General features: G+C 65.7%; 59 protein-coding genes and 1 tRNA gene (2 of these 60 running past the window's edge). 27 read left to right on the forward strand and 33 right to left on the reverse strand.

What is annotated here, in order from left to right:
* A protein-coding gene (locus ACQY78_RS03155) for a sugar kinase (protein ID WP_428682662.1) crosses the window boundary here: on the forward strand, positions 1-204 show its 3' portion. It extends 729 nt beyond the left edge of the window; 204 of the gene's 933 nt are visible here — the last part of the coding sequence; its start codon lies off the left edge, out of view; it ends in the stop codon at positions 202-204.
* On the opposite strand, the gene ACQY78_RS03160 is transcribed toward ACQY78_RS03155, so the two are convergent.
* From ACQY78_RS03160 to ACQY78_RS03185, 6 genes are all read right to left on the reverse strand, one after another.
* Positions 179-1,156, reverse strand: a complete 978-nt coding sequence (locus tag ACQY78_RS03160) for a sterol desaturase family protein (protein ID WP_428682664.1) — start codon at positions 1,154-1,156, stop codon at positions 179-181. The genes ACQY78_RS03155 and ACQY78_RS03160 overlap by 26 nt on opposite strands.
* Positions 1,157-1,163: 7 nt before the next feature.
* Positions 1,164-2,171, reverse strand: coding sequence for a hypothetical protein (locus ACQY78_RS03165; protein WP_428682666.1), 1,008 nt, complete (start codon positions 2,169-2,171; stop codon positions 1,164-1,166).
* Between the two features lie 55 nt (positions 2,172-2,226).
* Entirely contained in the window at positions 2,227-2,865 is a 639-nt protein-coding gene (gene eda / locus ACQY78_RS03170) for a bifunctional 4-hydroxy-2-oxoglutarate aldolase/2-dehydro-3-deoxy-phosphogluconate aldolase (RefSeq protein WP_428682668.1), read from the reverse strand.
* A gap of 2 nt (positions 2,866-2,867) precedes the next feature.
* Positions 2,868-3,602, reverse strand: coding sequence for an SDR family oxidoreductase (locus ACQY78_RS03175; protein WP_428682670.1), 735 nt, complete (start codon positions 3,600-3,602; stop codon positions 2,868-2,870).
* A gap of 37 nt (positions 3,603-3,639) precedes the next feature.
* Positions 3,640-4,647 carry a TAXI family TRAP transporter solute-binding subunit gene (locus tag ACQY78_RS03180; protein WP_428682672.1) on the reverse strand — a complete coding sequence of 336 codons (1,008 nt, stop codon included), beginning with the start codon at positions 4,645-4,647 and terminating at the stop codon, positions 3,640-3,642.
* A 62-nt stretch (positions 4,648-4,709) separates the two neighbouring features.
* Positions 4,710-5,456 carry an SIR2 family NAD-dependent protein deacylase gene (locus ACQY78_RS03185; protein WP_428682674.1) on the reverse strand — a complete coding sequence of 249 codons (747 nt, stop codon included), beginning with the start codon at positions 5,454-5,456 and terminating at the stop codon, positions 4,710-4,712.
* Positions 5,457-5,551: 95 nt separating this feature from the next.
* On the opposite strand from ACQY78_RS03185, the gene ACQY78_RS03190 reads away from it, so the two are divergent.
* Positions 5,552-6,409, forward strand: a complete 858-nt coding sequence (locus ACQY78_RS03190; protein ID WP_428682676.1) for a polysaccharide deacetylase family protein — start codon at positions 5,552-5,554, stop codon at positions 6,407-6,409.
* A gap of 95 nt (positions 6,410-6,504) precedes the next feature.
* Here the strand turns inward: ACQY78_RS03190 and ACQY78_RS03195 are convergent, their stop codons facing one another.
* From ACQY78_RS03195 to ACQY78_RS03225, 7 genes are read right to left on the reverse strand one after another with little or no spacing between them, the layout of a single operon-like run.
* Positions 6,505-7,296, reverse strand: a complete 792-nt coding sequence (locus tag ACQY78_RS03195) for a hypothetical protein (protein WP_428682678.1) — start codon at positions 7,294-7,296, stop codon at positions 6,505-6,507.
* A complete protein-coding gene (locus tag ACQY78_RS03200) occupies positions 7,293-8,174 on the reverse strand; it encodes a phytanoyl-CoA dioxygenase family protein (RefSeq protein ID WP_428682680.1) in 882 nt (293 codons plus the stop codon). Before ACQY78_RS03200 ends, ACQY78_RS03195 begins: the two co-directional genes overlap by 4 nt.
* Positions 8,175-8,187: 13 nt before the next feature.
* Positions 8,188-8,982 (reverse strand): enoyl-CoA hydratase, encoded by a 795-nt coding sequence (locus ACQY78_RS03205; protein WP_428682682.1) that lies wholly within the window; start codon positions 8,980-8,982, stop codon positions 8,188-8,190.
* Positions 8,983-8,984: 2 nt separating this feature from the next.
* Entirely contained in the window at positions 8,985-10,163 is a 1,179-nt protein-coding gene (locus tag ACQY78_RS03210; RefSeq protein WP_428682684.1) for a CaiB/BaiF CoA transferase family protein, read from the reverse strand.
* 21 nt (positions 10,164-10,184) lie between these two features.
* The gene (locus tag ACQY78_RS03215) at positions 10,185-11,246 is read right to left on the reverse strand and encodes an ABC transporter ATP-binding protein (protein WP_428682686.1); all 1,062 of its coding nucleotides are present in this window, start codon (positions 11,244-11,246) and stop codon (positions 10,185-10,187) included.
* Entirely contained in the window at positions 11,243-12,976 is a 1,734-nt protein-coding gene (locus tag ACQY78_RS03220; protein WP_428682688.1) for an ABC transporter permease, read from the reverse strand. Before ACQY78_RS03220 ends, ACQY78_RS03215 begins: the two co-directional genes overlap by 4 nt.
* A gap of 13 nt (positions 12,977-12,989) precedes the next feature.
* Positions 12,990-14,015 (reverse strand): ABC transporter substrate-binding protein, encoded by a 1,026-nt coding sequence (locus ACQY78_RS03225; protein ID WP_428682690.1) that lies wholly within the window; start codon positions 14,013-14,015, stop codon positions 12,990-12,992.
* 95 nt (positions 14,016-14,110) lie between these two features.
* Here ACQY78_RS03225 and ACQY78_RS03230 point away from each other — a divergent pair, with 95 nt between their 5' ends.
* The 9 genes from ACQY78_RS03230 (at position 14,111) to ACQY78_RS03270 (ending at position 21,994) form a co-directional block, all read left to right on the forward strand.
* On the forward strand, positions 14,111-14,716 hold the full coding sequence (locus ACQY78_RS03230) for a class I SAM-dependent methyltransferase (protein WP_428682692.1): 606 nt from the start codon (positions 14,111-14,113) through the stop codon (positions 14,714-14,716).
* 291 nt (positions 14,717-15,007) lie between these two features.
* Entirely contained in the window at positions 15,008-16,009 is a 1,002-nt protein-coding gene (locus tag ACQY78_RS03235) for an MmgE/PrpD family protein (RefSeq protein ID WP_428682694.1), read from the forward strand.
* Positions 15,982-16,359, forward strand: a complete 378-nt coding sequence (locus ACQY78_RS03240) for a hypothetical protein (protein ID WP_428682696.1) — start codon at positions 15,982-15,984, stop codon at positions 16,357-16,359. The genes ACQY78_RS03235 and ACQY78_RS03240 overlap by 28 nt, the downstream gene beginning before the upstream one ends.
* 47 nt (positions 16,360-16,406) lie before the next feature.
* Positions 16,407-16,895, forward strand: coding sequence for a MaoC family dehydratase (locus tag ACQY78_RS03245; RefSeq protein ID WP_428682698.1), 489 nt, complete (start codon positions 16,407-16,409; stop codon positions 16,893-16,895).
* The gene (locus ACQY78_RS03250; protein ID WP_298305424.1) at positions 16,895-18,055 is read left to right on the forward strand and encodes an acyl-CoA dehydrogenase family protein; all 1,161 of its coding nucleotides are present in this window, start codon (positions 16,895-16,897) and stop codon (positions 18,053-18,055) included. The genes ACQY78_RS03245 and ACQY78_RS03250 overlap by 1 nt, the downstream gene beginning before the upstream one ends.
* On the forward strand, positions 18,055-18,549 hold the full coding sequence (locus ACQY78_RS03255) for a MaoC family dehydratase (RefSeq protein ID WP_425065809.1): 495 nt from the start codon (positions 18,055-18,057) through the stop codon (positions 18,547-18,549). Before ACQY78_RS03250 ends, ACQY78_RS03255 begins: the two co-directional genes overlap by 1 nt.
* A gap of 64 nt (positions 18,550-18,613) precedes the next feature.
* Positions 18,614-19,834: a CaiB/BaiF CoA transferase family protein gene (locus ACQY78_RS03260; RefSeq protein ID WP_428682701.1), complete on the forward strand. Its 1,221-nt coding sequence runs from the start codon at positions 18,614-18,616 to the stop codon at positions 19,832-19,834.
* Between the two features lie 11 nt (positions 19,835-19,845).
* A complete protein-coding gene (locus ACQY78_RS03265; RefSeq protein WP_428682703.1) occupies positions 19,846-20,760 on the forward strand; it encodes an HpcH/HpaI aldolase/citrate lyase family protein in 915 nt (304 codons plus the stop codon).
* Position 20,761: 1 nt separating this feature from the next.
* A complete protein-coding gene (locus ACQY78_RS03270) occupies positions 20,762-21,994 on the forward strand; it encodes an MFS transporter (RefSeq protein ID WP_428682705.1) in 1,233 nt (410 codons plus the stop codon).
* Positions 21,995-22,001: 7 nt separating this feature from the next.
* Here the strand turns inward: ACQY78_RS03270 and ACQY78_RS03275 are convergent, their stop codons facing one another.
* Complete coding sequence (locus ACQY78_RS03275; RefSeq protein ID WP_428682707.1) at positions 22,002-22,952, reverse strand: Bug family tripartite tricarboxylate transporter substrate binding protein; 951 nt, start codon at positions 22,950-22,952, stop codon at positions 22,002-22,004.
* Positions 22,953-23,014: 62 nt separating this feature from the next.
* Between ACQY78_RS03275 and ACQY78_RS03280 the strand changes: the two genes are divergently transcribed.
* Together ACQY78_RS03280 and ACQY78_RS03285 are read left to right on the forward strand one after the other, a co-directional pair.
* Positions 23,015-24,601, forward strand: a complete 1,587-nt coding sequence (locus tag ACQY78_RS03280) for an ABC transporter substrate-binding protein (protein ID WP_428682709.1) — start codon at positions 23,015-23,017, stop codon at positions 24,599-24,601.
* A 41-nt stretch (positions 24,602-24,642) separates the two neighbouring features.
* On the forward strand, positions 24,643-25,146 hold the full coding sequence (locus ACQY78_RS03285; RefSeq protein ID WP_428682711.1) for a VOC family protein: 504 nt from the start codon (positions 24,643-24,645) through the stop codon (positions 25,144-25,146).
* A gap of 17 nt (positions 25,147-25,163) precedes the next feature.
* On the opposite strand, the gene ACQY78_RS03290 is transcribed toward ACQY78_RS03285, so the two are convergent.
* On the reverse strand, positions 25,164-25,904 hold the full coding sequence (locus ACQY78_RS03290) for a dienelactone hydrolase family protein (RefSeq protein ID WP_428682713.1): 741 nt from the start codon (positions 25,902-25,904) through the stop codon (positions 25,164-25,166).
* A 77-nt stretch (positions 25,905-25,981) separates the two neighbouring features.
* Here ACQY78_RS03290 and ACQY78_RS03295 point away from each other — a divergent pair, with 77 nt between their 5' ends.
* On the forward strand, positions 25,982-27,196 hold the full coding sequence (locus tag ACQY78_RS03295; protein WP_428682715.1) for an ABC transporter substrate-binding protein: 1,215 nt from the start codon (positions 25,982-25,984) through the stop codon (positions 27,194-27,196).
* 14 nt (positions 27,197-27,210) lie between these two features.
* Positions 27,211-28,263 (forward strand): WD40/YVTN/BNR-like repeat-containing protein, encoded by a 1,053-nt coding sequence (locus tag ACQY78_RS03300; RefSeq protein ID WP_428682717.1) that lies wholly within the window; start codon positions 27,211-27,213, stop codon positions 28,261-28,263.
* Positions 28,264-28,334: 71 nt separating this feature from the next.
* Here the strand turns inward: ACQY78_RS03300 and ACQY78_RS03305 are convergent, their stop codons facing one another.
* Both ACQY78_RS03305 and ACQY78_RS03310 read right to left on the reverse strand, forming a co-directional pair.
* Complete coding sequence (locus tag ACQY78_RS03305) at positions 28,335-29,435, reverse strand: HlyD family secretion protein (RefSeq protein ID WP_428682719.1); 1,101 nt, start codon at positions 29,433-29,435, stop codon at positions 28,335-28,337.
* Positions 29,432-29,881 (reverse strand): MarR family winged helix-turn-helix transcriptional regulator, encoded by a 450-nt coding sequence (locus ACQY78_RS03310; RefSeq protein ID WP_428682721.1) that lies wholly within the window; start codon positions 29,879-29,881, stop codon positions 29,432-29,434. Before ACQY78_RS03310 ends, ACQY78_RS03305 begins: the two co-directional genes overlap by 4 nt.
* 45 nt (positions 29,882-29,926) lie before the next feature.
* Between ACQY78_RS03310 and ACQY78_RS03315 the strand changes: the two genes are divergently transcribed.
* Both ACQY78_RS03315 and ACQY78_RS03320 read left to right on the forward strand, forming a co-directional pair.
* On the forward strand, positions 29,927-31,468 hold the full coding sequence (locus tag ACQY78_RS03315) for a DHA2 family efflux MFS transporter permease subunit (protein WP_428682723.1): 1,542 nt from the start codon (positions 29,927-29,929) through the stop codon (positions 31,466-31,468).
* A gap of 13 nt (positions 31,469-31,481) precedes the next feature.
* Positions 31,482-31,919 carry a VOC family protein gene (locus tag ACQY78_RS03320; RefSeq protein ID WP_428682725.1) on the forward strand — a complete coding sequence of 146 codons (438 nt, stop codon included), beginning with the start codon at positions 31,482-31,484 and terminating at the stop codon, positions 31,917-31,919.
* Here ACQY78_RS03320 and ACQY78_RS03325 read toward each other — a convergent pair.
* Both ACQY78_RS03325 and ACQY78_RS03330 read right to left on the reverse strand, forming a co-directional pair.
* On the reverse strand, positions 31,916-32,245 hold the full coding sequence (locus ACQY78_RS03325) for a hypothetical protein (RefSeq protein WP_428682727.1): 330 nt from the start codon (positions 32,243-32,245) through the stop codon (positions 31,916-31,918). The genes ACQY78_RS03320 and ACQY78_RS03325 overlap by 4 nt on opposite strands.
* Entirely contained in the window at positions 32,235-33,512 is a 1,278-nt protein-coding gene (locus ACQY78_RS03330) for an NAD(P)-binding protein (RefSeq protein ID WP_428682729.1), read from the reverse strand. The genes ACQY78_RS03325 and ACQY78_RS03330 overlap by 11 nt, the downstream gene beginning before the upstream one ends.
* A gap of 36 nt (positions 33,513-33,548) precedes the next feature.
* Here ACQY78_RS03330 and ACQY78_RS03335 point away from each other — a divergent pair, with 36 nt between their 5' ends.
* A complete protein-coding gene (locus tag ACQY78_RS03335) occupies positions 33,549-34,526 on the forward strand; it encodes a Bug family tripartite tricarboxylate transporter substrate binding protein (RefSeq protein WP_428682731.1) in 978 nt (325 codons plus the stop codon).
* A gap of 8 nt (positions 34,527-34,534) precedes the next feature.
* Here ACQY78_RS03335 and oxlT read toward each other — a convergent pair whose 3' ends face one another.
* Positions 34,535-35,776 carry an oxalate/formate MFS antiporter gene (gene oxlT / locus ACQY78_RS03340; protein ID WP_428682733.1) on the reverse strand — a complete coding sequence of 414 codons (1,242 nt, stop codon included), beginning with the start codon at positions 35,774-35,776 and terminating at the stop codon, positions 34,535-34,537.
* Between the two features lie 127 nt (positions 35,777-35,903).
* Between oxlT and ACQY78_RS03345 the strand changes: the two genes are divergently transcribed.
* From ACQY78_RS03345 to ACQY78_RS03360, 4 genes are all read left to right on the forward strand, one after another.
* Positions 35,904-36,314, forward strand: coding sequence for an avidin/streptavidin family protein (locus ACQY78_RS03345; protein WP_428682735.1), 411 nt, complete (start codon positions 35,904-35,906; stop codon positions 36,312-36,314).
* Between the two features lie 103 nt (positions 36,315-36,417).
* The gene (gene msrB / locus ACQY78_RS03350; RefSeq protein ID WP_428682737.1) at positions 36,418-36,930 is read left to right on the forward strand and encodes a peptide-methionine (R)-S-oxide reductase MsrB; all 513 of its coding nucleotides are present in this window, start codon (positions 36,418-36,420) and stop codon (positions 36,928-36,930) included.
* A gap of 14 nt (positions 36,931-36,944) precedes the next feature.
* Entirely contained in the window at positions 36,945-37,691 is a 747-nt protein-coding gene (msrA, locus tag ACQY78_RS03355; RefSeq protein ID WP_428682739.1) for a peptide-methionine (S)-S-oxide reductase MsrA, read from the forward strand.
* Positions 37,692-37,831: 140 nt separating this feature from the next.
* Complete coding sequence (locus tag ACQY78_RS03360; RefSeq protein ID WP_428682741.1) at positions 37,832-38,026, forward strand: hypothetical protein; 195 nt, start codon at positions 37,832-37,834, stop codon at positions 38,024-38,026.
* Here the strand turns inward: ACQY78_RS03360 and ppk2 are convergent.
* The 7 genes from ppk2 to ACQY78_RS03395 form a co-directional block, all read right to left on the reverse strand.
* Positions 38,023-38,835 (reverse strand): polyphosphate kinase 2, encoded by an 813-nt coding sequence (gene ppk2, locus ACQY78_RS03365; RefSeq protein WP_428682743.1) that lies wholly within the window; start codon positions 38,833-38,835, stop codon positions 38,023-38,025. The genes ACQY78_RS03360 and ppk2 overlap by 4 nt on opposite strands.
* Positions 38,836-39,616: 781 nt before the next feature.
* Positions 39,617-39,692 (reverse strand) — tRNA-Glu (locus ACQY78_RS03370).
* Between the two features lie 42 nt (positions 39,693-39,734).
* Positions 39,735-41,555: a single-stranded-DNA-specific exonuclease RecJ gene (gene recJ / locus ACQY78_RS03375; RefSeq protein ID WP_428682745.1), complete on the reverse strand. Its 1,821-nt coding sequence runs from the start codon at positions 41,553-41,555 to the stop codon at positions 39,735-39,737.
* Between the two features lie 62 nt (positions 41,556-41,617).
* The gene (gene glpX / locus ACQY78_RS03380) at positions 41,618-42,616 is read right to left on the reverse strand and encodes a class II fructose-bisphosphatase (protein ID WP_428682747.1); all 999 of its coding nucleotides are present in this window, start codon (positions 42,614-42,616) and stop codon (positions 41,618-41,620) included.
* Positions 42,617-42,646: 30 nt separating this feature from the next.
* A complete protein-coding gene (locus ACQY78_RS03385; RefSeq protein WP_428682749.1) occupies positions 42,647-43,939 on the reverse strand; it encodes a homoserine dehydrogenase in 1,293 nt (430 codons plus the stop codon).
* A 25-nt stretch (positions 43,940-43,964) separates the two neighbouring features.
* Positions 43,965-45,221 carry an LL-diaminopimelate aminotransferase gene (locus ACQY78_RS03390; RefSeq protein ID WP_428682751.1) on the reverse strand — a complete coding sequence of 419 codons (1,257 nt, stop codon included), beginning with the start codon at positions 45,219-45,221 and terminating at the stop codon, positions 43,965-43,967.
* 19 nt (positions 45,222-45,240) lie between these two features.
* A complete protein-coding gene (locus tag ACQY78_RS03395; RefSeq protein WP_428682753.1) occupies positions 45,241-45,993 on the reverse strand; it encodes a hypothetical protein in 753 nt (250 codons plus the stop codon).
* 194 nt (positions 45,994-46,187) lie between these two features.
* Here ACQY78_RS03395 and ACQY78_RS03400 point away from each other — a divergent pair, with 194 nt between their 5' ends.
* Positions 46,188-48,002, forward strand: coding sequence for a PHA/PHB synthase family protein (locus ACQY78_RS03400; RefSeq protein ID WP_428682755.1), 1,815 nt, complete (start codon positions 46,188-46,190; stop codon positions 48,000-48,002).
* Here the strand turns inward: ACQY78_RS03400 and ACQY78_RS03405 are convergent.
* The 5 genes from ACQY78_RS03405 to ACQY78_RS03425 form a co-directional block, all read right to left on the reverse strand.
* The gene (locus ACQY78_RS03405; protein WP_428682757.1) at positions 47,999-48,295 is read right to left on the reverse strand and encodes a hypothetical protein; all 297 of its coding nucleotides are present in this window, start codon (positions 48,293-48,295) and stop codon (positions 47,999-48,001) included. The two genes, ACQY78_RS03400 and ACQY78_RS03405, sit on opposite strands and share 4 nt — an antisense overlap.
* A gap of 56 nt (positions 48,296-48,351) precedes the next feature.
* Positions 48,352-48,888: a gamma carbonic anhydrase family protein gene (locus ACQY78_RS03410; RefSeq protein WP_428682759.1), complete on the reverse strand. Its 537-nt coding sequence runs from the start codon at positions 48,886-48,888 to the stop codon at positions 48,352-48,354.
* Between the two features lie 82 nt (positions 48,889-48,970).
* A complete protein-coding gene (rpsI, locus tag ACQY78_RS03415) occupies positions 48,971-49,450 on the reverse strand; it encodes a 30S ribosomal protein S9 (RefSeq protein WP_425065781.1) in 480 nt (159 codons plus the stop codon).
* A 1-nt stretch (position 49,451) separates the two neighbouring features.
* Complete coding sequence (gene rplM, locus ACQY78_RS03420) at positions 49,452-49,931, reverse strand: 50S ribosomal protein L13 (protein ID WP_425065780.1); 480 nt, start codon at positions 49,929-49,931, stop codon at positions 49,452-49,454.
* Positions 49,932-50,047: 116 nt separating this feature from the next.
* Positions 50,048-50,467 (reverse strand): PaaI family thioesterase, encoded by a 420-nt coding sequence (locus ACQY78_RS03425; RefSeq protein WP_428682762.1) that lies wholly within the window; start codon positions 50,465-50,467, stop codon positions 50,048-50,050.
* A gap of 33 nt (positions 50,468-50,500) precedes the next feature.
* Here ACQY78_RS03425 and ACQY78_RS03430 point away from each other — a divergent pair, with 33 nt between their 5' ends.
* Entirely contained in the window at positions 50,501-51,298 is a 798-nt protein-coding gene (locus tag ACQY78_RS03430) for an enoyl-CoA hydratase (RefSeq protein ID WP_428682764.1), read from the forward strand.
* A 72-nt stretch (positions 51,299-51,370) separates the two neighbouring features.
* Complete coding sequence (locus ACQY78_RS03435; RefSeq protein WP_428682766.1) at positions 51,371-52,348, forward strand: Bug family tripartite tricarboxylate transporter substrate binding protein; 978 nt, start codon at positions 51,371-51,373, stop codon at positions 52,346-52,348.
* Between the two features lie 79 nt (positions 52,349-52,427).
* On the opposite strand, the gene ACQY78_RS03440 is transcribed toward ACQY78_RS03435, so the two are convergent.
* Positions 52,428-53,216 carry a class II aldolase/adducin family protein gene (locus ACQY78_RS03440; RefSeq protein WP_428682768.1) on the reverse strand — a complete coding sequence of 263 codons (789 nt, stop codon included), beginning with the start codon at positions 53,214-53,216 and terminating at the stop codon, positions 52,428-52,430.
* Positions 53,217-53,353: 137 nt separating this feature from the next.
* On the opposite strand from ACQY78_RS03440, the gene ACQY78_RS03445 reads away from it, so the two are divergent.
* Complete coding sequence (locus tag ACQY78_RS03445) at positions 53,354-54,670, forward strand: NtaA/DmoA family FMN-dependent monooxygenase (RefSeq protein WP_428682770.1); 1,317 nt, start codon at positions 53,354-53,356, stop codon at positions 54,668-54,670.
* A 26-nt stretch (positions 54,671-54,696) separates the two neighbouring features.
* Positions 54,697-54,769: the beginning of an ABC transporter substrate-binding protein gene (locus ACQY78_RS03450; RefSeq protein ID WP_428682772.1), read on the forward strand. The gene runs 1,031 nt beyond the window's last position; the window shows 73 of its 1,104 coding nt (coding positions 1-73); the start codon lies at positions 54,697-54,699; its stop codon lies off the right edge, out of view.

Below are 54,769 nucleotides of genomic sequence, written 5' to 3' on the forward strand. Positions count from 1 at the left end.
CACAAGGTCGAGCCCGTGGATGCGACCGGCGCCGGCGACACGTTCGATGGGGCTTTCCTCACCCGCCTGCTGGCCGGCGACGATGCGGAAACGGCGGCACGTTATGCCAATGTCGCGGCGGCGCTTTCGACCACCGGCTACGGCGCGGTGACGCCCATGCCGCGCGCGGCGGACGTGCTTAGCGTGCTGAAGCGCGCCGCCTGAACCTCGGCATCAAGGCTCGCACGAAGCGGCCGAACACGGTCGCCTGCTGGACGATCCAGCCGCGACCATTGTCGGCATCGACAGCGGCATCGTCGACCCCGGTCGGCCGGATCCTGGCGTCATAGATCGCCGTCCCGAACAGGATGTCCCAGATCGGAAAGACCGGGGCAAAGTTGTGGTCCTGGATGTGACGCTCGGCCGGTGTCGACAGGGCGTGATGCAGGCGATGGAAGCGCGGGCCCACCAGCAGCCGCTCGCCCAGCCAGCCGAACGACATGTCGACGTTGGCATGTGACCAGCTCTCGATCAGGCGGCCCACCATGAGGATGGTGACATACTCGCCCGGCTGCACGCCGACGAACTGGGAGAACAGGACCAGCGCCAGGGTGATGATCAGGTCGTCGATCACGTGATTGCGGTCGTCCGTCCACACCGTCATGCGGCGCTGGCTGTGATGCAGGCTGTGCAGCGCCCACCACCACCCGAAGGCATGCTGCCCCCGGTGCAGCCAGTAGGCGGCGAAGTCGTAGAGCACGAAGTAGACGAGGAACGAGACCAGGGCGTTGTCGCCGATCCACGGCAGCAGACGCTCCAGCCGCGGCGGCATGTAGCCCCAACTCCGCACCCCCAGCTCGATCTCCTGAACCAGCGGATAGGTCAGGATGAAGATGGCGAGCGGTATGATGCCCAGCTTGTTCAGCACCGTGTAGATGCGGTCGACCATGATGAGGTCGTCGTCGGTCCCAGCCTTCTCAAGTGGCCACCGGCGCTCGAAAAAGCGCATGCCGACCGCGATCACCACGATCTGGACGACGCCCAGCATCACGAACTCGACCGCGCTATAGCCCGGCTCGTACCAGGCCATCAGGCCGAAATCGAACAGCACGGGGCTGACGAGCGTCTCGAACAGCCAGGCCTGGACGCCGACCCAGATGTCGATCAGGTCGCGCATCGCGCGCCTACTTGCGGTCGCCCGCCGTCGACGCCGCGCGCACCGGCATGCCGGCGGTGACGGTCGCCGTGGACTTCAGCATGAAAACGCCATGCGGGGACTTGCCCACGGGCACGCTGCCGACGACCTTCATCGTATCGATGTCGACGATGGCGACCTTCCGCAGGAAACGCTGCGTCACCCAGAGTTCCCGCCCGTCCGGCGTGATGTCCATGCAGTCGGGCCCGCCCGGAATTCGGACGCTGCCCACGACCTTGGGCTCGTCCTTGGTGTCGATCAGCGTGACCACGCCCTCGACGCGATTGCTCAGGAAGTAATGGCGGCCATCGCCCTTCGGGAAGAAATTATGGGCGCCCTTGCCGGTCTGGAGGCTGCCTGTGACGGAACCGTCCTTCGGGTCGACCGTCACGATCCGGTCCTCGCCGGTCAAAGCCACCAGCAGGCGCTTGTCGTCCGGCAGCATCACGACACCCGCCGGCGCGTTGCCGACCGGCACGTTCCACTTGAGCGTCTGCGTCGCCAGGTCGAAGGCGGCCAGCCGCCCACTCTGCTGCAAGGTGACGTAAACCGTCTTGGACTCGGTATCGAAGGCGATGTGGCTCGGCAGCCCGTCGATGAAGATGCGGCCGGCGAGACGAAACCCGTCGGCGTGATAGATGTCGACATGGTCGAGGCGGTAGGCCGCCGTGACGAACCATTTGCCGTCGGGGCTGAAGCCCAGATGGTAGGGATCCAGGATGTCCTTTACGACCCGCTTGCGCTCGCCGGTCTTGATGTCGAGGGCGAGCAGCTCGTTGGTCGCCGTCGACCCGATCAGCACTTCCTTGCCGTCCGGGGAGAGGATGAGGTGGTGGGGCTCCCGCCCGACCGGCAGGCGCGCGACTTCGGTGCGCGTGCTGCGGCTGAGGATACTGTAGGACGCTTCCTCGGAATTCAGGATGAGGACGGAATCGGCTCGCGCTGCCCCGCTCACCACAAGCGAAAACGCCAGCGCCGCGATCGACAACCTATTCATGTGGGGTAGCCGCTGCTCCTTGAAGATTTCTTGAAGCACCTTTCCCGGCCTTTCGCTAGCGGCGTTTGAGCTTCGAGGCCGTGGCAGCCAGCCGTTCGACGCTTTGCCAGTCACCTGTTGCCACGGCGACACGCGGGGCGACCCACGAACCGCCCACGCAGGCCACGTTCGCGAGCGCGAGATAGGCCGGCGCCGTCTCAGCCGTGATTCCGCCGGTGGGGCAGAAGCGTAAATCCGCCAGGGGCGCACCGATCGCCTTGATCCATGTCAAACCGCCGGCCGCATCGGCGGGAAAGAACTTGAGGACGTCGAACCCCAGTTCCGCCAGGGCCATCGCTTCGGAGACCGTCTGCACGCCCGGCAGGAACGGTAAGCCGGATGACCGTGCCGCCCGGGCGAGGGATTCGGTACAGCCTGGGCTCACGGCAAAGCGCGCACCCGCGCGCTGGACCAGATCGAGCTGGGCCGGATTGAGCACGGTCCCTGCGCCCACGATCGCGTCCGGTACCTCGGCAACGATCGTCCGCAAGGCCTCGAGAGCCACCTGCGTGCGCAGCGTGATCTCGAGCACCGGCAGGCCGCCCTTGACGAGGGCCCGGGCCAGCGGCACCGCCGTCTCGGGCGTCTCGATGGTCAGCACCGGGATCACCGGCGCCCGTGCGGCGATGGCGGCAATGTCCCCCGCCCCGCCCATCGTCAGACGCTCCAGCCGCCGTCGATCACGTTGACCGTACCGGTGGTGAAGGCCGATTCGTCGCTGGCGAGGTAGGTCGCGAGAGCAGCGATCTCCTCGGCGGCGCCGAACCGGCCGGTCGGCTGGCGCTGCAGGAAGAACTGTCGGGCATCGGCGCCACCCCCCAGGGATGAGATACGCTCGTCGAGCGACGGGGTCTGGACCGTGCCGGGGCAGATCGCGTTGCAGCGGATGCCCTTGGAGACGTAGTCGACCGCCACCGACTTGGTAAGGCCGATCACGGCGGCCTTGGTCGTGCCGTAGATGAAGCGCAGCGCCGCGCCTTTCACCGAGGAGGCCGCCGACGACATGTTGACGATCGAGCCAGAGCCCTTGCCCAGCATCCCCGGCAGGAAGGCCTGGATCGTCCAGAACATGCTGCGGACATTCAGGTCGAAGGCGAACTGCCACTGTTCGTCCGTGGCCTCCAGGACCGTGCCATGATGGACGAAGCCCGCGCAGTTGAAGAGCACGTCGACCGCGCCCGTTTCCGCCGCCAGCCGGCCGATGGCGGCCTTGTCCAGCACGTCGAGTTCGCGCGTCGTCACGCCTTCGACGCCCTTCAGCGCCTCGAGCTTTGCGGCATCGACGTCGGTCGCCCAGACCTTGGCGCCTTCGCGCGCAAACGCGCGGGCCGTGGCCGCCCCGATACCCTGGCCTGCCGCCGTGACGACACAGGTCTTGCCCTTCAAACGCATTCACGCCTCCCCCGGCCCGACCTTCTTCGATGAGGTCCTATTTGATCAGGCCCTTTTCCTTGTAGAATTTCTCTGCGCCCGGATGCAGCGGGATCGCGATGCCCTGCAGGGCCGTGTCGAGCTTGATGCTCTTGCCCTTGGCGTGGCCCGAATCCAGCAGCCTGCGGGTATTGGCGTTCCAGAGTGCGGCCGTCACGGCATAGATCAGCGGCTCCGGCTGCTTGATCGAGGTCGCCCAGATCGCGGTGACGCTGACCGTCTTGACGCCTGAGACGTTCTTGTAGGCGTCGTCCGGAATCTCGTCGGTCGCGAAGAAACTGTACTTCTTCAGGAGTGATTCCGCCTCCGGCCCAGTGATGGGTACCAGGTCGATCCCCGTCGTCGCCGCCAGTTCGGAGATCGCGCCATTCGGCCAGCCGCTGACGCTGAAGAAGGCGTCCAGCGTCCCGTCCTTGAGCTTGTCGGCGGCCTGCTGCGTCTTCAGGTACTCCGCCTTCATATCCTTCTCGGTGAGCCCATAGGCCGACAGGATGAGCCGGGCGTCGACCAGGGTTCCCGATCCGGGTTCGTCGAGCGACAGCCGCTTGCCCTTGAGGTCCGTCACCGTCTTGATGCCCGAACCCTTGCGGGCCACCAGCTGGAAGCTCTCAGGATAGAGGCTGGCAATGGCGCGCAGGCCTTCGCCCTTGGGGCGCCCCTCGTAGATGCCGGTGCCATTGTAGGCCCAGTACGCCACGTCCGACTGAACGAAGCCCGACTGCAGGGTGCCGGCGGCGATGGCGGTGGCGTTCGCGACCGAACCGTTTGAGGCGACCGAGGTGGCAACGAGACCGGGCACGCCGCATGATCCGCCGTCGGCGCAGGCGCGCGAGCCCGGCGGGTTGGAGATGGCGTTGGCGATCAGGCCGCCGATCGGAAAATAGGTGCCGGCGGTAGCGCCGGTGCCGATTCGGAAGAAGGTGATGTCCTGAGCCGCGGCAGGCATCGCGCCCCCTGCGGCGGCGCCCAGGCCACCCAGCAGCGCAGTCCTGCGATTGATCAGCATTGGAGTCTCCTTGCTCTCCGGCGATTAAATAGCGTCCGACGCTACGCTGCAACGATCGCCGTTCAGTTCACGCCGATCGCATGGCTCAATGTCGAACCGATCTCCTTGTGAATGACCAGATCGGCATCGGCGTCCTGATCGGTCGGCTCGCGATTTACGATCACGAAGCTGGCGCCATTGCGGCGGGCAAGTTGCGGAAATCCGGCCGCCGGATAGACGACCAGGGAACTGCCCAGGACGATGAACAGGTCGCAGGCCAGCGTCTCCTCCTGGGCCCGCAACATGGGCACCTCGGGCATCGCCTGACCGAAGGAGATGGTCGCCGTCTTCACGATCCCTTCGCACTTTTCACAGATCGGCAGTGTGCCCTTCTCCAGGAAAGCCCTCCGGATCGGCGCGAGTTCGTGGCGGTGTCCGCAGTCCAGGCACGTGGCGTAGGTCGTATTGCCGTGCAGCTCGATGACCTTCGAATCCGGCACGCCCGAGCGCTGGTGCAGCCCGTCGATATTCTGGGTGATGATGGCGCTCATGCGGCCCTGCTCCACCAGCTTGGCGAGCGCGCGATGGCCGGCATTGGGCTCGGCCTTCAGCATGGTCTCGTCGGTGGCGAACTTGCGATGCCAAGACTCTCGGCGCATCTCGTCGGAGGCCATGAAGTCGTCGAAGTAGATCGGCTTGTATCGGGTCCAGATTCCCCCCGGCGACCGGAAATCAGGGATGCCGGACTCCGTCGAGATCCCTGCCCCGGTGAAGGCCACGATCCGCTGGGCCGCATCGATCATCTCACGCAGGCGTTCGGCTTCGTCCATCACTCACCTCCCTGGGCGGTCAGGATAGCATCGGGCGATGGGCGCGCGCGACAAACCGGCCTAGTCTTGGCCAACCCATTGCCGGAGCCGCCGCCATGCCGCGCCATATCGTCTGCCTCACCTTCGACCACGACCATCTCTCGAGTTTCATCGCCCGCGGCATGACCTCGCCGACGGCGATCTCGCGCGGCGAATACGACGTCGTGGTCATCCCGAGGCTCGTCGCCCTGCTGGAGCGCTATGGCATCAAGGGCACCTTCTTCACGCCCGGCCACACGATCGACAGCTCGCCGCAGGCCGTGACGCCCTATGTCGAGGCCGGCCACGAACTCGCCCATCACGGCTGGACCCACCGCCTGCCCGTCACCCTCTCGCGCGAGGAGGAGGAGGAGGAGATCGTCCGCGGCAACGACTCGATCAAGCGCATCAGCGGCCGCACCGCGCGCGGCTACCGTTCGCCGGCCTGGGATCTCTCGCCTCATTCGATCGAGCTGCTGCTGAAGCATGGCATCCAGTACGACAGCTCGATGATGGGCCACGACTACGACTGTTACTTCGCTCGCCAGGGCGACGTTGCCGAACTGATGAAGCCGTTCGTGCGCGGCCGCGAGACGCCCCTGCTCGAGATGCCGATCAGCTGGTCGCTCGACGATTTCCCGCACTTCGAATACATGCGCCTGCCCAACGGCTCGGTTCAGCAGGGCCTGATGAACGCCACGAACGTCCTCGACAATTTCGTCGACGACTTCACCTACATGACCCGCGTCCAACCCGACTTCGGCATCCTCACCTACACGTTCCATCCGCATGTCATCGGCCGCGGCCACCGCATGATGATGCTGGAGCGCCTGATCCAGCGCCTGATCGAGGGCGGCGCCGTCTTCATGACGATGGAACAGGCGATGGGAGAATGGCTCGCGCGCAACCACGATGCGCGTAAGGCTGGGGAGTAGCCTCTTGTCATCCTGAGCGAAGCGAAGGATCTCACGTCCGCCAAGGAGTCAGTTGGTCGTTCCGCAAGGTCCTTCGCTGCGCTCAGGACGACAGGTTAGAGCGGCGTGCCCCGTGCGACGCGGATCGCGCGGCAGATCGTGACCATCTTGCCGATGGCGTGGTCGACGAACAGGCCGACCGCCTTCTCGATTTCCACGGCGTGAGCCGGCCGACCGGCCGAGATCGCGCGGGCAATGTCGCCAGCAAGAGCGGCGGCCGTCCGGCGGTTGTCCAGGACGGCCCTGCGCAGCGAGCCGTCGGCGGCGACCGGGACCAGCGCTCCCTCGACCTTCACCAGGAACGCCGGCGCATGCGCCAGGTGGCGGTACATGCTGGCCAGGATCAGCGGGGTCGGCTCGTCGCCGAACTTGTTGAGGCGCAACACCAGCGCCCACGTCTCTGGGCTAACGTCTTCCTCGGAGGCGAGCTTGGGGAGGGCCAGGTCGGGCGCCGCCTTGCGCGGACCTGCCGCGATCGTACCGGTGCGATCCACCTCGCCGTTCAGCCAGGCGCGCAGGGCGCCCAGGGCAAACAGGTTGATCGTATTGGAATGGTCGTAGCTCGCCAGCACGGCATCGACGCTGGCCGGCTCCTCTCCGGCGAGAGAGGCCAGCTTCGGAATGTCCATCGTCCGGTGGAAGGCCGCCATGGCAGCGTCCGGCAGCCCGTCGAGATAGAGCGGCTTCACGGCGGCCCAGGCCCAGGGCAGCGCGCCCTCCATGGTCGCGAGATGGCGCCACACGAGGTTGACCACGCGCACGCCCACGGTCGTCCGGATGTCTGCAAAGAGATCGGCGATCTCGCCGGTGGCAGCGGCCTCCGTAATCGCTGGAAGGGGATCGCTCACTGGGCGGCCTGCTTCGATTCCTGTCCGATGACGGTGAAGAAGGATGCTGTTTTCGGCTGCTTTGGCAATTCGACCAGACCTTCCTTGAGACGGGCAAAGCGCGCCTCCTTGCCCCGTACGATGCGGCCTTCGTTCAGGCTGGGCATCGGATTGCGCGCGATCGGCACCGCGTCGGCGGCCGTATAGACGCAGATGTAGAGGCCGCGCGACGTGTCGGCCCCGTTGGCGGCCGAGCCGTGCAGCAGCCGCGTGTGCATCAGGCAGACGGTGCCGGCCCTGCCGAGGCAGGGGATCGACTGGCTGAGCGCCCTCTTCTCCTCGTCGGCCGCAACTGCGCCGGTGAAACGCTCGCCCTCGAACAATGACAGGACCGGTCCCTTGTGCGAGCCCGGCACCACGGTGAGACAGCCGTTGCTCTCGTCGATGTCGTCAAGGAACAGCAGCGCCGTCACGATGTCGTCGTTGGTGTGCGGCGTGTAGGCGAAATCCTGATGGTAATTCACCTCGGTGCGCGCACCCGAGAGCTTCAGGTTGATCTTGCAGTGGTGGAACTTCACGTCCGGCCCGATCAGGTCGGCCACCATGTCAACCATGCGGGCGTCGAGCATGACCTCGCGATAGGCGTCGGAGATATCGGACGGATTGTTGATCCGCCGCAGCGCGGGTTTCTCCGCGCTGTGCTCGGCGCCCATGTCGAAGCGCGGACGGCCGTCGACCGTCGGCGGCCCGAACGGCGCGGCGTGGGCCCGGCTCTGCTCGACCCAGCCCTCGATCTCGGCCTTCAAGGCGGCGAGCTGGGCCGGCGTGACGGCGTCCTCCACCATGAGATACCCGTCGCGCCAGAACGCGTCGCGTTGCTCCTGTGTCAGCACCGTCATCGCCGCCTCCCGTTCAGCGTCCCTTGAAGACCGGTTTACGCTTCTCCATGAAGGCCGTGCGGCCCTCGACATAGTCTTCCGAATCGAAGCACTGCTTCACCAGCCCGTTGAGGCGGGCGAAATCCGGCTCGCCGTCGAGGCGAGTCAGCTCCTCGATGGTGCGCTTGGCGGCATGCATGGTGAGCGGCGCATTCTCGCCGATCATCCGGCAGTAATTGTCGACGTAGGAATCGAGCTCGGCGTCGGGCACGACGCGCGTAACCAGGCCCATGCCGAAGGCTTCCTGGGCATTGAAGTGCCGGGCGGTGAAGAAGATCTCCTTGGCGTGGGACGGGCCCACGAGGTCGGTCAGGATCTTCAGGCCGCTCGCGCGATACCCAAGCCCGAGCCGGGCCGCCGGCACGCCGAACCGGCTGTTCTCCGATGCGATGCGGATGTCGCAAAGCAGCGACACCGCCAGCCCGCCGCCGATGCAGTAGCCGCGGATGCGGGCGATGGTCGGCTTGGAGCACCTGTGAAGGCGCCGGTTGGCCTGCTCGCCGATCTTGTCGTAGTAGGCGACCTGCTCGGGTGTGTTGCGCGCCTTCTCGAACTCCGAGATGTCCGCACCCGAGACGAAGGCCTTGTCGCCCGCGCCGGTGACGACCACGACGCGGATCGCCGGATCGTTCTCGAACTCGTCGAGAATGACCGGAATCGCCTCCCACATGTCGGTCGAGGTGGCGTTGTGCTTGTGCGGCTTGTTGAAGATGAGCCGGCCGACCGGTCCCACCTTCTCCGCGATCATGTTCGGCGTCGGGCTGATCATGCTCAGATCACGCCCCGCTTGCGGAAGTCGGCGATCGCCGCATCGTCGAACCCGGCCTCCTTGAGCACGCCGTCGGTATGCTCGCCCTGCTCCGGCGTCGCCGTCTTCATCTCGAAGGGCGTGCGGCTCATGGTGATCGCCTGGCCGATCAGCTCGATGTCGCCCAGCTTGGGCGAGTGCACAGGATGGGCCATCTTCAGGTGCTTGACCTGCGGATCATCGAACATCTCGTCCATCTTGTAGATCGGGCCGGCGGGCACCCCCGCCTTGTTGAGCTTCTCGACGAGGTCGGCGCTGCTGTATTGCGCAACCCGCTTGTTGATCTCGTCGTTCAGGGCGTCGCGGTTCTTGGCACGTCCCTTGTCGGTGCTGAACCGCTCGTCGGTGTAGAGTTCCGGTGAACCGACGGCCTCGCAGAACCGCTTGTAGATGTGACCGCCCGAGGCCGCGATGTTGATGTAGCCGTCGTTGGTCTTGAAGACGCCGGTCGGAATCGAGGTCGGGTGGTTGTTGCCGGCCTGGCCGGGCACTTCCTTGGACATCGTCCAGCGCGCCGCCTGGAAGTCGCACATCGAAATCATGGCCTGCAGCAGCGAGCTCGACACCCACTGGCCCTGCCCCGACGTCTCGCGCTCCAGGAGGGCGATCAGGATGCCGATGGCGCAATGCAGGCCCGCGCCCACGTCGGCCACCGCGATGCCGGCGCGCATCGGGCCCTCGCCCGGATTGCCGGTCACCATCATCAGGCCGCCCATGCCCTGGGCGATCTGGTCGAAGCCGGCGCGTTCGGCATAGGGCCCGTCCTGGCCGAAGCCCGAGATCGATCCGAGGACGATCCGCGGGTTCACCTTCTTCAGGCTCTCATAGTCGATGCCAAGGCGGAATTTCACGTCGGCGCGATAGTTCTCGACCACCACGTCGGCCTGCTCGACCAGCTTCATGAAGATGGCCTTGCCGTCCGGCTCCTTGAGGTTGAGCGTGACCGACCGCTTGTTGCGATGCAGGTTCTGGAAGTCGGGCCCGTGGCGCGGACCGCCCATGTCCATCTCGCCGGCGGACGGCGGCATCTCGACCTTGATGCAGTCGGCGCCCCAGTCGGCGAGGTAGCGCACGGCAGTCGGACCGGCGCGCACGCGCGTCAGGTCGAGGACTTTGAAACGGGCTAGCGGTCCTGCGGTCATGCTCTCACTCTACGTTTGGAACTACTCTACCCGTACCATGGCGGACGGCGCGATCTCCAGCCAGACGCGGCTGCCGACCTCGAAAACCACGGTCGGGGCGGTCGAAACGCGCAACGGCTTCGTGCCGCCCTGCGGACGAACCTGATAGTCCCAGTATTCCCCGAGATAGGAGCGGTCGACGATCTCGGCCTCGATCGCCAGTCCCGGACCGCCCGGCCTCTCAGGGGACAGTCCGATCGCCTGCGGGCGCAACGAATAGAGCAGATTGCCGCCGCCGGTTGCCCCCTCCAGCGCCGCGGCCGGCGCACCAAAGCCGTCGAAGCGCACCTCGGCGCCCTGCAAGGTGCCCTCGACGAAGTTCGTGCGCCCGATGAAGCCCGCCACGAACCGGCTCTTGGGACGTCCGTAAAGTACATGCGGGGCGTCAATCTGCTCGACCTTGCCCTTGTTCATCACAACGATGCGGTCCGACGTCACCATCGCCTCGGACTGGTCGTGGGTGACGTAGACCGTCGTGATCTTGAACTCGTCGTGGAGACGACGGATCTCGAACCGCATCTCCTCGCGCAGGTTGGCGTCGAGGTTGGACAGCGGCTCGTCGAGCAGCAGCACTTCGGGCTCAACGACGATGGCGCGAGCCAACGCGACGCGCTGCTGCTGGCCACCCGACAGTTCGGCCGGATAACGGCCCTTTAGGTTGCGCATCTGGACGACGTCCAGGATCTTGTCGACCCGCCGGTCGATCTCGGCACGCGGCAGCTTCCGCACCTGCAGGCCGAAGGCGACATTCTCCCCCACCGTCATGTTCGGCCAGATGGCGTAGCTCTGGAAGATCATCGACATGCGCCGATGCTCGGGCGGCACGACGCCCGAGGCGGAAGAGATCTGCTTGCCGTCCATCTCGATGGTGCCGCCGCTCGGCGGCATGAAGCCCGCGATCATGCGCAAGGTCGTGGTCTTGCCGCAGCCCGACGGACCGAGCAGGGACACGAATTCGCCCTTCGCGAGCTCCAGGGAGAAACCGGCCACCGCCTCGAATGCGCCGTAGCGCTTGGCGACATTTTTCAAAACAAGCTTGCTCATGTCGCGGTACGCCTCAGCATGAAATCGCGGCCCAGGGCCTTCTGGCCGACCCAGAGGAGCGGCAGGGTGAGGATCTGCAGGACCAGAGCGAGCGCGGCAAGGCGTTCGAAGTTCCCCTCCTCGCTCATATCGAAGATCATGACCGATGCCACCTTGGTGTTCGGCCCGTACAGGAAGATCGCCGCCGACAGTTCACGCGTCGCCGGGATGAAGATCAGCAGCCACGCGCCCATCATGTTGCGCTTGAGCAGCGGCGCCACAACGCGACGTAATGCCGTCAGACGGCTGCCGCCCAGCACACGGACCGCCTCCTCCATCTCGGGGTTGAGGCTGTTGATGGCGGCGCTGGCATTGACGTAGCCCACCGGCAGGAAGCGCGTGGTGAAAGCCAGGATCATGATCAGCGCCGTGCCATAGAGCGCCAGCGGCGGCGGCGCGTAGGCCGCATAGAAGCCGATCGCCAGGACGACACCGGGGATCACGAAGGGGGCCACGCACAGGAAGCCCAGCACGCCGCCGAACGGGATCAACCGCCGCGCCACGATGTAGGCCACGCCCAGGGTCAGGAACACCGCGACCGTGGCGCTGATGCCGGCATAGACGAAGCTGTTGATGATCGACTGCGCGGCCGTCGCGTGCTCGAACAGAATGAAGCGGAAGTTCGCGATGGTGATGTTGTCGAGCAGGAACCCGCGGCCCCAGGCCTTGGCGAAGGCCGACTGGATCAGGAAGATGTAGGGCAGGAATACCGCCAGGGTGGCGACGAACATGGCGTAGCCGAACACCATCCAGCGCCAGCGGCCCAGCAGGATCGGCCGGCGCTCGCCGCCCTTTCCTGTCAAGGCGACGAAGCCCTTGCGGCGCACGATCAGGCGCTGGACCAGCACCAGCAGGATCGTGACCCCGAGCAGCGGCATGGCGTAGGCCGCCGCGACCTCCACCCGGACCGGGTTGCCGAAGAACTGGAAGAGCTGCGTCGTGACGACGTTGAAGCGCGCCGGGATCGCAATCAAGGCAGGCGAGCCGAACAGCGCGATCGCTTCGAGGAAGCAGATGATCAGGCCGCCCAGTATCGCCGGGAGCGCCAGCGGCAGGGTGACCTTGCGCATCGTCCGCCACGGTCCCGCGCCCAGGATGTTCGCAGCGTCCTCCATCTCGGACGACACGAGCTCGAGCGCCGCGGTGGTGAAGATGAAGATGTAGGGGAACGAATAGAGCGCGATGACGACGGCGAGGCCGGTGAAGCTGTAGATGTTGAACGGTCCCGCCTCCGCCCCCGTCACCAACATGTAGAAGCGGTTCAGCCAGCCTGCGTTCGGGCCGGCCAGCAGGATCCAGGCGACGGCGCCCGTGTAGGGTGGCGTGATGAAGGTCGCCAGCACCAGCATGCGCGTGAGGCCGCGGCCCGGCATGTTGGTGCGCGCAACCGCCCAGGCCAGCGGCACCGCGAAGACACCGGCCAGCAGCGCGGACACGGCGCCGAGCTTCAGCGAATTGACCAGCGCCTCGACGTAGCGCGCGCGGCCATAGGCCGTGGCGTAGTTCGCGAAGGTGAACTCGCCGGTCCGCTCCGCCTGGAAACTGGTGATGACCAGATAGACGAACGGGCTCACCACCAGGAACAGGAGGACCGCGATGATCGCGATCCACAGAAGCCAGGACGAATCGAACCGGCTGGTGCGCACGGGGCGCACCGGCATCGTGTCGATCGCCGGAGCCGTTACGGACATGCTCAGGCGCGGATCAGTTGCCGAACGTGTCGCGCCACTGCTCGATCACTTCCGGAATGCCCTTGTCGACTTCCTGGACGGTCGGGCGGATCACCTTGACCTCGCTGATCGGCTTGGCACCCGGAGGCGACGGCACTTCGGGACGCAGCGGGATCAGGAAGTGCTTGGCGCTGATCTTCGCCGCCTCGATCGTGTAGAGATACTCCATGAAGAGCTTGGCGGCGTTCGGATGCTTGGTGCCCTTCATGATCGCCGAGGGCGAGATGATCAGGACCGATCCGTCGGAGGGATAGACCACCGCCAGCGGATTGCCGCGCGACGCGCTGAACAGGGTCGAGCCGTCCGAGCCCGCCGCAACCTGGCGTTCGCCCGAATTCAACGCCGTCACCGTGTCGTTGATCGAGCGGCCGATCTGCGGCTTGTTCTTCTCGAGCTTGTCGAAATACTGCCAGCCGTAGAGCTTCTTCATCGAGAGCACCCAGGTGCCGACATAGCCGGAGAAGCCCGGATGTCCGGTCGAGACCTTGCCCTTCCACTTGATGTCGAGAAGATCTTCCCACTTCTTCGGGGCGTCCTCGGCTTTCACCTTGGTGGTGTTGTAGGTGATGACGACCATGCCGGCCGCAGTGGTCTGAAAGAAACCATCGGGATCGAAGTTCTGGAAGACCGGAGAGATTTTCGACATGTTCTCCGGCACGTACTTGTCGAAACGGCCTTCCGACTTCAGGCGGGCATAGTGACCGAGGTCGGTCGACGAGAAGACATCGCAATTGGTCTGGTTGTTCTTGATGTCCTGCAGCAGTCGCTGATAGGCGACCTGCGCCGTCGTGCGCACGACGTTGACCTTGATGCCGTACATTTCGGTGAAGCCGCGGCCCAGATCTTCCGCCCCTTCGGACGTATAGTGCGCAACGTACCAGGTGAGCTCGCCTTCCTTCTTGGCGGCTTCGGTGAGGGCGTTCAGGTCCGCGCGTGCGGCGAGTGGCAGAAACGCAAGGGCCACGGCCATGGCCAAGACAAGGCTTCCCAACCTCTTCATGAATTCCTCCCGGAACATTGATTCATTTATTAGTAAGTTGCGATACGATCACACGACGCGCCACACGACAAGCGCGGGAGGCCAAGAGAACGCGCATGACGGAAAGCGATCGGTCGGCCGGCTGGGCCGCGTACTATCAACAGCTTCGCGACCGCCCTCCGCGCAAGACATTGCTCGCCGCGCTCGACGCGTTCGGCCATCCGCCTTCTGACGCCCTCGTCATCGATCTCGGATGTGGAGATGGCCGCGACGTGATCGAGGAGTTGCGCCGCGGCTGGCGCGTCGTTGCCGTCGATGCGGAGCCCGAGGCCCTGCGCCAGTTGCAGGCGAGGCCTTTGCCGGAAGGATGCGACGTCACGCCCGTCAACGCGCGACTCGAAGAAGTGCCGATCCCGCTCGGCGTCCATCTCGTCAATTCGAGCTTTGCGATGCCCCTCTGCGAGCCCGAGGCCTTCCGCCGAACCTGGCAGCGCATCCTCGAAGCCCTTCCCGCGGGCGGGCGCTTCTCGGGCCAGTGGTATGGCCCGCGCGACAGCTGGGTCGAACGACCTGGCATGACCTTCCTCTCGCGGGACGAGGCGGTCGCGTTGCTCCAGGGACTGGACCTCGAGATGTTCGAGGAAGAGGAATCCGACGGGGTCACACCACGCGGCAATGCCAAGCACTGGCACATCTTCCATATCGTCGCGAGGAAGCCATAGGCGGCTTTACGGGTCGCCCGCTCCGTGCGAGGCTCGACCTCCCATCAACATCGAAAGGAGGTGATCCTGTGAACTACACCATCACGACGCCGGCGATCTCAGCAGTTGCCGCCACCAGGATCGTTCCTGCAATGGCTTGGTGCTGCCGGTAACGGGGTCACCGATAGTCGGCACAAAGCCGCCTCCGGGCGGCTTTGTTGTGTCTGGGCCGTATCGTTGCGCAAAACCCCCAATGGTGGACAAGACGGCGGGTGGTGGCCGACACTTGCGCCATAAATTCAGGAGGAAAACATGGCAGCCGTCGTTCCGGTCACGGCCGAAATCGCCAAGCGCGCCGCCGCCCTTGCCTGGCAGGACCTGCCGGACGACCTGGTCGAACGCACCAAGCAGTGCCTGCTCGACTGGTTTGCCGTCACCGTGGCCGGTGCACAGGAGGAGCTGACCAGCATCCTGATCGCCGAGGCGCTGGAGGATGGCGCCAAAGGTCCCGCGACTCTCGTCGGCCGCTCCGAGACCGTGCTGCCCTCGACCGCCGCCCTGATCAACGGCGCCGCCAGCCACGCCCTCGATTATGACGACGTGAATTTCTCGATGGGCGGCCATCCCACGGTCACCGTCGTGCCGGCCCTGCTGGCGCTCGGCGAACAGACGAAGGCCTCGGGCCGCCTGTTCATCGAAAGCTTCGTCGCGGGTTACGAGACCTCCGGCCGCGTCGGCCGGCTCGTCTCGCCCAGCCATTACCAGAAGGGCTTCCACGTCACCGGAACCGTCGGCTCCTTCTCGGCGACCGCCGCTGCCGGCCGCATGCTCGGTCTCAACGACGAGCAACTTGCCGTGGCCTTCGGCATCGCCGCCACCCAGGCCGCCGGCCTCAAGTCGAACTTCGGCACCATGTGCAAGCCGCTGCATGCCGGCACCGCTTCCGAGCACGGGCTGCGCGCCGCTCGGCTGGCCGCCAGAGGCTTCACCGCCCGCGGCGATTCCCTCGAGTGCGACCAGGGCTTTGCCTCCTCGCAGAGCGACCACCTGAACGCCGAAGCCGCGCTGGGTGAACCGCCCTCGGGCTGGCACCTGCGCAACAACCTCTTCAAGTATCACGCGGCCTGTTACCTGACGCACGCGCCCATCGAATGCGCCAAGGAAATCCGGCTGAAGAACAATTTTCCGCCCGAGCGGGTGCAGAAGATCCTACTGCGGATCGACTCCGGCGCCGACAAGGTCTGCAACATCCCCAATCCGACCACCGGCCTCGAACCAAGTTCTCGTTGCGCCAGACCGTGGCCATGGCGCTGACCGGCGTCGATACCGCCAATCTCGATTCCTACAACGAGGCCGTGACCCAGGAGCCCCGCATCAAGGAGCTGCGCGACAAGATGGCGATCGAGTTCCAGCCGCACTGGGCGCACTCGCTGGCCGAGATGGCGATCCAGCTCGACGACGGCACGACCATCGAGGTCACCCACGATTCCGGCATCCCCTGGGCCGACCTCGAGAAGCAGCGGCAAGCGATCGAGACCAAGTTCGACAGCCTGGTGACGCCGCTGCTCGGCCCTGCCGGAGCCCGTCGCCTGCACGATGCCATCGAGCGCATCGACAGCCTGGACGACGTGGGCGAACTGGTGCGTGCGTCGGCGAAGAATTGAGCATATTTCTCAGCCCGCAAGGGCGAGAGGCGTAAACAGGAGTAGGAATGACAGAGGATTTTAGGGCCCGCGCCCGGCTGGTGCCCAAGGGCAATCGCTATGAGGATTTCGAGGTCGGCCGCGTGTTCCGGCACCATTGGGGCCGCACGATCACCGAGTCGGAGAGCACGCTGTTCACGACGCTGACGCTGCACTTCAATCCGCACTACTACAACGCCGCCTACGCCCAGGCCCACGGCCATCCCGGCATCGTGGCCAATCCCCTACTCGTCTTCACGACGGTGTTCGGTCTCACGGTCGAGGATCTCAGCGAGGGCGGCGGGCCGTTCCTCGGCGTCAACGAACTCACCTATCACCAGCCCGTCTATCCCAGCGATTCGCTGCGCGCGGAATCGGTCGTGCTCGACCGCCGTGTCTCGGACTCCCACAAGGGGTTCGGCATCGTCACGTGGCACAGCAAGGGCTTCAACCAGCGCGAAGACCTCGTCATCGACTTCAAGCGCACCAACCTCGTCCGTCTCAGGAATTCCAACTAATGCCTTTCCTCACCGAAGAACGCCGCATGATCCAGGAGCAGGCGCGCGAGTTCACGCTGAACGAAGTCCTGCCGGTCGCCAACAAGCTCGACCCCGAAAAGGGCGACATCCCGATGGACCTGCGGGACAAGATGGCCGAGCTCGGCTATTTCGGCATCCTGATCCCCGAGGAATACGGCGGCCTGGGCCTCGGCTGCTCGGAATACTGCCTCGTCACCGAAGAACTATCGCGCGGCTGGATGAGCGTCGCCTCGATCATCGCCCGCGGCAACCTGCTGATCGGCTCGCACAAGATGAGCGAGGAACAGCGCCGGCGTTACCTGCCGCGCATGGCCAAGGGCGAGTTCCTTGGCGCCTTCTCGATGTCGGAACCCAATGCCGGCTCGGACATTTCCAACATCTCCTGCCGCGCCAAGAAGGATGGCGACAGCTATCTGATCAGCGGCAACAAGTACTGGTGCACCTTCGCCGACGGCGCCGACTTCATGATCATCATCGCGCGCACGTCCGAAGCGCCTCCGGGCAAGCGTCATCTCGGCCTGTCGATGTTCTTCGTCGAGAAGAAGCGCGGCGAGCTGATGCCGGGCTGCAGCGGGTCGCCGATTCCCAAGATCGGCTATTTCGGCTGGAAGACCTGGGAACTCGCGTTCGACAATTGCCGGGTCAAGGCCGAGGACATGATCGGCGACGAAGGCCAGGCCTTCTACTATGCGACGGCCGGTCTCGAGACTGCCCGCGCCCACACCGCGGCCCGCGCCATCGGCCTGGCCCAGGGCGCCCTCGACGATTCGATCCGCTACGCTGGCGAGCGCCGCCAGTTCGGTCAGTCGATCTCGGAGTTCCAGGCGATCCGCTTCAAGATCGCCGACATGGCCACGCAGATCGAGGCGGCCCGCCAGCTCAACAACTTCGTCTGCGAGCAGATCGACACCGGCCAGCGCTGCGACAAGGAAGCGTCGATGGCCAAGCTGTTTGCCTCGGAGATGGCCGAACGGGTGTGCAGCGAAGGCCTGCAGATCCATGGCGGCGCGGGCTACACCACGCTCCATGCGGTCGAGCGTCACTGGCGCGACGCGCGTCTCACCAAGATCTTCGAGGGCACCTCGGAAATCCAGAAGCGCATCATCTCCGACCGCCTGCTCGGCCGCGGGAGGAACTGATGCCAGCTTCAAGTCTCAAAGTCTCCGCACTCACCGGCACGCACAATTACTTCGAGGACTTCACCGTCGGCGACGTGATGAAGCATGCGCGCGGCAAGACAGTCGAGCCGATGGAGCAGGTCTGGATCACCAACGTGACCATGAACACGGCCGAGGCCCACTTCAACGAGCACCTGACCCAGTCGACGCCCTACGGCCAGCGGCTGGGCTTCGGCGGCGTCACCATCTCCATGTGCATCGGCCTCGCCGCCGAGGACACGGCGGAGAATGCGCTGATGGAACTCGGCATGGACAAGATCCGCCTCAAGGGCCCGCTCCATCACGGCGATACGCTCTACTGCTACACCGAAGTGCTGGAGAAGAAGGATGCCAAGCAGGACGACGCCGGCATCGTCCGCTTCAAGCACTACGGCGTGAACCAGGACGACAAGCACATCTTCGAAGGCGAGCGCACCGTCCTGATCAAGCGCCGCAGTCACTGGGGAGACAAGTGATGTTCATGGGAGCGCGCCACTCCAGTGGCGCATCATATGAGCGCCACTGGAGTGGCGCGCTCCTATGAGTGAAGTTCTCGGTGCTCTCGACGGGGTTCGCATCGTCGACCTGACGCAGATGCTGGCCGGCCCCTACTGCACCATGCTGCTGGCCGACCAGGGCGCGGAGGTCATCAAGGTCGAGCCGCTCGACGGCGATCACACCCGCATCATCGGGCCCTATCATGTCGACGACAGGCTGAAGGCGTTCGGCGGCTACTTCGCCTCGGTCAACCGCAACAAGAAGTCGATCGCCATCGACCTCAAGACCGAGGCCGGCCGCGATCTCGTCCTGAAGCTCTGCGACAATGCCGATGCGGTGGTCGAGAACTACCGCGGCGGTGTCATGGATCGCCTGGGCCTCAGCTACGAGACCCTGCACGCCCGCAACCCGAAGCTGGTCTATGCCACCATCCGCGGCTTCGGCGACGTGCGTACCGGCAAGAGTCCCTACTCCGACTTCCCGGCCTACGACGTCATCAGTCAGGCGATGGGCGGGATCATGGCCATCACCGGTCCCGACAAGGACACGCCGATGAAGGTTGGGCCTGGTGTCGGCGACATCGTGCCAGCGATCACCTGCGCCTTCGGCATCGTGTCGGCGATCCTGCGCGCCTACAAGACCGGCAGGGGCCAGTTCGTCGATGTCGGCATGGTCGACGCCATCCTCGCGGTCTGCGAGCGCATCATGCACCAGCACTCGTACGCGCAGATGCTGCCGCATCCCGAGGGCAATCATCATCCCCTGCTCTGCCCGTTCGGCATGTTTCCGGCCAAGGACGGGTTCGTGACGATTGCCGCCCATGCCGACGCGCACTTTCCGATCCTGTGCCGGCTGATCGACAAGCCGGAATTCGCAACCGATCCGCGCTTCATCACCGTTCAGGATCGTCGCGCCAACCAGGACGTCCTCATTGCCGCCGTCTCGGACTTCACGCGCCAGCGCACCAAGCAGGAGCTGCTGAAGCATTTCGGCGGCAAGGTGCCCTTCTCGCCGGTCTACAACGTGCGGGACATCGTGGCCGATCCGCATTTCAAGGCGCGGGACATGCTGCCCTGGGTGCCGCATCCCGGCCTCGACCACGAGGTCCAGATCGCGGGCGTCGCCGTGAAGATGACCGAGACGCCCGGCAAGGTGCGCCATCGCGCGCCGTTGCTGGGGGAACATACCGACGAGTATCTGAAGACCATCGGGCTTGGCGCGGGCGACATCGCCCGGCTGCGCGCCGACAAGATCGTAGCTTAAGGAGAAGATTGATGACCGACCGTCCCAGGCGCGCCCGCCGCGTCCAGCTCTCGACCCCCGGCTCCAGCGAGAAGATGATCCAGAAGGCGTCGGAGTCGAAGGCCGATCACGTCTTCCTCGACCTCGAGGACGCCGTCGCCCCCAGCCAGAAGCGCGACGCCCGCAAGAAGATCATCGAGGGCCTGAAGACGCTCAACTGGAAGGGCAAGACGCGCTGCGTGCGCATCAACGACCTGACGACCGAATACGCCTACGAGGACATCATCGAGATCGTCGAGGGCGCCGGCGAGCATCTCGACACGATCATGATGACCAAGGTGCAGACCGCCGCCGACGTGCTGTTCGCCGACAAGCTGCTCCATCAGATCGAAAAGAAGCTCAAGATGAAGCGCAGGATCGGCCTCGAAGCGCTGATCGAGGAAGTCGAAGGCATGCAGAACGTCGATTCGATCGCCGCCTGCACGCCGCGCCTCGAATGCCTGGTATTCGGCATGGGCGACTTCTCGGCCTCGATGGGCGTCACCAACAGGAATGTCGGCGAGACCGACGGCTACCCGGGCGACATCTGGCACTATGCCCGCTTCCGGCTGATCATGGCCTGCCGTGCCGCCGGCATCGATCCGGTCGACGGCCCGTTCGCCGACTTCAAGAACCCCGACGCCTATCGCGAGGAGTGCAAGCGCTCGATGATCCTGGGCTGTGTCGGCAAGTGGGCAATCCATCCCTCGCAGATCGACATCGCCCTCGACGTCTATTCACCCAAGCCGGAGGACATCGCCCGCGCCCGCAAGCTGGAGAAGGCCTATGCCGAGGCCGAGGCCGCGGGCCTGGGTGCGATCAACGTTGACGGCATCATGGTCGACGTCGCCTCGATCCGCATCCTGCGCAATACGATCCTGAACAAGGCCGACCTCTACGGTCTGTAGGATGCAAACGGGCGCGGCGCCGAACACGGAAGGCCCGCGCCCCGGTCTGCGGCCGGCACTTGTCCCGATCGGGGCGATGCTGGGCACGCAGATGCTCATCTCCCTGGCCGTCCTGTCGCTCAGCGTGCTGATGCCGGCGGTGGCCCGCGATCTCGGGATCGCCCCGAAACTGGTCGGGGCCTTCACGGCCGTCACCTACGCGATCGCCTCCGGCGTCGCCCTGTGGAGCGCGGGCCCCATCTCGCGGCTGGGCGCCGTCCGTGTCTGCCAGTTCGCCATGCTGGCCGCCGCGATCGGCCTTGCCCTGAACGCCATGGCTTTCGTTGCCGCGACCGTCGTTGCGGTCGCGTTCATCGGCTTTGCCCAGGGCCCGATCAATCCCGCCTCTGCGCATATCCTGAGCCAGCGCGTGCCGCGCGCCTGGTTCAGCCTCGTCTTCTCGGTCAAGCAGACCGGCGTTCCCCTGGGCTTCGCGGCCGCGGGTATCGTCCTGCCGCTGCTGCTGCCGGCCCTCGGATGGCGCGGCGCCTCGCTCTGCGCCGCGGCGCTGATGCTCGTCGGCGCCGGCGTCCTCGAAGTGCTGCGCGCCCGTCTCGATGCCTCGGTCGCTCCCTCCGCACCGTCGGATGGGATCTGGTCCTCGATCGTTCACGTGATGCGCCACCCGGAGATGCGCGTTCTCGGCTGGTCGGCGCTGCTCTACGTCGTGGCGCAGCACACCTTCACGTTCTTCCTCGTGACCTATCTCTACGAGCATTGTCGCCTCAGTATTGCCGAGGCCGGCTTCCTGCTCTTCCTGGCCCAGATCGGCGGCACCGTGCAGCGCCTGATCCTGGGCGCCCTGGGCGACCGGTTTCCGCGCATGATGCTGCTGGGCTGGACCGGAATCGGCATCGCCCTTGGCGCGGTCGCCACCAGCCTGATTTCGGCCGAGACACCCTACTGGCTGATCGGCCTGATCGTCTTCGCCTACGGCACGGTCGTCATCAGTTGGAACGGCGTGTCGATCGCCGAGTTCGCGGCCCTCGCGCCGCCGGGACAGGTGGCCGCCGTCGCCGCGGTCCAGACCGCGCTGGCCTTCTCCGGCGCCGTCATCGGCCCGCCACTTTTCGGCCTGATCGCGGCGGTCGCCGACTATCGCAGCGCCTTCCTGCTGGTCGCCGCCTGCGTCCTCGCCGCGGCCGCCTGGCAGATCATGACGTCGGCCCGGCTTCGCCGCTTACGTCCCTCCTGAGACCTCGTCAGGGTTCCTTCATGCCGGCGGTCGACACGATCTCCGCCCATTTCTTGGTCTCGACGCCCTGGAAGGCCGCCAGCTCTTCGGGCGATCCCACGAACGAGATGCCGTAGCTGGTCTTCAGCAGGTTGAGATAGGCCGGGGACTTCGCCGCCTGTCGAACCAGCGCGTTGAGCTTGTCGATGATCGGCCGCGGCGTGCCGGCGGGCGCATAGAGCGCCGTCCAGGCCCACATCTCGAAGCCCGGAACGCCGCTCTCGTCGACCGTCGGGAACTGGTCCAAGCCCGGAATGCGCTGCTTGCTGGTGACGGCCAGACCGCGCGCCCGTCCGTCGAGGACCGGCGGCAGGCCCACGGTGAAGTCCGAGAAGATGATGTCGATGCGACCGCCCAACAGGTCGGCGATCGCCTGCGGCTGGGTCTTGTAGGGCACGCCCAGCAGGTCGGTCTTGGTCATGATGCGGAACAGCTCGGCGCCGCCGCGGCTCGACCCGTTGCCGCTGCCGAAGCTCAGCTTGCCGGGCTGCGCCTTCGCAAGCGCAACCAACTCCTGGATGGTCTTGGCCGGCAGGTCGTTCCGCACCATCACGATCTGCGCGCCGAGCGTGATGCCGGCGATCGGCGCAAAGCTCTTCACCGGATCGTAGGCCAGCGCCTTGTAGACGTGCGGATTGATCGCCTGCGTCGTCTGGGTCGTGAAGAACAACGTGTAGCCATCGGGCGCCGCCGCAGCCGCGGATTGGGCCGCAATCTGCCCTTCCGCGCCGGGCTTGTTCTCGATGACGACGGTCTGGCCGGTCTGCACCGCTATGTCCTGCCCGATCGCACGCGCGGCGATGTCGGTCGCCGTGCCGGGACCGAAGGCGGTGATGATCTTGATCGGCTTGGACGGATAGTCCTGGGCGAAGGCCGGCACCGCGAGCAGCATTCCGACCAGCAAACTTAGGGTTTTCATGGACCGACTCTAGTCCGACCGAAGTGCTAGCGTCATCTCAAACAAAAGGAGGAAACGAAAGGATGAAAAATCCGTCGCTGCCGCTCGCCGCGGTACTCATGATCCTGGCCGTCGCTCCGGCCGCCTGGGCACAGAAATCCGGCGGCACGCTCAAGATCGCTCACATGGACAATCCGCCGAGCGCGTCGATCCACGAGGAAGCGACGATCTCGACCGTCATGCCGTTCATGTCGGTCTACAACAACCTCGTGATGTTCGATCCCAAGACCAAGCAGAACACGCCGGGCAACATCATCCCCGAGCTGGCGACCGAGTGGAAATGGAGTGACGACGGCAAGCAGCTCACCTTCAAGCTGCGCGACGGCGTGAAGTGGCACGACGGCAAGCCCTTCACCAGCGCCGACGTGAAGTGCACCTGGGACATGGTGATCTCCGACGAATCGAAGCTGCGCAAGAATCCGCGCAAGACCTGGTACTTCAATCTCGAGAAGGTCACGGTCAATGGCGATCGCGAAGCGACCTTCCATCTCAAGCGCCCCCAGCCGTCGCTGCTCACCATGCTCGCCGCGGCCTTCTCACCGGTCTATCCCTGCCACGTCTCGACGGCGCAGATGCGGCAGAAGCCGATCGGCACGGGCCCGTTCAAGTTCGTCGAGATGAAGCAGAACGAGTCGGTCAAGCTCGCGCGCAATCCGGACTACTGGAAGCCGGGCCGGCCCTACCTCGATGCGATCGAGTTCTCGATCATCCCCAACCGCGCGACCTCACTGCTGACCTTCGTCGCCGGCAAGCTCGACATGACCTTCACGTCCGTCGTCACGCCGTCCATGGTCAACGATCTCAAGGTCCAGGCGCCGACCGCGATCTGCGAGGCGCAGCCGACGAATACCCAGGCCAACCTGCTGGTCAATCGTGAGAAGCCGCCCTTCGACGATGCGAAGGTGCGCCGCGCTATGGCACTCTCCATCGACCGCAGCGCCTTCAACGAGATCCTGGGCCAGGGCAACTACCGCATCGGCGGCGCAATGCTGCCGCCGCCCGAAGGGCTCTGGGGCATGCCCACGGAGTTCCTGACGACGGTGGCGGGCTACGGCCCGGACGTCGCCAAGTCGCGCGAGGAAGGCCGCAAGATCATGGCCGAGCTCGGCTACACGGCCGAGAAGCCGCTGAAGATCAAGGTCTCGACCCGAAACATCCCGAGCTACCGCGATCCGGCCGTCATCCTGATCGACCATCTGAAGCAGGTGAACATCCAGGCCGAGCTGGAGCCACTCGAAACCGCGGTCTGGTACAACAGGATGATGCGCCGCGACTTCGCCATCGGCATGAACGTCCAGGGGGTCGGCGTCGACGATCCGGACGTCGTCTTCTACGAGACCTTCCGCTGCGGCTCGGAGCGCAACTACACCAACTACTGCAATCCGGAGGTCGAGAAGCTGTTCGACCAGCAGTCGATGATGACCGACCTCGAGGCCCGCCGGAAGCTGGTGTGGGAGATCGACAAGAAGCTGCAGGAGGACGGCGCCCGCCCGGTCATCCAGCATGGCTGGGGCGGCACCTGCTGGCGCCCCGAAGTGAAGGCCGTGAACCTGGCGGTCAACACCATCTACAATCACTGGCGTTTCGAGGATGTCTGGCTCGACCGCTAGGAGATCGGTAGACTCGGGCGGACAAATGATCGGAGGTTTCGATGATCAAGGGTCTGCACCACAACGCCTATCGCTGCCGTGATTCGGAGGAGACGAGGAAGTTCTACGAGGACTTCCTCGGCCTCCCCCTCGTCCACACGCTCCTGATCGAGGAGACCAAGACCGGCCGCACGACCGGCGCCGGTGTGCTGCACACCTTCTTCCAGCTCGACGACGGCTCCTGCCTAGCCTTCTTCGAGGCGCCGGACATGCCGTTTGCCTTCAAGGACCAGCACGATTTCGACCTCCACATCGCCCTGGAGGTCGAACCCGAGCATCTCGAGCGGATGTTCGCCAAGGGGAAGGCCGAAGGCCGGGAAGTCCGCGGCGTCTCCGACCATCATTTCATCCGGTCGATCTATTTTCGCGATCCCAACGGCTACGTGATCGAACTTGCCGCCAAGGTGCCGGGGCAGGAATCGGCGATGGACCCAACGAAGAATGGGGCGCGCGCCAAGCTCGCCGACTGGCAGGCACGCAAGCCCGCTTCATCGGCAGCGGCCTGAGTCCACCCTCCGAGGCGTCAGCCGAGGTTCCGGCGGTAGAGCGAGATCAGGCGCTCCCAGTGCCGCTCGGCGGCCGGCTTGTCGTAGCACCAGCGCTGCGGGAAGGCGAAGCCATGGTGCACGGTCGGCTGGATCTCGAGTTCGCCCTTCGCGCCGGACTTGTCGAACAGCGCTTTCAGTTCCTTGACCATGTCGGGCGGCGCCAGTTCGTCATGCTCGGCGCACGAAATGTAGAGCTCGCCGGCGGCCTTGCCGAGCGTCAGATGCGGGCTTTCGACCGCGTCGCTCACCAGCCAGGTGCCATAAAAGGACGCCGCCGTGGCGATGCGATCCGGGAAACGTGCGGCCGCTGCCAGTGAGTAAGGGCCGCTCATGCAATAGCCATGGGTCCCGACAGGCCCCTTCTTCGATTCCTTCTGGGCATCGGCGAAGGCGATCATCGCCGCCACGTCGTCCATGACCGGCGGGATCGTCATCTTGGTGCGCACGGACCGCATGCGCCCATGCTCGTCGCTGCCATGCTTCAGCACGTCCGGCCCGTACTTCGTGTCGGTGCCGGCGCGGTAGTAGAGGTTGGGCAGCATCACATAGTAGCCGACCGTGGCCAGCCGGCGCGCCATGTCATAGAGCTCCTCGCGGATGCCCGGCGCATCCATCAGGAACAGGACCGGCGGGTAGGGTCCGCCCCGCTCCGGATGGCAGATGAAGGTTTCCATCGCCCCGTCCCGGGTTGGGATGTCCAGAATTTTCTCGATCATTGGATGTCTCCTCCGCCTTGCAGATTGCCGGGGCCTTGATAGGCTTCGCTCAATAACAAAGCCTAGGGAGAGAAACGATGAGACGGAACCTGTTGAGCACGGCCGCATTCTGCCTTGCGGCCTGGGCCCTGCCGGCGGCAGCCCAGCTCTCCGACAATACGGTCAAGATCGGCGTCGCCACCGACCTGTCGAGCCTCTATGCCGACATCAACGGCCCCGGTGCGGTGCTCGCCACCCAGATGGCAATCGAGGATTTCGGCGGCTCCGTGCTCGGCCAGAAGATCGAGTTCGTCTCCAGCGACATCCAGAACAAGGCCGATGTCGCGGCGACCACGGTCGGCCGCTGGTTCGACAACGAGAAGGTCGACATGGTGATGGGGGCCGGCGCCTCCTCCTCGTCGATCGCGGCGGGCCGCGTCGCCGGCGACAAGAAGAAGATCTTCATCGCGCCGGATCCCGCCTCGTCAGACCTCACCGGCAAGCTCTGCAATCCCTACATGATCCATTGGGTCTACGACACGACCGCCCTCGCGAACGGCACCGGCTCGGCGGTCGTGAAGGCCGGCGGCAAGACCTGGTTCTTCCTCACCGCCGACTATGCCTTCGGCTATGCGCTGGAGCGCGACGTCTCCGCCGTCGTCAAGAAGGCCGGCGGAACCGTGGTCGGTGGCGTCAAGCATCCGATCAACACCAACGACTTCTCGTCGTTCCTGCTGCAGGCCCAGGCCTCGAAGGCTCAGATCATCGGGCTTGCCAATGCCGGCGGCGACACGATCAACTCGATCAAGCAGGCGTCCGAGTTCGGCATCGTCAAGGGTGGCCAGAAGCTCGCGGGCCTGCTGGTCTTCATCTCCGACATCCATTCGCTGGGACTCGAGCGGGCGCAGGGCCTGAACCTGACCGAGGCCTTCTACTGGGACCTCAACGACCAGACGCGCGCCTTCTCCAAGCGCTTCGCCGCCCGCTTCAACGGCAAGATGCCGACCAGCGCGCAGGCAGGTTTCTATTCGGCGACGCTTGCCTACCTGAACGCGGTCAAGTCGACCGGCACGGACGATGCCGACAAGGTGATGGCCGCGATGAAGGCCGCCAAGTGGGACGATCCCCTGTTCGGCGCCAGCTATGTCCGGCAGGACGGCCGCAAGATGCACAACATGTATCTCTTCGAGGTGAAGAAGCCCTCCGAGTCGAAGGGCCCGTGGGACTACTACAAGCTGCTGGCCACCATCTCCGGCGAGGAAGCGTTCCGGCCGCTGGCCGACAGCGAGTGCCCGCTGGTCAAGAAGAACTGAGCCGGGAGTCCGAAATGGCCGAGCAGTCGAACCTCTATGTCGGCGTCGCCGGCTATTTCGGGAAACCGGACCACAAAGGCCGCGTCGGCATCTTCCGCCGCGGCACCGCGAACGGCGACTGGCAGCATGTGCTGGGCGCCGTCCAGGCCTTCACGGTGTTCGTCCATCCGCAGAATCCGGAGATCGTCTTCGCCGGAACCAACGACGGCGTGTGGCGCAGCACCGATCGCGGCGCCACCTTCCGCCGCACCGCTTTCCCCGACGCCGGCAGGCAGGTCTGGTCCTTCCTGGTCGACTCCCGCGATCCGAATCGCGTGTTCGCCGGTGCCTCGCCGATCGGCCTCTATCGCAGCGACGATGGCGGAGCGTCCTGGCGGGCCCTTCCCGCGCCGGCCATCGACACGCACTGCATGGGCCCCTTTGCGTCCCGCGTCATGCGGCTGGTGCAGCATCCCCGGCGCCACGACGAACTCTACGCCGCGCTCGAGATCAACGGCGTCATGCGCAGCATCGATCTCGGCCAGACCTGGACCGATTGCAGCGCGGGCCTCCTGAAGCTCGCCGAGCAGGAGCATCTCAAGAGCCGGATCGTGAGCGACACGACGGCCGAAGGCATGCTCGACGGTCATGCCGTCACCATCAACCCGGCCGATCCCGACGGGCTGTGGCTCGCCGTGCGCATGGGCCTGTTCCGCAGCGGCGATCAGGGCCGCACCTGGAAGGACATGGAGGTCGGCCGCTTCTCGCCCACCACCTACGGCCGCGACATCCGCGTCTCGCCCGTCGAGTCAAACACGCTCTACTCCGCCCTGTCCGTCGCTGCGGCGAGCCAGGATGGCGGCCTCTATCGCAGCGAGGATGGCGGCGAGAGCTGGACGCGCTTCGACAAGGTCCAGGTGCACGGCACCATCATGTCGATCGGCCTGCATCCGACCGACGCCGGTCAGGTCTATATCGGTGCCCGCTACGACGGCGAGATCTTCGGCACCCGCGATGCCGGCAGGACCTGGCAGGCAATGCCCCTGCCCGGCGAGGTCCAGCACATCTATTCGCTGGCGTGCGGTTGATCATTGGAGCGCGCCACTCCAGTGGCGCATCATGATCATTAGCGCCACTGGAGTGGCGCGCTCCTATGACACTACTTCGACTGCGCCGTGACGTCGTGCGGCGGTGACGCGGGTGCCGGCGAAGCGTCCTTCGTGCCACCGAACAGGCTCCCGACATCTCGCTGGCGGCCGGTGTCGATCTTCACCGTCGCGGTCATGCCCGCACGCAGCGGCGGTTCTCCGACATGGGGAAGCAGCCGGAGCTTCACCGGCAGGCGCTGCACGACCTTGACCCAGTTCCCGCTGGCATTCTGCGGCGGCAGGATCGCGAACTCCGCGCCTGTGGCCGGGCTCACGCTTTCGACAAGCGCTTCCCAGGTCACGTCGGGATAGGTGTCGAGCACCACGGTGGCCTTCTGCCCGACCTTCACGTGGGTCAGCTCGGTCTCCTTGAAGTTCGCCTCGACCCAGGGCCGGCTCAGCACCACCAGCGAGAAGAGCGGCGTCGCCGCCTTGACCTGCTCGCCCTGCTGCAGGCGCATGTTAACCACCACGCCGTCGACCGGGGCGCGTATGGTCGTGCGGGCGAGATCGAGTGCCGCGCGCTCGCGGGCCGCCGTCTTCTCCCGCACCAGCGGATGCGCCTCGACCGCCAGCTGAGGGTCGCCGTTCAGCGCCGCCAACACGCGCCGCAGCTTCTCGCGCGCGGTGGATACGCGATCGGCCGCGGCGCGCGCTTCGTTCTGCGATTCGTCGCGCTTGCTGGCGGAGGCCACACCCTTCTGCGCCAGTTCTTCCTGGCGCTGGGCCTGACGCTGGAAATAGTCGGCACGGGCCTCCGCGTCGGCCAGTTCGGCCACCGCCTCCCGCCAGATGCCGCGCAGGTTCTCGACATGGGCTCGCGCCGAATCGAGCTCGGCCTCGGCGCTGTCGAGAGCCAGACGAAACGGGCGGGATTCGATGGTGAACAGCTGGGCGCCGGCCTCGACCGAGGCATGATCCCGGGTCAGGACCCGCCTGACCTGGCCGGAAACTTCAGGCGCGATCTGGACGATATGGGCCTTCACATAGGCATTGTCGGTCGCGACGTAGCGACCGCCCGACAGCCACCACCAGCCCGCGCCGCCGGCCGCCAGCAACGGCACAGCGAGCAGCAGCACCAACCGCAGGACGGGCACCGGGCGGCGGCTCATGTTCCGTGCGCCCCCGCCATCGTCTGGAGTTGCCCCTTCACACGCGCCGCGAAACGCGTGAACTGCTCGCGTTCGACCGCGGAGAGCGGGGCCAACGCATCGTCGACGGTGGCCTCGGCGATCGCCCACATGTCCGTGTGCGCGCGTCGGGCGTCGGCGGTGAGAAACAGGCGATTGACGCGGCGGTCGTCGCGGTCGGCGCGGCGCTCGACCCAGCCGTTCTTCTGCATGCGGTCGATCATGCGGCCGGCGCTGGCGCGATCGATCTCGAGCATGTCGGCGAGTTCGGTCTGGCTGGCGCCGGGCCGGCGATAGAGCCGCGTGAGGACCAGCCACTGGGCGCGGGTCAGGCCGATGTCGCGCACCCGCCGGTCGAACACGGTGCGAATCAGGCGCGCAACGTCCGATAGCACGTAGCCGATATATTCGTCGTCATCGGGACCCAAGGCGGCTCGCTCAAGATTGTTGTCTAGGCTACAATAGCCCAGGCCATGAGTTCAAGCGCCACCACTGCCGACGCCGCCCAGCCTGCTGCCGATGAGGTCGAGACCTCGCTCGGCAAGCGCATCCTGATTCTCGTCATGGTGGTCCTGGGCTCGACCCTTTACGCGACCACGCTGCTGATCGCCTCGACCCTGCTGCCGCAGATGCAGGGCACCATGTCGGCGACCCAGGACGAGATCGCCTGGGCCATGACCTTCAACATCCTGGCAACCGCCGTCGCGACGCCGATGACGGGCTGGCTGGCGGCGCGCTTCGGGCGGCGCGAGACCATGATCTGGTCGGTGCTGGCCTTTACCCTCACGACCCTGATGTGCGGACTGGCCGATTCGCTGGAGACGCTGATCCTGTGGCGGGTCCTGCAGGGCGCCCTGGGCGCGCCCGTGATCCCGCTGTCGCAGACCATCCTGCTCGACACCTTCCCGAAGCGACAGCAGGGCCTCGTGACGTCGATCTTCGGCATGGCCGTCGTCATCGGCCCGGTGATCGGCCCGACCGTCGGCAGCATGCTCTCCGAAATCTATAGCTGGCGCTGGGCCTTCTACATGATCGTACCGGTGGGCGTGATCTCGTTCGTCGGCCTGCGCCTCACCCTGCCCTACGACCGGCCGACCGGCCGCACCAGCCTCGACTGGACGGGCTTCCTCTCCCTCTCCATCGCCATCGCCTGCGTTCAGCTCGTCCTGTCGCGCGGCCAGCGGCTCGACTGGTTCGACTCGACCGAGATCCAGATCGAGGCCTTCATCGCCGTCGTCTCGTTCTGGATCTTCCTTGCCCACAGCCTCACGGCCGAGCGGCCATTCCTGAACCTGAAACTCCTGCTCGACCGCAACTATGCGCTCGGTCTCGTGCTGGTGCTGATCTACGGCATGCTGAACTTCACGCCGATGGTGCTGCTGCCGCCGCTCTTGCAGCAGCATGCCGGCTTTCCCGATTCGCTGATCGGCGAGGTCATCGCGGCGCGCGGTGTCGGCGCCACCATCGGCTTCTTCCTCGCCATTTTCGTGGGCCGCATGGACCCCCGAATCGGCCTGATCGCGGGCTTCCTGCTGCAGACCCTGTCAGGTGTCTGGCTGATGGCGATCGATCTCAATGTCGACATGAATACGCTGATGCTCAACAGCCTGCTGCAGGGTGTCGCTGTCGGCGTGATCTGGGTGCCGCTCACCCTGGTCACCTTCTCGAACATGAGCGGGGCCAACCTGGCCGAGGGCACGGCGGTCTATCACCTGCTGCGCAACATCGGTTCCAGCTTCTTCATCTCGATCTGCGTTGCCGAGATCGTGCGGGCGACCAGCACCAACTACAGCCGCATGGTCGAGCTGGTGAATCCTTACAACAAGGCACTGGCCCTGCCCTGGGTGACTGGCGGCTGGGACTACGAGACCGTGTCCGGCCTTGCGAAACTGTCGAAGGAGATCAGCCGCCAGGCGGCCATGATCGGCTACATCAACGCCTTCGGTCTCTACACGGCCTGTTCGGCGATGGCGATCCCGCTGATCCTGCTGATCGGCCGGCGGGCAAGAAGATAATGGAGGAAGCGAAATGGCAATCGAGGTTCTGGAAATCCATCACACCGGCTACCGGCTCGACACCGGCGCGGAAAAGCTGGAAGACACGGCGAGTTTCTACAGCGACGTGCTGGGACTGCACCGCGACAGGGGCCGCCCGACCATTCCCGGCATCCCCGGCCTCTGGATCAATGTCGGCGAAGTGGGCCAGATTCACCTGTTCGGCGGCAACCAGCCCTCGCCCGTGGCCAAGGGGCCGGGCCAGGACCCGACGCTCCCGCACATCGCGCTGGCCGTGGCCGATGTCGTGGCAAGCCGCCAGGAACTCGAGCGCATGGGGGTGAAGTACTGGGCGATCGAAGGTCTCACCAGCCCCGACTCGTTGCAGCTGTTCCTCAACGATCCGTGCGGCAACATGGTCGAGCTGCACCAGGTCGACAAATGCCGCTGCACGGCACGCAATCGGCTCTAAGGTTGCGCCGCTGATCGCGCTTCCTGATAGGTCGCCCGCGCGATCCTGGCGGCCTTGAGCGCCGCCTCCCGCCGGTCCGCCGCGCGGTCGTCGAGTACGTAGAGCAGGCCCGCGAAGAAGATGAAGGCACCGCCCAGGATGTAATAGTGCCAGGCCTCGAGATAGAGGCGGAACGTCACGACGACCAGGGGCACCGGGATGAACACGAGGGCGAACCGGATCCACGAGGCGCGGTTGTAGGCCCGCACGGCCGCCCTCGCCTGCTTCTGGCGCGCCCACATCTGGCGCCGCAGGCTTTCGAGATCAGGCAGTCCCTTACCGCTCACGCGTGCGTCCTCCAGCCCGGGCCATCTCTCGCGCGACCAGCCGCGCCGCCGGCCCGCTGCGTGCCGCAGAGTCCGGCTTCACCAGATTGCCGATCTCGAAGCGCAGGAGTTGGACCTCCGGATGCAGAACGGCGGCCCGCCGCATCGCCTCTGTGCCCAATACGATCTTGTCGAAGTTCGGAGGCCGCTCTCCCGCGGTGCGGGGATATTCGAGATCGACCATGGCGGCGAGCGCCCAGGCCTGGCGGCTGACCTCGGCCGCCCGCGGCAGGTAGGCCGCGGCCACGCCGTCGAGGCTTCCCCGCCAGATCGCAAGAACGTCGCGCAGGGCCACGGCATGGCCGGCCGCGACCGACATGCCCTGGCCGAAGGTCGGATTGAAGCTAGAGATGCAGTCGCCGATCGGCAGCACGCGCGGCGGCAAACCCGTCGAGCGGTCGAAATGCCGCCACCGCGCCTCGGCGATGCGATAGCTGCGGACTGGCGTCAACGGCACGGCCTCGCGCAGACGGTCGGCAATGTCGGGCACCGGCAGCGCCTCGGCACAAGCGCGGAACCCATCGAGATCGTCCGGCACCCTGTTGTCGAAGCGGCTGCACAAGGTGATCAGCCATTCGTCATTCTCGACCGGGCAGACGAGCCCGTAGCGGTCGTCCGGAGGCTGTGGAATGCAGGCGATGAACCGGCGCTCGCCACGGAAGCCGGCTGGCTTGGCAAAGCGGGCCGAGCTGTAGCTGACCTCGATTCCGAGCACCGTCTCGGGAACCTCCACCTGCGCCAGCAGCCTGTCGCCTCGCCCCGTCGCGATGACGGTCAGGTCGGCGTTGGACGGAAGCGCTTCGACCGGCGTGCGATCTCGGATCGCGACATTGCCAAGTCTCAGGACCTGCCGTCGCAGGACTCGCTCGAACGCGGGGCGACTCATCATGAGCTGGCTGTGCCCGAGATCACGCGCTGCGTGCCAGGCATCCCGCTCCCAGATCGAAACGTCTTCGGTCTGCCGTACCTCCGTCGCGCCGCCTGCCAGGAGCGCCGATCGCGTACCCGGTATCAAGCTCTCGAGGGCGAGTTCACCACCCTTCAGCAGGATGTGTACCTGCAGGTCCTGCGGAACGCCCTTTCGCGGATGCGGCGTGTCCGGAAGCTCGTCCTTGTCGAAGACCTCGACCGTTTCGAAGAACGATGCGAGCGCAGCCGCCGCCGCGAGGCCTGCGATGCCGGCTCCGACGATGACGGCGCGTGCGCCCAGCCTGCCCCCGGTTATCATGCGGCAACACTAGACGGTAACGGGAGGTTTCACGACATGAAGTCGGTCACGCGACGCACGACGATCACGGCCCTGCTGGCGGCTTTGCCTGCCGGCCACGCCTTCGCGCAGGCCGCCTATCCCGACAAGCCGATCCGGCTCGTCGTGCCCTTCGCACCGGGCGGAAATGCCGATCTCACGGGCCGTCTCTTCGCCGAGGCGCTGGCCAAGCGGCTGGGTCAGCAGGTGATCGTCGAGAATCGCGGCGGCGCCGGCGGCGCGATCGGTGCCGAGGCGGTCGCAAAGTCGGCGCCCGACGGCTACTCGCTGGTCCTGGGCTCGACCGGAACGTTCCTCGTGAGCCCGCGCATGACCGGCGGCAAGCCGCCCTACACCCTGGCGAGCTTTGCGCCGGTTGCCCTGCTCAGCACGTCGCCGATGGACATCGTGGTCAACGCCAACAACCCGATCCGCGACTGGCCCGCCATGCTCGCCTACCTGCGCGCCAACCCGGGCAAGTTCACGATCGGTCATCCTGGCAATGGCAGCACCAACCATCTGGCGTTGCTGCAGCTCCAGAAGGCGCTCGACGTGCGCTTCAACATCATTCCCTACAAGAGCAACGGCCTGGCCCTGAACGACCTGCTGGCCGGCCAGATCGACGCCGTGATCGACCAGGTGCCGGCCTCGATCGGCCATGTCCGCGGCGGCCGCCTGCGCGTCATCGTCGTGACCACCGCGCGCCGTGCCGGCCAGCTTCCAGATACGCCGACCCTTCAGGAGATGGGCGTCAAGGACTTCGCCAGCACCACGCCTATCGTCCTCATGGCGCCGGCCGACACGCCGGCCGACATCGTGAGGAAACTGAACGACGCCGTGGCCGGAGCCCTAAGCGATCCTGCCGTGAAGGAGAAACTGAACGATCTCGGCGCAGAGACCGAGTCGCTCACCCCGCAGCAGCTCACCGTTTTCCTGCAAAAAGAAGACGCCGCGATCGAGGAGTTGGCGAAAAGCGGCCTGTTGAAGCCGGAGTAGCGCCGGCTCTACGCCTCACGCCGCAGCCACGCCGCCCGCATCGGGCGCAGGACGGCGATGGCCAGCACGGCCGCGACGGCGTTGGCGCCGACGGCGATGGCGAAGACCATCTGCCAGTCGCCGGTCGCGCGCACCAGGGTGTCCGACAACGGCACCAGCATGGCCGCGAAGCCTTTGGCGGTGTGCAGCATGCCGGCATTTGTCGTGGCATAGCCCGAGCCGAAATAGTCGGTGCAGGTCGCCGGAAAGAGACTGGCGACTTCGCCCCAGGCGAAGAACACCAGGCTGGCCAGCAGCACGAACATCACCGGATCATGCCCCCAGCGGGCGAAGGCCAGGATGCTCAACGCGCCCAGCGTGAACGCAAAGAACATGGTGTTCTCACGCCCGATATAGTCCGACAGCCAACCACAAAGCGGCCGCGCGATGCCGTTGGTGACGCGGTCGAGGGCCAACGCAAAGGTGAGCGCCGGCAGGGTCAGGCCCAGCAGGCTGACCGGCACGTCGGCCACCTGGAAGCTGCGGGCGATGCCCGCGAGATTGGCGGTGAAGATCAGTCCGACGGACGTGACGAGCAGCGACATCACGAACAGGACCCAGAAGAGCGGCGAACGCAGCACCTCGCGCGGCGTGTGATCGTGCTGCGCGTGCGGCAGCCGCTCGTGGATCGCCGCCAGGGTGCTGGCCTCGGGTTTGCGCAGCGCCAGCGCCGCGAGGCAGACCAACACGCCCTGTCCCAGGCCGAACCAGAGGAATGCCGCCTCATAGCCGTAGCGGTCGATCGTATGATGCATCGGGATGATCGTGAGCGCCGACCCGATGCCGTACCCCGCGACCGTGAGTCCGGCGGCCAGCCCGCGACGGTCGGGAAACCATTTCAGCGCATTGCCGAGGCACGTGCCGTAGACGCAGCCCGCACCGATCCCGCCCAGCGCGGCGCCGAGATAGAGCAACGGCAGCGAGTCGGCGACCGAGTTCAGACTCCACGCGATGGCCACCAGCACGCCGCCGGTGAGCGCGACCGGGAGAGGCCCGAACCTGTCGACCACCCAGCCCTCGAACGGCACCAGCCACGTTTCACTCAGGATGAAGATCGTGAAGGCGACCTGGATGGCCGCACGCCCCCACTCGTACTTCACGTTGATGGGATGCACGAAGAGGGTCCAGCCATGTTGGAGGCTGGAGATCATCACCATGCAGACGATGCCGGCCAGCAACTGTGCCCAGCGATTGGTAAGAGGAGCCGTCATGTCTGCCGATGCACCGTTCGATTGTCCTGGAGTGATATAGAATGGACATTGGCCCGGCTAGTTTTCACTGGAAAGATCGAACGAGTTGGGATGCACTGGCGCCCGACAAACATCATACGGACCGTAAATGAGCCAACGTCTCGCCTCGATCCTGGGCCTCTCCCTGGCTGCCCTTGGCCTCGTCCCGCAACAGGCGGCCGCTCAATCACCTTCCGTGACGGGGACCTGGGCAAACGATCACGGATCCGTTCTCGTCATCCGGTCGGTCGGTACCGACGGGAGCGTTGCCGGGACCTATGCCAACAACGCGCCGGGCTACAAATGCGGTGGCATTGCCTTCCCCATCGTCGGCTGGATGGATGGCCCTCGCATCTCCTACACCGTCCGCTGGAAGAACGCGTCGGTGGACTGCACGTCGATCACGTCCTGGACGGGTTACTTCAACGACGGCCGCCTCGGCGTCGAATGGGTCCTGACATATGAGGAGCAAGACGGCTCCAAGGTCCGCATCGGCTCAGACTCATACAGACGGAAATAGGCCTGGCCGGGTAACGGCGACCTCGCGATATAGTCAATTGGCCCCGGCGACGACCGGCCCCACATCGAGGGTGTTCCTGTTCGCTGCTCGGAGGACGCCAACCATGTCGATTCCCATTCTGTCGAACAGAAGGCGCGTCCTGCAGCTGGGGGCCGGTGTCGGCGCCGTGGCCCTGCTCGCCGTTCTGTCCTCCCGTACGCAACCCGCTGCTGCCGGAGGATCGTTCAAGGTGTCGCACACCGATGCTGAATGGAAGACTCTGCTGACACCGGCCCAGTACAGCGTGCTGCGGCGCTCGGGCACCGAGCGTCCCTATTCGAGCCCGCTCAACGACGAGCACCGCAAGGGCACCTTCGCCTGCGCCGGCTGCCAGCTTCCGCTGTTCTCGTCGGCCACCAAGTTCGACAGCGGCACCGGCTGGCCCAGCTTCTGGGCGCCTCTCGACAAAGCGGTCGGCACGGAGACAGACACCACGCTCTTCATGCAGCGCGTCTCCGTCCATTGCGCGCAGTGCGGCGGCCATCTCGGCCATGTCTTCGACGACGGGCCGAAGCCGACCGGGCTGCGCTACTGCATGAACGGCGTGGCAATGGTTTTTGCGGCAGCCTCCGCCTGAGGAAGGAACGATTCATGACCGATATTCGCAATAATCGAAATATCCGCAACAATCGAAGCCGACGTCGCATCCTCCGTCTTTCCGGCTTCGCCGTGCTGGCAGCGACTTTTCTCGCTTCGGCGCCGTCCTGGGCACAGGAGGCGATGGTCGTCGTGCCGCCGCCTGCGCTGGACGAGCGCAAGGCCGACGCCGCGTCGGAGACGGCCGTGCTGGCGGGCGGCTGCTTCTGGGGTGTGCAGGCCGTCTACCAGCACACCAAGGGCGTGAGCCGTGCAGTCTCCGGCTATGCCGGTGGGCCGAAGGACAAGGCCGTCTACGAGATGGTGACGTCGGGCCGGACCGGCCATGCCGAGAGCGTCGAGGTGACGTTCGATCCGAGGGTCATCAGCTACGGCCAGATCCTGCAGATCTTCTTTTCCGTGGCGCACGACCCGACGCAGCTCAACCACCAGGGCCCGGACGTGGGCACGCAGTATCGCTCGGCCCTGTTCCTCGCCGATCCCCAGCAGCGGCGCATTGCCGAGGCCTATATCGCCCAGCTCGACCAGGCGCGTGTCTTCCCGAAGAAGATCGTGACGCAGCTAAACGATGCCGCGCCGTTCTACGCCGCCGAGGCCTATCACCAGGACTACGCGACGTTGCATCCGGCCAACCCCTACATCGCGCGCTTCGATCTCCCCAAGATCGACGGGCTGAAGCGCCTCTTCCCCACCTCGTGGCGCGCCGAGCCGGTTCTCCTGCGCGTGGCTGGCGCGAAATGAAGCCGTCACTCTCGGCGGCGTTCATGCCGTCGGCTCTGTTGGTCGGCTCCTTTTCCGCCGGCGCCTAGGCGCAGAGCGCCAACTTCCGCTGCCCTGCCGCGGGCACAGAGTTCAACTGCCGGAGCGGCGACACCTCGTCCTTGCGCGTCGCTTCAGGACAGAAAGGCAATGCCGGCCTGATCAAGAGCCTGTCGGGCGACAAGTCAGAAACGGTGCGGCTGCATTGGGGCCTGATCGGCTCCGTCGACGCGGCAGCCGAGTCCTACGCAGCCGGCCTCGACCTCGAGCCGCTATGGCCGCTGAAGGCGCCTTGCAGGAGTTGCTCGACGCTCTAGAATTTCTCGGTGACGTAGCGGCGGTCGGCGATCGATGCGATGTCGTCGTACGCCCGCTTCTCCGAACGCGGCGGCAGCTTCACGTGGGGGTGATCGACCTTGTTGTAAGGGATCTGAGCCAGGACGTGAGAAATGACGTTCAGCCGAGCCCGCTTTTTGTCGTCTGAACGGACGATGTGCCAGGGCGAATGTTCGGTATCCGTATATTCGAACATCAGGTCGCGCGCCCTCGAATAGTCATACCAGCGCGAATAGGACTGGATATCCATCGGGCTCAGTTTCCATCGCCGGACCGGATCCTCGATCCGCGCCCTGAAGCGCCGATCCTGCTCGTCCTGCCCGACCTCGAGCCAGATCTTGATGAGCCGCAGCCCCCCTTCGATGACGAATTTCTCGAAGGCGGGACAGATATCGAGGAAGCGCTGATGTTGCTCAGGCGTACAGAAACCCATCACGTACTCGACACCGGCGCGATTGTACCAGCTCCGGTCGAAAATCACGATCTCGCCGCCAGCCGGAAGCCTCTCAACGTAGCGCTGGATGTATATCTGGGACTTGTCGCGGTCCGAGGGCGCTGGAAGCGCCACGACACGAAAGACACGCGGGCTCACGCGCTCGGTCAGCGCCTTGATCACGCCGCCCTTGCCGGCCGCGTCGCGGCCCTCCAGCACGATGACAACGCGCTCGCCGGAGACCTTCATCCAGTCCTGCAGCCGGCAGAGTTCGACCTGCAGAGCGCGCAGTTCCTTCTCGTAGATTTTGCGCTTGAGCTTTTCCATCGCCGCGCCGCTATCGTTCTTCGCAGACATTCCCGCCTCCAAGGCGATTGGGTGGTGCTCCCACGCTTTCTCAGGCCAGACGCCACATCTCTGCAAGTTCCGGCCCGAGAGGGCGGCGGTTCAGCGGATGAAATTCACTGCAATCGCCGTCTGATGCGTCCACACGGTGGTTACGATATCGCCGGGCTTCAGCGTCGCCAAGGACGCCTTGCCCGCCGCGGTCTGGACCTGAGGCATCGAGATCATCTCCCCGCTGTTGGGCCACGGCTCCTCAGGCTTGCCGTTCGAGGCATTTGATGAGCCAGGCCGCCGTTCGCCGGAGTCACCTGGGTCACCATGCCGGACATGCTCCCCATACGGATCGGCTCGCGCGCCCCGAGGATTGCGGTCAGGTCCCCACCCTTGTCGATCAGCGCCCTTGCCTGGGTGTCCGCCAGCGGCGACCTCCTGACGATCAGCATCTTGATATGGTCGAAATAGTTGCACCGACGATCATGCCTTCGCGCAACGACGGATAATTGGTGACCAGATCGGCCCGAACTCTCGCGTCGGCAAACATGCCGATGCCGGTGCCGAGGGCAGTACCGGTCCCCGAACCCTTTCAGGCGCGGCCGCCCTTGAGTTCAGGGGCGTATGGTTGGTGCGTCTCTCTCTCGCCGCCAGCACCGAAAGTGCCGGTCGCGTTAATGCTGTCGTCAGAGCGCGTTGCTCCCCGATGCCAAGACGGCAGCGCCGGTGGCCGTGACTACTTGTCGGCTAGTGTCTGGAGAAGCGCCGCAGCGCTAATGCAAGGCCAAGCCATTGAAGAGCTTGGCGTTCCCTACGGGATTCGAACCCGTGTCGCCGCCGTGAAAGGGCAGTGTCCTAGGCCTCTAGACGAAGGGAACGAAGCCGAAGAGCGGCTGCAATACCGGCTTGAACGGGGAAAATCAAGCGAGCACAGAGCCGGTCGCCGCGGCGGCGTCATCGATTTGCAGACGCACCGTTTCGCGGCCGCCGAAACGGTCGATCCGGAGGGCACCGGCCACGTGCAGCACGGGCCGCGCAGAATCGAGCAGAGCGGGTCCCAGCGCGCTCTGGCCGGCTCGGAAGGCGATGGCATCGACCCTGCCGCGCTCGGCGCCGACCAGGGTGCAGCGAACATGCCCCTCGCCCACCGGCTGGGCGTAACTCACCCGCACCCCTGTCAGGGCGAAGCGTGGCTGGGCGTTGCCGGCACCGAACGGTCCGGCACGCTCGATCATCTCGACCAGTTCCCGCGTGGCCGCCGCCGGTGCCAGCGCCGCGTCGATTCCCAGTTCCCGAACCGGCGGTGCGATACCCAGCTGCGGGCCGATCCGCTCGTCCAGGAAGCGCGTCAATTCGGGCAGCGAGTCGCGCGCCACCGTCAATCCGGCCGCCATGGCATGGCCGCCGCCGTTGACCAGCAGCCCCGCCTGGCGCGCCGCGATGACCGCCGCGCCGAGATCGACGCCGCGCACCGAGCGTCCCGACCCCTTGCCGATGGCGCCGTCCATGCCGATCACGAAGACCGGCCGGCCGTACCGTTCGACCAGGCGGCTGGCCACGATGCCGATCACGCCGACATGCCAGCCCTCGCTCTCGACCAGAAGCGCCGATGGCAGGTCCTTGCGGTCCGGTCCGTACAGCCCTTCGATCCGCGTGATCGCCTGGTCCAGCACGTCGCGCTCGATGGCGCGGCGTTCGGCGTTGAACTCGTCGAGCCGCACCGCCAGCGCGCCGACCTCGTGCGGATCGTCGCTGGAGAGCAGGCGCGCGCCGAGATCGGCCTGGCCGACCCGGCCACCGGCATTGACCCGCGGGCCCAGCAGGAAGCCCAGATGGTAGGCCTCCGGCGCTTCCTTCATACGCGCCACGTCGGCCAGGGCCGACAGACCGGCATTGCCGCGTTGCGCCATGACCTGGAGGCCGGCTTTGACCAGCGCACGGTTGACGCCGAGCAGCGGGACGACGTCGCACACGGTGCCCAAGGCCACGAGATCGAGCCATTGCCGCAAATCGGGTTCGGGCCGCGACGTGCCATACCAGCCCGCCCCGCGCAGCGCGCGATTGACGCCGACGCACAGGAGAAAGGCGACACCGACAGCGGCTAGATGCTTGTGCGGGCTTTCGTCGTCGAGTCGGTTGGGATCGACCACAGCCACCGCGTCGGGCAGCGCGATCTCCGCCATATGGTGGTCGATCACGATGAGGTCGAGCCCGGCGCGCCGGGCCTCGCTGAGCGGCTCGAAGGCGGTGATGCCGCAATCGACCGTGACCACGACGGAAGCGCCCTCCTCCCTGATCTTCAGCAGCGCCGGCGCGTTGGGGCCATAACCCTCCTTGCGGCGGTCAGGGATATAGACGCCGATATTGCCGCCGACGGCCCGGAAGAAGCGCAGCAGCAGCGCCGAAGAGGTGGCGCCATCGACGTCATAGTCGCCGAACACGACGATGCGTTCGCCGGTCTGCACGGCCCTCACCAGGCGCTCGACCGCGGCGTCCATGTCCTTGAGATGCGACGGGTCCGGCAGGAACCTGCGCAAGGTCGGTTCGAGGAAATCCGCGACCGAGTCGAGCCCGACCTCCCGCGCCGCCAGGAGCCGGCAGATGGCGTCGGGCAAGCCATGGCGCTGGGCGATGGCCAGCGCCTTGCGCTCGTCGCCGAGCCGGGTGGCCCAGCGCTTTCCCGTCAGCGAGTGCTCGACGCCCAGAAAGGCCGGGCGTTCGATCCTTGATGAGTCGGACATACGGCCACCCTAGCCCAAAGCGCGGCAGAAGCGCGCCGGGACGTCGGCCGACGGAGCCGGGCTTACGCCCAGCTCGGCAGGCCGGTCTTCACCGAGAAATTGTGATGCGCCGAAACCCAGCGGACGGTGCCGGTCTTGGAACGCATGACGATCGAGTGCGTCTCAGCGCCGTTGTGGAAGCGGCGCACGCCCTTCAGCATCGACCCCGAAGTCACGCCCGTGGCCGCGAACATCACGTCGCCCTTGGCCATGTCGGTCATCGAGTATTTGCGGTTGAGGTCGGTGATGCCCCACTTCTTGGCGCGGGCCTTCTCGTCGTCGTTGCGGAACAGCAGCCGGCCCTGGATCTGGCCGCCGATGGCGCGCAGCGCCGCCGCCGCCAGCACGCCTTCCGGCGCCCCGCCCGAGCCCATGTAGATGTCGATTCCCGAATCGCCGGTCGAGGTGGCGATCACGCCCGACACGTCGCCGTCGCCGATCAGCATGATGCGCGCACCGGCGGCGCGGACCTTGGCGATGAGGTCGGAGTGGCGCGGCCGGTCGAGAATGCAGACCACCAGGTCGTTGACGTCGACCTTCTTGGCCTTCGCCAGGTCCTTCAGGTTCTCCGCCACGCTCTTGTCGAGATCGACGATGCCCTCGGGCAGGCCGCCGCCGACGGCGATCTTGTCCATGTAGACGTCGGGCGCATTGAGGAACCCGCCATGCTCGGCCATCGCCATGACGGCGAGCGAATTGGGCAGGCCCTTGGCGGTAATGGTCGTGCCTTCGAGCGGATCGAGGGCGATGTCGATCTTCGGACCGCCGCCCATGCCGACCTTCTCGCCGATATAGAGCATGGGCGCCTCGTCGCGCTCGCCCTCACCGATCACCACGGTGCCTTCGATGGCCAGCGAGTTGAGCGTCGTCCGCATGGCGTCGACGGCGGCCTGGTCGGCCATCTTCTCGTCGCCGCGCCCCATCAGCTTGGAGGCCGCGAGGGCCGCGGCTTCGGTCACCCGCACCGCTTCCAGCGCGAGGTTGCGGTCCATCTTTCCGGTCTGCTCTTTCGTGTCGGCCATTATTCCCTCCGCGGCGCCTCCCGGCGCCTTCTAGAACGTCTCGATCCTGATGACGCAAGGCTCCTCGGCGACGGCGCCGAGCTTCGCGATGCGCGCCAGGGCGCGGCGCATCGCAGCCTCTTCGGTCTCATGTGTGGTCAGCACCACCGGCACCTCGCCCGACTCCGAACGGCCGCGCTGCAGCATCGATTCGAGAGAGATCCGTTCCTTGGCAAGCGCGCCGGACACGGCGGCAATCACGCCCGGCCGGTCCTGTACCATCAGGCGAATGTAATAGGCGCCGACATGGCGATCGATGGGCGACGCCTTCTTGGTCGCAAGCCGGTCGGCCGGCACGACGAAAGCCGGCATGTGCCGCCCGCGCGCCACGTCGACGAGATCGGCCACGACGGCGGAAGCGGTCGGCCCCTGCCCGGCGCCACGTCCCTGGAACATCGTCGTGCCGACGAAGTCGCCCTCGACCACGACGGCGTTGAACACGCCCTCGATGTGGGCGATCGGGGTGTCGAGCGCGACCATGCAGGGATGCACGCGCTGCTCGATCCCATGGCGCGTCTCGCGCGCCAGGCCCAGCAGCTTGATGCGGTAGCCGAGTTCCTGGGCGAACTGGATGTCCATGGACGTCACGCGACGGATGCCCTCGACATGCACGCCGGCAAAGTCGACCCTCGCGCCGAAAGCCGCCCCGGTCAGCACCGCGAGCTTGTGGGCCGCATCGATTCCGTCGACGTCGAAGGTAGGATTGGCCTCAGCGTACCCGGCCGCCTGCGCCTCGGCCAGCACGACATCGAAGTCGCGGCCGGTCTCGCGCATGGTCGTCAGGATGTAGTTGCAGGTGCCGTTGAGGATTCCGTAGAGCCGCTTCACGCGGTTGCCGACCAGGCCTTCACGCAACGCCTTGATGATCGGGATGCCCCCGGCCACCGCCGCCTCGAAGGCAAGGATCGACTGCTTTTTCTCTGCCGCCGCGGCGAGCTCCGCGCCGTGCATCGCCAGCAGCGCCTTGTTGGCGGTGACGACATGCTTGCCGGAAGCCAACGCCTTCTGCACCAGCCGGCGCGCCACGCCCCCCGAGCCGCCGATCAGCTCGACGACGACGTCGATGTCCGGCGCGGTCGCTAGCGCCATCGGATCCTTCTCCCAGCGCAAGCCGGACAGGTCGATGTCACGCTTCTTCGCCTTGCTGCGGGCGCTGACCGCCACGATCTTGAGCGGCCGTCCGCCGCGCAACGCGAGAAGCCGGCCATGTTCGGCCAGCAGCTTCACCACGCCTGCACCCACGGTGCCGAGGCCGGCGATGCCGATCCTGAGAGGAGAATTCATGGGCGCCTGATACGACAGGAAAGGGTCAGGCGCGAGCCTTGATCGGTGTGATATTGTCCCCAACACCGCGCAGATAGAGGTCGATGGACCGGCCCGGGTCGGCCAGCACCTGCCTTATGTTGCGCACGGCCTGGCGGATCCGGTGCTTGTTCTCGACGAGCGCGATGCGGACATGCGCGTCGCCATGCTCGCCGAAGCCGATACCCGGCGACAGCGCCACGTTGGCCTGTGTCAGTAGGAGCTTGGAAAAGGCCAGCGACCCCAGCTCGACGAAATCCTTGGGCAGTGGTGCCCAGGCGAACATGCTGGCCGACGGCGACGGCAGATCCCAGCCCGCGCCGCGCAGCCCCTCGATCAGCACGTCGCGGCGCTCCTTGTAGGTATTGCGCGCCTCTTCGATGCAGTCCTGCGGCCCGTTCAGGGCGGCCGTGGCCGCCACCTGGATCGGCGTGAAGGCACCGTAGTCCAGGTAGGACTTGATGCGGGTCAGCGCCTGGATCAGCGTCTTGTTGCCGGCTGCGAAGCCCATGCGCCAGCCGGCCATCGAGTATGTCTTGCTCATCGAGGTGAACTCGATGGCGATGTCGCGCGCACCCGGCACCTGCAGCACCGATGGCGGCGGCACGCCGTCGAAATAGATCTCGGCATAGGCGAGATCCGAGAGGATCCAGATGCCCTGCCGTTTGCAGAAATCGACGATGGCCGCATAGAAGTCGAGGTCGACCACCTGTGCCGTCGGGTTCGACGGATAGTTCAGCACCAGCGCCAGCGGCTTGGGCACCGCATGCCGCACCGCGCGCTCGAGCGCCGGCAGGAATTCGTCGATCGAGGTCGAGCCCGGCACCGGAATGTGGCGCACCGAGCCGCCCGCGATGATGAAACCGTAGGGATGGATCGGATAGCTGGGATTGGGCACCAGCACCGTGTCGCCCGGCGAGGTGATCGCCTGCGCGAGGTTGGCCAGCCCCTCCTTCGACCCCAGGGTCACGATCACTTCCGTCTCAGGATCCAGATCGACGCCGAAGCGGCGCGCATAGTAGGCAGCCTGCGCCTTGCGCAGGCCCGGAATGCCGCGCGAGGCGGAATAGCCGTGAGCCCGCGGATTGGCGGCCGCCTCGGCGAGCTTGGCCACGATGTGAGGCGCGGTCGGCAGGTCGGGATTGCCCATCCCGAGGTCGATGACGTCCTGACCGGCACCGCGAGCTCGCGCCTTCATCGCGTTCACTTCCGCGAACACGTAGGGCGGCAAGCGCTTCAGCCGGTGAAATTCGGAGTCGTCCATGTCGTTCTTCCTTGGGCACCTAGGAGGCGATGATACCGTCGGCGGGCCGGTGGGCGGTATGGGTCATGTGAATCGGCTCGCCACCAGTCGGCGACGATTCCGCCTTGTTGGGATCGGCCGGAGGAGTCGGAGCGGCCGGAGGTGTCCAGTCGGGCGGTGGCGTGAACGCCTTGTTGGGGTCGGCGGGAGCAGCCGGCGCAGTCGGGACTGGTGCCGTTACGGGCGCTGCCGGCGTCACAGGCTCGGGCGCAGCGGATGGGGGCGGACTGGAAGGAGGCGCGATGGGCGCTGCGGTGACGGGGCCCGGCGGGGAGACCGGCGGTTGATCGGACGTGATCGTCCCTGCGCCAACCGGCGGCGCACCGACCGGAGCGGCCACCGGCGTCGGACCCTGCTGGGTCTCCTTGTCCTTTGCCTCCTTGTCGGCGGCTTCGCGCTCGAGCCGCTCCTCGCGGGCCTTGCGGTCGCGCTCCGCCTGATCCTTCTCCATGGCCTCCTTTTGGGCCTTCTGTCCGCCCTTGCCGGCAACGATCGAGCCGATCGCAGGGGCGGCGCGCTCCTCGACGGCGACGCCCGCATCGTATTGCTGGTTGGCCGGGGCCGGCGGAATGCTGGCGGACGGGGCCACGTTGCGTTCGACGCCGGGGCGCGGCGGCGGCCCGACGGGCGTGGAGCCACCGATCCAGTCGCAACCGGCCAGCATGGCGAGCGCGGACACGCCGAGCAGGCCGAGCCAGCGACCGCTGCCGTTCGTGTCCTGGTGTCGCTGCATCGTCATCACCTGCTGTGTACGCTGACCCGGTTTCCGCCTGTTTAGCGGAGACCGAGAGGAAATTTGACCCGTCAGTTGTCGCAGCCTACCTATGAGAGCGAGGTAGCGATTGGGGTCGGTACTAGCTATGGTACCGCCACGTTGAATTTACCGCAAGAAACGCCAAAAAGGCAATGATTCGGAAGGGGAAAAGCATGTCCGATACGCACGCCCCCACAGCCCTCGGCGGCCTTTCTGCGGAGGAATCCGAGAAGCTCCAGGAGGCCTTCAAGGAAATCGCCACGCGCAGCCAGAAGCTGCTGCAGGACTTTTCCCAGCGCTATCAGGCCGATGGGCAGCAGCCGACCGACCCGCTGCACCTCACCCAGACCTTCATGGATTTCACGGCCAAGATGCTGGCCGACCCGAACCGCCTGGTCCAGGCCCAGGTCGAGCTCTGGCAGCAGTACATGAAGCTGTGGCAGGTCACCGCCCAGCGCATGATGGGCCAGACGGTCGAACCGGTGGCAGAGCCTGCGCGCGGCGACAAACGCTTCAACGACCCGGCCTGGAAGGACGAGGTCGTGTTCGACTATCTGAAGCAGTCCTACCTGCTGACGGCGCGCTGGCTGCAGGGGACGATCAAGCAGGTCGAGGGTGTCGACGACAAGACGGCCCGCAAGGTCGATTTCTACACGCGACAGTTCATCGACGCGGTCTCGCCGTCGAACTTCGCGATGACCAATCCCCAGGTGGTGAAGGCCACCGTGGAGTCCAAGGGCGAGAACCTCCTCAAGGGTCTCCAGAACCTCCTGGGCGACCTCGAGCGCGGCAAGGGCAACCTCCTCATCCGCCAGACCGACATGGATGCCTTCAAGGTCGGCGGCAACGTCGCCACCTCGCCCGGCAAGGTCGTCTATCAGAACGACATCATGCAGCTCATCCAGTACGCGCCGTCGACCGACGAGGTCTACGAGGTCCCGCTGCTGATCGTGCCGCCGTGGATCAACAAGTTCTACATCCTCGACCTCAAGGCCGAGAACTCGTTCATCAAGTGGGCGACCGAGCAGGGCTACACCGTGTTCGTGGTTTCCTGGGTCAATCCCGACGAGCGCCTCGCGAAGATGGTGTTCGAGGATTATATGAAGCTAGGCCCGCTGGCCGCATTGGACGCTATCGAAAAGGCGACCGGGCAGCGCAAGGCCTCGGCGATCGGCTACTGCATCGGCGGCACGCTGATGGCCGCGACGCTTGCCTATATGGCCGCGCGCAACGATGACCGGATCGTGGCCTGCACGTTCTTCACGGCCCAGGTCGACTTCAGCGAGCCCGGCGAACTCGGCGTGTTCATCGACGAGGATCAGCTCGCGAGCGTCGAGGAGATGATGAGCAAGAAAGGCTATCTCGAGGGCAGCGAGATGGCGACGACGTTCAACATGCTGCGTGCCAACGATCTCATCTGGTCATTCGTCGTGAACAATTACCTGATGGGCAAGGATCCCTTCCCCTTCGACCTGCTGTACTGGAATGCCGACGCCACGCGCATGCCGGCGGCGATGCACAGCTACTATCTGCGCAACATGTATCAGAAGAACCTGCTCAGCCAGCCGGGCGGCCTGGTTCTCGACAACGTGCCGATCGATCTGCGCAAGATCAGCATTCCGGTCTACATCCAGGCCGGCAAGGAAGACCATATCGCGCCGTCGCGGTCGGTCTACAAGGCAACGCAGATCTACAGCGGTCCCGTCCGCTTCATGCTGGCGGGATCCGGCCACATTGCCGGCGTCGTCAATCCGCCGCGCAACAAGAAGTACCAGCACTGGCTGAACGAGACCCACAAGAACCCGCCGACCCTCGCCGAATGGCAGGCCGGCGCCAAGGAATTTCCCGGTTCGTGGTGGCACGACTGGGACAAGTGGCTGTCGGCGCTCTCGGGTCCGAAAGTTCCGGCCCGCGTGCCCGGCGCCGCCGGCCTCCCCGCGATCGAGGACGCCCCCGGCAGCTACGTGAAGGTGCGTTCGGGCGCCTAGCGGCTCCAGTCCGGTCCTGGAATGCCCATCCTCTTTTCGTGGAGGAGCTTCTCCATGAGCGCGATCCCTTCCGGGTAGTCGCCGTCGTCGCAATCGCTTTGCGCCCCGATGCGGGTCATGTTGCGTGCGCCGTCCGTAACGCCTTCGCCGCGGCTTTGACCGTAATAATCGAAGTACTTGATAAGCTGATCGCAGCGCGCCTTGCTGGGAGGAACCTGTGCAAATGCGACAGGCGCGGCAACTGCCGCAGCGATGAGCAGGAGGAAGATCGGCGGGACGAGAAGTGAGTGCATGCGCAACGAACGCCCGGGATCGCGTCGAGTTGCGGAACGCGCGCTCGTGCCGCGCCCTACTCTGCCGCTTTGGGGCGCTCGCCCCGGTAGGCCTGACCCAGCCGGACATACGCCGCCGCAGACCGCCGGAAAGACTCGATATCCTTCTCGGTGATGTCCCGCATCTTCACTGCGGGATTGCCGGCCCACAGCTCGCCCTTACGCACGATCTTTCGCGGCGTCACCACAGCGCCCGCCGCAACCATCGCGCCGGTCTCGACCACCGCCTCGTCGAGCACGGTGGAATGCATGCCGATGAAGGCATCGTCCTGCACCTCGCAGGCATGCAACAGCGCCAGGTGCCCCACCGTGACGTTGCGGCCCACGACGGTGCCGACGCCGCGCGCGGCGATGTGAATCACCGTGCCGTCCTGGATGTTGGAGTTCTCGCCGATCCTGATGCCCGGCCCGTCGCCGCGCAGGACCGCGCCGAACCAGATGCTGCAGTTCGCGGCGATCTCGACCTCACCGATCAACGTTGCGTTCGGCGCGATGAAGGCCGTGCTGTGGACCTGCGGCACGAAGCCGTTGAAGGGAACGATGAGACCGGACATCGGATCGCAACTCCACAAGACCAAGGGCCACAAAAACGAAGGGCGCCCTGAGGCGCCCTTCGAAGATATCGGAAACGCGACTTTAGCGCTTCGAGAACTGGAAGCGGCGGCGCGCACCGGCGCGGCCGTACTTCTTGCGCTCGACCACGCGGCTGTCGCGGGTGAGGAAGCCGGCAGCCTTGATGCCGCCGCGCAGGCCGGGCTCGAACTTGGTGAGCGCCTGCGAGATGCCGTGACGCACGGCGCCCGCCTGGCCCGACAGACCGCCGCCGGAAACCGTGGCGACGACGTCGAACTGGCCATTGCGCTGTGACACGTCGAACGGCTGCTGGATCATCATGCGCTGCGTCGGACGCGCGAAGTAGATCGTCTGATCGCGGCCGTTGATGGTGATCTTGCCGGTGCCCGGCTTGACCCAGACGCGGGCGACCGCGTTCTTGCGGCGACCCGTGGCATAGGCACGACCCTGCGCATCGATTTCCTTCTCGCGCGGAGCGCCAGGCGCCTGGTCGACCGTCGGGGCCTTCTTCAGTTCGGCAAACGATGAAAGTTCGGTAGCCATGTTAGCCGATCCTCGAGTTCTTGCGGTTCATAGCGGCGATGTCGAGCTTCTCGGGCTGCTGGGCCTCCTGCTCGTGGTTCGGTCCGGTGTACACGCGCAGGTTCTTCATCTGCGCGCGGCCGAGCGGCCCGCGCGTGATCATGCGCTCGACGGCCTTGATCAGGACGCGCTCCGGGAAGCGGCCTTCGAGGCGCTTGCCCAGGGTCTCGCCCTTGATGCCGCCGGGATGGCCGGTGTGCCAGTAGAAGACTTCGCGCTCGGCCTTGCGGCCCGTGAGGCGCACCTTCTCGGCGTTGATCACGACGATGTTGTCGCCGCAGTCGATATGGGGCGTGAACATCGGCTTGTGCTTGCCGCGCAGGCGCATGGCGATGATCGTGGCGAGCCGGCCGAGAACGAGGCCGTCGGCGTCGATCAGAAACCACTTCTTCTTGACGTCGGCAGTCTTGATGCTGGGAGTGGAGTGTGTGAGGGCGTGCATGAGTCTTTCTTCCAATGAGCGCGCGCTTATGGAGAGAGACCGGACCCTTGTCAACTCGGGGAAAATTATGACGTTAAATCAATAACTTACCTATGAGGTATTATATTACCTCCGATTTAAGCCTTGCGCGGTATGGCATATGTCACCGTGGCGTGCGCCACGGGCTCGGGCTTGCCGTCGCTCCAGATCGTGAAGTCGCCGACCGCCAGCGTCTTGCCGAGCTTCAAAAGCCGACCTTCCCCGATCAGGTCCGCAGGCTCCGGCTTGCGCATGAAGTTGATGTTCAGGTTGGTCGTGACCGCCAGCCCCACCGGGCCGAGCTGGCCCAGGATGAGCAGGTAGAAACCGCAATCGACCAGCCACATCAGCGTCGGGCCGGAGATCGTCCCGCCCGGCCGCAGATGCCGCTCGTGCGTCGGCAGGCGCAGGCGAATGATCCTGTCGTCGAGATGCTCGATGGCGAGGCCGAGATGGGCGGCCTGCGGAAAGTGCTCGTCGAGGAACGCCATCAGCTCGGCTGGCGACATCACCGGCATGACGCACCTGCGCTCTTCCCATAGACTGCTGCCATGATCGCCGCCTCCAACGAACCCGTCCTTCTGCGCCGCGACGAGGGTCGCGTCGCCTTCCTCACGCTCAACCGACCGCGCGCCATGAACGCCCTCTCCGGCGATCTTATAGACGCGCTGCAGGTGGAACTCGACAGGCTGGCCACGGACAAGGATATCCGCTGCGTCGTGATAGAGGCGCAGGGCGACCGCGCCTTCTCGACCGGCCACGACCTGCGCGAGGTCGCCTCGACCCACGACTATGCCGTCCATCACGACCTGATGACGCGCTGCTCGGCGATGATGCTGTCGATCGGCCGCCTCCCCCAGCCGGTCATCGCCAAGGTGAAAGCGGTCGCGACCGCCGCCGGCTGCCAGCTCGTCGCCGCCTGCGACCTCGCGGTCGCTTCGAGCACGGCGACCTTCGCGACCTCAGGTATCATCAACGGCCTGTTCTGCGGCACGCCCTCGGTCGCGGTCGGCCGCACCGTCGGACCCAAGCGCGCGCTCGACATGCTGCTGACCGGCCAGTTCGTCGATGCCGCGACGGCGCTGCGCGACGGGCTGGTGAGCCGCGTCGTCGCGCCCGCCGACCTCGACCGCGAAACCAGGGCGCTGGCCGACCATATCGCCGCCCAGCCGCCGCAGCAGATTTCCTCCGGCAAGGCGATGTTCCGCAAGCACATGGAGATGACCGTCGAGCAGGCCTACGCCTACGCGACCGACTTCATGGCGGGCGCCCTGCAGCGCGAAGATGCGCAGGCTGGCATCGACGCCTTCGTGAATAAGAAGCCGAAGCCGGAGTGGACGGGGAAATAGCCCGGAGAGTTGACGGCCTGCGACGCAAGATCGATTACTCCCCGGGACAACAAGAAAAACGGGAGGACGACCATGCGGGCTATGAAAATATCGCGGCGTGCGGCCATCGCGTCGGCGCTGGCGAGCATTGCAACGACTGCTGTTCCGGCGGTCGCGCAGGACTTTCAGCCGGGCAAGCCCATCGTCATCGTCGCGCCGTTCGGGCCCGGCACGACCAACGACATCATCGCCCGCCTCCTCGCGCAGGACATGACCGCAACCCTGGGCCAGAGCGTCATCGTCGAGAACAGGCCCGGCGCCACCGGGAATATCGGCGTCGACTATACGGCCAAGGCGCGGCCGGATGGCCATACCGTGGTGATCTCCTCGCTAAGCAACATCATCAACCAGGCCACGGGCAACAACACGGTCAATCTGCTGAATGACCTCACGCCGGTCAGCTTCACGGGCGGCGTCTACTATTCGATGTTCGTGCCCAACGAGCTGCCGGTGAAGAGCGTCGCCGAGCTGGTCGACCTCGCGCGCCGCGAGCCCGGCAAGATCAACTTCTCGGGTTTTGCCGGCGGTGTGCCGCAGTTCCTGGGCGAGATGCTCAATCGCGCAGCGAAGATCGACATGGTGATGGTCCCCTACAAGAGCACCACCGACGCGTTGAACGACCTGCTCACCAACCGCATCCAGGTCTGGTTCACGCCCGTCGCGTCGGGCGTGCCGGTCCACAACGCGAAGCAGGCGCGCCTGCTCGCCGTCACCGGCGAGAAGCGCGCGGCCGCGCTGCCCGACATTCCGACCTTCAAGGAGCTCGGCTATCCCGACATCGTGGCCGACGTATCGTTCTACATGATGGCGCCGAAGGGAACGCCGCAGCCGATCGTCGACAGGCTCTACCGCGCCGTCGACAAGGCGATGGAGAGTCCCAAGGTAAAGGAATCGTTCCGCGTCCAAGGCATCGAGGACCGGCGGGGTGGCCCTGCGGAGCTGGGCGCCTATATCGCCCGCGAACTCGGTCGCTGGACGGAAATCGTCAAGCTCTCGGCGCCCACGAAGTAACGCCCTCTTCCCGAATCAGAAGAGCGCGCCTCGCGGCGCGCTCTTTTCGTGTGCAGGGCCGACGATCGGTGCCTCGGGACTACTGCCGCCAGTCGGTGCCCTTGCCCTCGATCTGGCGCAGCGCGGCCTTCCAGTAAGTCATGCCGTATTCCGGATTGGCGCGCTGCTGCTTGGCGCGCTCGCCGTACTGGCGGATCACGTCTTCCTCGATCGGCGCGGCCTCCTCGTCGAGGCTGCGGGCGATGACCTCGACCTCGCAGGCGCGCTCGAGCATATACATGCGCCGCAACGCTCCCGGAATCGTGCCGCCAACGGTCAGCAGGCCGTGATTGCGCAGCACCACCGAGTTGCCGCTCTGGCAGGAGACGCCAAGCGCATCGCACTCTTCCTGAGACGTCGGCATGCCGTACTCGTGATAGACGAGGTCGTCGTATACCGAGAGCGCATCCTGGCTGATCGGGCGGATGCCCTTCTTGAGGACCGAGACACCGGTGCCGGCGCGGGTGTGCGTATGCATCACGCAGTTTGCATCCGGCCGTGCCTTGTAGACGCCCGAATGGATGGTGAAGCCGGCCGCGTTGAACTTACCGTCCTTGGCGTAGACGTTGCCGTCGATGTCCATCTTCACGAGGCTGGACGCGGTGATCTCATCGAACAGGTCGCCGTAATTGTTGATCAGGAAGCACTTGGGCTCGCCCGGGATGCGCACCGTCATGTGGGTGTCGATCGTGTCAGTCCAGCCGAAGTGATCGGTGATCCTGTAGAGTGCAGCGAGGTCGCAACGGGCCTGCCATTCGGCTTCGGTCATATCGAGCTTGTCGGATTGCATCACCGTATCCATCTCGCGCTCCTGCTGTGTTTCGGCCACGCCGCAGACCTCATCGTAACGCAACTTGCGTTGCCGTGCGATCAGGTCTTTCCCCCTTGCAACGCAGAGCCGCCCTGCGAACTCCCGGCACAGTATTTGCGTCCAGTCTGCCGAGCAGGCGGCATCGGAGGGCGTTCGTGGCGACCAACCCATTTCATCTCGCGTGGTTCTTGCAGGGCTCCAGTGTGCAGGCGTGGGGAGAGCCCTGGACAGGGCACATCGGGACGACCTGGGAGCAGCCGGAGCTGTTCCTCGACATGGCGCGCACCCTGGAACGGGCCTGCTTCGACTACATCCTTCTCGAAGACTCGTCCTATGTCGGAGAGAGTTTCGGCGGCTCGACCGAAATCTACCTGAAGAAAGCGATCGCGGTGCCGCGGCAGGACCCGTCGGTGGTCGCGGCCCTGATGACCCAGGTGACCTCGCGCATCGGCATCGTGCCGACTTTTGGCACTTATGCTTACCACCCCTATCTCTTGGCCCGCCTCATGGCGACGCTCGACCAGGTGTCGGCCGGCCGCGCCGGCTGGAATGCCGTCACCGGCAGTTCCGACTTTGCCGCGATGAACTTCGGCATGCCGGGAATGCCCGAGCATGACCTGCGCTACGACATGGCCGACGAATACATGGAGGTGGTCCGAGGCCTGTGGGGCTCGTGGCAGCCCGGCGCGATGATTGCCGACCGCAAGAGCGGCAACCTGATCGACCATACCAAGGTCCACGCCGTGAACTACGAGGGCAAGTACTTCAAGACGCGCGGGCCGCTCAATTCCGGCCCCAGCCCTCAGGGCCGGCCGGTCATCGCCCAGGCCGGCGGATCGCCACGCGGCCGCCGCTTTGCCGCTGCTCATGCCGATACGATCGTGGTCAATGCCAAGGGCATCGACGCCATGCGCGCCTATCGCGACGACGTACGCAAGCACATGGTCGCGCTGGGCCGCAACCCGAGCGACTGCAAGGTGCTCTACCTGATCAACCCGATCCTCGGCGAGACCATGGAAGAGGCACTGGAGCGCAAGAAGAAGCGTGAGGGTATGGCCCAGGCCAACATCCAGGAGCGTCTCGCCCACTTCGGCAAGGTCACCAACATCGACTTCGGCAAGTTCGACCTCGACAAGCCGCTCCCTGACGACGTGACCACCAACGGTCACCAGCTCAACCTCGAACAGTTCCGGGCCCTGGCCAACGGCCGCTCGATCCGCCAGACGATGGCCTCGTTCAATGCGGTCGATCTGTCGATCGAGCTCTGCGGCACCTGCGATTCGGTGGCCGCGCGCATGGGCGAGGTCATGCAGGAGGTCGGCGGCGACGGCTTCCTCTTCTCCATGCCCAACGTCAACCGCCGCACCCTGGCTGAGATCGAGGACGGACTGGTCCCCGCCCTCCAGGATCGCGACCTGGTGCGCAAGGCCTACGAGCACAAGCAGTTCAGGGAAAATCTCCTCGCTTACTGATCCAGCCAACGGGAAGGACGGCATCCATGAGCAAGAAGACCATCGGCAGGCGCACCACCCTTGGCCTCGTCGGCGCAGGCCTCGTCTCGGCCCCCTTCA

This window comes from Reyranella sp. (assembly GCF_965279625.1).
Taxonomy (GTDB): domain Bacteria; phylum Pseudomonadota; class Alphaproteobacteria; order Reyranellales; family Reyranellaceae; genus Reyranella.

Excerpts from the sequence above, each read along its gene's own strand:
- ACQY78_RS03295 (WP_428682715.1), top strand. The coding sequence starts at position 25,982 with ATGAGACGGAACCTGTTGAGCACGGCCGCATTCTGCCTTGCGGCCTGG.
- ACQY78_RS03305 (WP_428682719.1), bottom strand. The coding sequence starts at position 29,435 with ATGAGCCGCCGCCCGGTGCCCGTCCTGCGGTTGGTGCTGCTGCTCGCT.
- ACQY78_RS03405 (WP_428682757.1), bottom strand. The coding sequence starts at position 48,295 with ATGCACTCACTTCTCGTCCCGCCGATCTTCCTCCTGCTCATCGCTGCG.
- ACQY78_RS03235 (WP_428682694.1), top strand. The coding sequence starts at position 15,008 with ATGGCAGCCGTCGTTCCGGTCACGGCCGAAATCGCCAAGCGCGCCGCC.
- ACQY78_RS03300 (WP_428682717.1), top strand. The coding sequence starts at position 27,211 with ATGGCCGAGCAGTCGAACCTCTATGTCGGCGTCGCCGGCTATTTCGGG.
- ACQY78_RS03225 (WP_428682690.1), bottom strand. The coding sequence starts at position 14,015 with ATGAAGAGGTTGGGAAGCCTTGTCTTGGCCATGGCCGTGGCCCTTGCG.
- ACQY78_RS03315 (WP_428682723.1), top strand. The coding sequence starts at position 29,927 with ATGAGTTCAAGCGCCACCACTGCCGACGCCGCCCAGCCTGCTGCCGAT.
- msrB (WP_428682737.1), top strand. The coding sequence starts at position 36,418 with ATGTCGATTCCCATTCTGTCGAACAGAAGGCGCGTCCTGCAGCTGGGG.
- ACQY78_RS03220 (WP_428682688.1), bottom strand. The coding sequence starts at position 12,976 with ATGTCCGTAACGGCTCCGGCGATCGACACGATGCCGGTGCGCCCCGTG.
- rpsI (WP_425065781.1), bottom strand. The coding sequence starts at position 49,450 with ATGGCTACCGAACTTTCATCGTTTGCCGAACTGAAGAAGGCCCCGACG.
- ACQY78_RS03430 (WP_428682764.1), top strand. The coding sequence starts at position 50,501 with ATGATCGCCGCCTCCAACGAACCCGTCCTTCTGCGCCGCGACGAGGGT.
- ACQY78_RS03165 (WP_428682666.1), bottom strand. The coding sequence starts at position 2,171 with ATGAATAGGTTGTCGATCGCGGCGCTGGCGTTTTCGCTTGTGGTGAGC.
- ACQY78_RS03185 (WP_428682674.1), bottom strand. The coding sequence starts at position 5,456 with ATGGACGAAGCCGAACGCCTGCGTGAGATGATCGATGCGGCCCAGCGG.
- ACQY78_RS03290 (WP_428682713.1), bottom strand. The coding sequence starts at position 25,904 with ATGATCGAGAAAATTCTGGACATCCCAACCCGGGACGGGGCGATGGAA.
- ACQY78_RS03285 (WP_428682711.1), top strand. The coding sequence starts at position 24,643 with ATGATCAAGGGTCTGCACCACAACGCCTATCGCTGCCGTGATTCGGAG.
- ACQY78_RS03435 (WP_428682766.1), top strand. The coding sequence starts at position 51,371 with ATGCGGGCTATGAAAATATCGCGGCGTGCGGCCATCGCGTCGGCGCTG.
- ACQY78_RS03345 (WP_428682735.1), top strand. The coding sequence starts at position 35,904 with ATGAGCCAACGTCTCGCCTCGATCCTGGGCCTCTCCCTGGCTGCCCTT.
- eda (WP_428682668.1), bottom strand. The coding sequence starts at position 2,865 with ATGGGCGGGGCGGGGGACATTGCCGCCATCGCCGCACGGGCGCCGGTG.
- ACQY78_RS03180 (WP_428682672.1), bottom strand. The coding sequence starts at position 4,647 with ATGCTGATCAATCGCAGGACTGCGCTGCTGGGTGGCCTGGGCGCCGCC.
- ACQY78_RS03390 (WP_428682751.1), bottom strand. The coding sequence starts at position 45,221 with ATGGACGACTCCGAATTTCACCGGCTGAAGCGCTTGCCGCCCTACGTG.
- ACQY78_RS03255 (WP_425065809.1), top strand. The coding sequence starts at position 18,055 with ATGCCAGCTTCAAGTCTCAAAGTCTCCGCACTCACCGGCACGCACAAT.
- ACQY78_RS03395 (WP_428682753.1), bottom strand. The coding sequence starts at position 45,993 with ATGCAGCGACACCAGGACACGAACGGCAGCGGTCGCTGGCTCGGCCTG.
- ACQY78_RS03200 (WP_428682680.1), bottom strand. The coding sequence starts at position 8,174 with ATGACGGTGCTGACACAGGAGCAACGCGACGCGTTCTGGCGCGACGGG.
- recJ (WP_428682745.1), bottom strand. The coding sequence starts at position 41,555 with ATGTCCGACTCATCAAGGATCGAACGCCCGGCCTTTCTGGGCGTCGAG.
- ACQY78_RS03210 (WP_428682684.1), bottom strand. The coding sequence starts at position 10,163 with ATGACCGCAGGACCGCTAGCCCGTTTCAAAGTCCTCGACCTGACGCGC.
- ACQY78_RS03250 (WP_298305424.1), top strand. The coding sequence starts at position 16,895 with ATGCCTTTCCTCACCGAAGAACGCCGCATGATCCAGGAGCAGGCGCGC.
- ACQY78_RS03425 (WP_428682762.1), bottom strand. The coding sequence starts at position 50,467 with ATGCCGGTGATGTCGCCAGCCGAGCTGATGGCGTTCCTCGACGAGCAC.
- ACQY78_RS03245 (WP_428682698.1), top strand. The coding sequence starts at position 16,407 with ATGACAGAGGATTTTAGGGCCCGCGCCCGGCTGGTGCCCAAGGGCAAT.
- ACQY78_RS03230 (WP_428682692.1), top strand. The coding sequence starts at position 14,111 with ATGACGGAAAGCGATCGGTCGGCCGGCTGGGCCGCGTACTATCAACAG.
- ACQY78_RS03205 (WP_428682682.1), bottom strand. The coding sequence starts at position 8,982 with ATGATCAGCCCGACGCCGAACATGATCGCGGAGAAGGTGGGACCGGTC.
- ACQY78_RS03320 (WP_428682725.1), top strand. The coding sequence starts at position 31,482 with ATGGCAATCGAGGTTCTGGAAATCCATCACACCGGCTACCGGCTCGAC.
- ACQY78_RS03385 (WP_428682749.1), bottom strand. The coding sequence starts at position 43,939 with ATGAATTCTCCTCTCAGGATCGGCATCGCCGGCCTCGGCACCGTGGGT.
- ACQY78_RS03275 (WP_428682707.1), bottom strand. The coding sequence starts at position 22,952 with ATGAAAACCCTAAGTTTGCTGGTCGGAATGCTGCTCGCGGTGCCGGCC.
- glpX (WP_428682747.1), bottom strand. The coding sequence starts at position 42,616 with ATGGCCGACACGAAAGAGCAGACCGGAAAGATGGACCGCAACCTCGCG.
- ACQY78_RS03265 (WP_428682703.1), top strand. The coding sequence starts at position 19,846 with ATGACCGACCGTCCCAGGCGCGCCCGCCGCGTCCAGCTCTCGACCCCC.
- msrA (WP_428682739.1), top strand. The coding sequence starts at position 36,945 with ATGACCGATATTCGCAATAATCGAAATATCCGCAACAATCGAAGCCGA.
- ACQY78_RS03215 (WP_428682686.1), bottom strand. The coding sequence starts at position 11,246 with ATGAGCAAGCTTGTTTTGAAAAATGTCGCCAAGCGCTACGGCGCATTC.
- ACQY78_RS03400 (WP_428682755.1), top strand. The coding sequence starts at position 46,188 with ATGTCCGATACGCACGCCCCCACAGCCCTCGGCGGCCTTTCTGCGGAG.
- ACQY78_RS03330 (WP_428682729.1), bottom strand. The coding sequence starts at position 33,512 with ATGATAACCGGGGGCAGGCTGGGCGCACGCGCCGTCATCGTCGGAGCC.
- ACQY78_RS03160 (WP_428682664.1), bottom strand. The coding sequence starts at position 1,156 with ATGCGCGACCTGATCGACATCTGGGTCGGCGTCCAGGCCTGGCTGTTC.
- ACQY78_RS03270 (WP_428682705.1), top strand. The coding sequence starts at position 20,762 with ATGCAAACGGGCGCGGCGCCGAACACGGAAGGCCCGCGCCCCGGTCTG.
- ACQY78_RS03280 (WP_428682709.1), top strand. The coding sequence starts at position 23,015 with ATGAAAAATCCGTCGCTGCCGCTCGCCGCGGTACTCATGATCCTGGCC.
- ACQY78_RS03260 (WP_428682701.1), top strand. The coding sequence starts at position 18,614 with ATGAGTGAAGTTCTCGGTGCTCTCGACGGGGTTCGCATCGTCGACCTG.
- oxlT (WP_428682733.1), bottom strand. The coding sequence starts at position 35,776 with ATGACGGCTCCTCTTACCAATCGCTGGGCACAGTTGCTGGCCGGCATC.
- ACQY78_RS03410 (WP_428682759.1), bottom strand. The coding sequence starts at position 48,888 with ATGTCCGGTCTCATCGTTCCCTTCAACGGCTTCGTGCCGCAGGTCCAC.
- rplM (WP_425065780.1), bottom strand. The coding sequence starts at position 49,931 with ATGCACGCCCTCACACACTCCACTCCCAGCATCAAGACTGCCGACGTC.
- ACQY78_RS03190 (WP_428682676.1), top strand. The coding sequence starts at position 5,552 with ATGCCGCGCCATATCGTCTGCCTCACCTTCGACCACGACCATCTCTCG.
- ACQY78_RS03335 (WP_428682731.1), top strand. The coding sequence starts at position 33,549 with ATGAAGTCGGTCACGCGACGCACGACGATCACGGCCCTGCTGGCGGCT.
- ppk2 (WP_428682743.1), bottom strand. The coding sequence starts at position 38,835 with ATGTCTGCGAAGAACGATAGCGGCGCGGCGATGGAAAAGCTCAAGCGC.
- ACQY78_RS03175 (WP_428682670.1), bottom strand. The coding sequence starts at position 3,602 with ATGCGTTTGAAGGGCAAGACCTGTGTCGTCACGGCGGCAGGCCAGGGT.